This window comes from Fuscovulum blasticum DSM 2131 (genome assembly GCF_003034965.1).
In the GTDB taxonomy this organism is placed as follows: domain Bacteria; phylum Pseudomonadota; class Alphaproteobacteria; order Rhodobacterales; family Rhodobacteraceae; genus Pseudogemmobacter; species Pseudogemmobacter blasticus.
Genome location: NZ_PZKE01000018.1, coordinates 1 through 44,487, shown reverse-complemented (window position 1 = coordinate 44,487; position 44,487 = coordinate 1). Strand labels below are relative to the sequence as shown.

40 protein-coding genes and 1 pseudogene are annotated in these 44,487 nt (G+C 66.4%); 16 read left to right on the top strand and 25 right to left on the bottom strand.

Annotated features, from left to right (window positions below; genetic code table 11):
• The coding region (locus C5F44_RS15185) for an EamA family transporter (RefSeq protein WP_146161963.1) at positions 1-247 on the top strand (247 nt) is incomplete at its 5' end.
• Here the strand turns inward: C5F44_RS15185 and C5F44_RS15180 are convergent.
• Positions 244-1,218: a DUF808 domain-containing protein gene (locus tag C5F44_RS15180; protein ID WP_107674391.1), complete on the bottom strand. Its 975-nt coding sequence runs from the start codon at positions 1,216-1,218 to the stop codon at positions 244-246. The genes C5F44_RS15185 and C5F44_RS15180 overlap by 4 nt on opposite strands.
• A 163-nt stretch (positions 1,219-1,381) precedes the next feature.
• Here C5F44_RS15180 and C5F44_RS15175 point away from each other — a divergent pair, with 163 nt between their 5' ends.
• The 3 genes from C5F44_RS15175 to C5F44_RS18035 all read left to right on the top strand — a co-directional run bounded on the left by C5F44_RS15175 (position 1,382) and on the right by C5F44_RS18035 (position 2,953).
• Positions 1,382-1,525: a glyceraldehyde-3-phosphate dehydrogenase gene (locus C5F44_RS15175; RefSeq protein WP_107674390.1), complete on the top strand. Its 144-nt coding sequence runs from the start codon at positions 1,382-1,384 to the stop codon at positions 1,523-1,525.
• 87 nt (positions 1,526-1,612) lie between these two features.
• Positions 1,613-2,614 (top strand): type I glyceraldehyde-3-phosphate dehydrogenase, encoded by a 1,002-nt coding sequence (gene gap / locus C5F44_RS15170; protein ID WP_107674399.1) that lies wholly within the window; start codon positions 1,613-1,615, stop codon positions 2,612-2,614.
• 171 nt (positions 2,615-2,785) lie between these two features.
• Positions 2,786-2,953: a hypothetical protein gene (locus C5F44_RS18035; RefSeq protein WP_181318292.1), complete on the top strand. Its 168-nt coding sequence runs from the start codon at positions 2,786-2,788 to the stop codon at positions 2,951-2,953.
• Between the two features lie 76 nt (positions 2,954-3,029).
• On the opposite strand, the gene coaD is transcribed toward C5F44_RS18035, so the two are convergent.
• The 3 genes from coaD to C5F44_RS15150 all read right to left on the bottom strand — a co-directional run bounded on the left by coaD (position 3,030) and on the right by C5F44_RS15150 (position 4,999).
• On the bottom strand, positions 3,030-3,521 hold the full coding sequence (gene coaD, locus C5F44_RS15160; protein WP_107674388.1) for a pantetheine-phosphate adenylyltransferase: 492 nt from the start codon (positions 3,519-3,521) through the stop codon (positions 3,030-3,032).
• 99 nt (positions 3,522-3,620) lie between these two features.
• Positions 3,621-4,055, bottom strand: coding sequence for a CBS domain-containing protein (locus C5F44_RS15155; protein WP_107674387.1), 435 nt, complete (start codon positions 4,053-4,055; stop codon positions 3,621-3,623).
• A 59-nt stretch (positions 4,056-4,114) separates the two neighbouring features.
• A complete protein-coding gene (locus C5F44_RS15150) occupies positions 4,115-4,999 on the bottom strand; it encodes a LysR family transcriptional regulator (RefSeq protein WP_107674398.1) in 885 nt (294 codons plus the stop codon).
• Between the two features lie 103 nt (positions 5,000-5,102).
• On the opposite strand from C5F44_RS15150, the gene C5F44_RS15145 reads away from it, so the two are divergent.
• The 3 genes from C5F44_RS15145 (at position 5,103) to C5F44_RS15135 (ending at position 7,652) form a co-directional block, all read left to right on the top strand.
• The gene (locus C5F44_RS15145) at positions 5,103-6,602 is read left to right on the top strand and encodes a CoA-acylating methylmalonate-semialdehyde dehydrogenase (RefSeq protein ID WP_107674386.1); all 1,500 of its coding nucleotides are present in this window, start codon (positions 5,103-5,105) and stop codon (positions 6,600-6,602) included.
• A 114-nt stretch (positions 6,603-6,716) separates the two neighbouring features.
• Positions 6,717-7,358, top strand: a complete 642-nt coding sequence (locus C5F44_RS15140) for a Crp/Fnr family transcriptional regulator (RefSeq protein ID WP_107674385.1) — start codon at positions 6,717-6,719, stop codon at positions 7,356-7,358.
• A gap of 84 nt (positions 7,359-7,442) precedes the next feature.
• Positions 7,443-7,652 carry a YgaP family membrane protein gene (locus C5F44_RS15135; protein ID WP_107674384.1) on the top strand — a complete coding sequence of 70 codons (210 nt, stop codon included), beginning with the start codon at positions 7,443-7,445 and terminating at the stop codon, positions 7,650-7,652.
• 2 nt (positions 7,653-7,654) lie between these two features.
• On the opposite strand, the gene C5F44_RS15130 is transcribed toward C5F44_RS15135, so the two are convergent.
• From C5F44_RS15130 to recA, 4 genes are all read right to left on the bottom strand, one after another.
• On the bottom strand, positions 7,655-8,449 hold the full coding sequence (locus C5F44_RS15130) for a class II glutamine amidotransferase (RefSeq protein WP_107674383.1): 795 nt from the start codon (positions 8,447-8,449) through the stop codon (positions 7,655-7,657).
• Positions 8,450-8,636: 187 nt separating this feature from the next.
• Positions 8,637-8,927 (bottom strand): DUF1330 domain-containing protein, encoded by a 291-nt coding sequence (locus tag C5F44_RS15125; RefSeq protein ID WP_107674382.1) that lies wholly within the window; start codon positions 8,925-8,927, stop codon positions 8,637-8,639.
• Positions 8,928-8,931: 4 nt separating this feature from the next.
• Positions 8,932-11,586 carry an alanine--tRNA ligase gene (gene alaS, locus C5F44_RS15120; protein ID WP_107674381.1) on the bottom strand — a complete coding sequence of 885 codons (2,655 nt, stop codon included), beginning with the start codon at positions 11,584-11,586 and terminating at the stop codon, positions 8,932-8,934.
• A gap of 159 nt (positions 11,587-11,745) precedes the next feature.
• Positions 11,746-12,819, bottom strand: coding sequence for a recombinase RecA (gene recA / locus C5F44_RS15115; protein ID WP_107674380.1), 1,074 nt, complete (start codon positions 12,817-12,819; stop codon positions 11,746-11,748).
• A 206-nt stretch (positions 12,820-13,025) separates the two neighbouring features.
• On the opposite strand from recA, the gene C5F44_RS15110 reads away from it, so the two are divergent.
• On the top strand, positions 13,026-13,619 hold the full coding sequence (locus C5F44_RS15110) for a hypothetical protein (protein ID WP_107674379.1): 594 nt from the start codon (positions 13,026-13,028) through the stop codon (positions 13,617-13,619).
• A 28-nt stretch (positions 13,620-13,647) separates the two neighbouring features.
• On the opposite strand, the gene C5F44_RS15105 is transcribed toward C5F44_RS15110, so the two are convergent.
• From C5F44_RS15105 to guaB, 3 genes are all read right to left on the bottom strand, one after another.
• Positions 13,648-15,894 (bottom strand): hybrid sensor histidine kinase/response regulator, encoded by a 2,247-nt coding sequence (locus C5F44_RS15105; protein WP_235822646.1) that lies wholly within the window; start codon positions 15,892-15,894, stop codon positions 13,648-13,650.
• Positions 15,895-16,065: 171 nt separating this feature from the next.
• Positions 16,066-17,217 (bottom strand): RsmB/NOP family class I SAM-dependent RNA methyltransferase, encoded by a 1,152-nt coding sequence (locus C5F44_RS15100; RefSeq protein ID WP_107674378.1) that lies wholly within the window; start codon positions 17,215-17,217, stop codon positions 16,066-16,068.
• Between the two features lie 120 nt (positions 17,218-17,337).
• Positions 17,338-18,786 (bottom strand): IMP dehydrogenase, encoded by a 1,449-nt coding sequence (gene guaB / locus C5F44_RS15095; protein ID WP_107674377.1) that lies wholly within the window; start codon positions 18,784-18,786, stop codon positions 17,338-17,340.
• Positions 18,787-18,925: 139 nt separating this feature from the next.
• On the opposite strand from guaB, the gene C5F44_RS15090 reads away from it, so the two are divergent.
• The gene (locus C5F44_RS15090) at positions 18,926-19,627 is read left to right on the top strand and encodes a type 1 glutamine amidotransferase (protein ID WP_107674396.1); all 702 of its coding nucleotides are present in this window, start codon (positions 18,926-18,928) and stop codon (positions 19,625-19,627) included.
• Positions 19,628-19,634: 7 nt separating this feature from the next.
• On the opposite strand, the gene C5F44_RS15085 is transcribed toward C5F44_RS15090, so the two are convergent.
• The 6 genes from C5F44_RS15085 to C5F44_RS15060 form a co-directional block, all read right to left on the bottom strand.
• Positions 19,635-20,636, bottom strand: coding sequence for a TDT family transporter (locus tag C5F44_RS15085; RefSeq protein ID WP_107674376.1), 1,002 nt, complete (start codon positions 20,634-20,636; stop codon positions 19,635-19,637).
• 293 nt (positions 20,637-20,929) lie between these two features.
• Entirely contained in the window at positions 20,930-22,015 is a 1,086-nt protein-coding gene (locus tag C5F44_RS15080; RefSeq protein ID WP_107674375.1) for an ABC transporter ATP-binding protein, read from the bottom strand.
• 15 nt (positions 22,016-22,030) lie between these two features.
• Positions 22,031-23,650: an alpha-amylase family glycosyl hydrolase gene (locus tag C5F44_RS15075; protein WP_107674374.1), complete on the bottom strand. Its 1,620-nt coding sequence runs from the start codon at positions 23,648-23,650 to the stop codon at positions 22,031-22,033.
• A 9-nt stretch (positions 23,651-23,659) separates the two neighbouring features.
• Positions 23,660-24,799, bottom strand: coding sequence for a carbohydrate ABC transporter permease (locus C5F44_RS15070; RefSeq protein ID WP_107674373.1), 1,140 nt, complete (start codon positions 24,797-24,799; stop codon positions 23,660-23,662).
• Positions 24,800-24,812: 13 nt separating this feature from the next.
• Positions 24,813-26,039 carry a carbohydrate ABC transporter permease gene (locus tag C5F44_RS15065; RefSeq protein ID WP_107674372.1) on the bottom strand — a complete coding sequence of 409 codons (1,227 nt, stop codon included), beginning with the start codon at positions 26,037-26,039 and terminating at the stop codon, positions 24,813-24,815.
• A gap of 114 nt (positions 26,040-26,153) precedes the next feature.
• Positions 26,154-27,500: an ABC transporter substrate-binding protein gene (locus C5F44_RS15060; RefSeq protein ID WP_107674371.1), complete on the bottom strand. Its 1,347-nt coding sequence runs from the start codon at positions 27,498-27,500 to the stop codon at positions 26,154-26,156.
• Positions 27,501-27,743: 243 nt separating this feature from the next.
• Here C5F44_RS15060 and C5F44_RS15055 point away from each other — a divergent pair, with 243 nt between their 5' ends.
• Genes C5F44_RS15055 through C5F44_RS15045 form a run of 3 tightly spaced genes read left to right on the top strand, consistent with a single transcriptional unit; the run spans position 27,744 to position 31,125 of the window.
• On the top strand, positions 27,744-28,775 hold the full coding sequence (locus C5F44_RS15055; protein ID WP_107674370.1) for a LacI family DNA-binding transcriptional regulator: 1,032 nt from the start codon (positions 27,744-27,746) through the stop codon (positions 28,773-28,775).
• A gap of 28 nt (positions 28,776-28,803) precedes the next feature.
• Positions 28,804-30,135, top strand: a complete 1,332-nt coding sequence (locus C5F44_RS15050) for a GH1 family beta-glucosidase (protein ID WP_107674369.1) — start codon at positions 28,804-28,806, stop codon at positions 30,133-30,135.
• 9 nt (positions 30,136-30,144) lie between these two features.
• Positions 30,145-31,125 carry a glucokinase gene (locus C5F44_RS15045; protein WP_412917555.1) on the top strand — a complete coding sequence of 327 codons (981 nt, stop codon included), beginning with the start codon at positions 30,145-30,147 and terminating at the stop codon, positions 31,123-31,125.
• Between the two features lie 90 nt (positions 31,126-31,215).
• Here the strand turns inward: C5F44_RS15045 and C5F44_RS15040 are convergent, their stop codons facing one another.
• Together C5F44_RS15040 and C5F44_RS15035 are read right to left on the bottom strand one after the other, a co-directional pair.
• A complete protein-coding gene (locus C5F44_RS15040; protein ID WP_107674368.1) occupies positions 31,216-31,875 on the bottom strand; it encodes an alpha/beta hydrolase in 660 nt (219 codons plus the stop codon).
• Positions 31,872-32,504, bottom strand: a complete 633-nt coding sequence (locus C5F44_RS15035; protein ID WP_107674367.1) for a DNA-3-methyladenine glycosylase family protein — start codon at positions 32,502-32,504, stop codon at positions 31,872-31,874. Before C5F44_RS15035 ends, C5F44_RS15040 begins: the two co-directional genes overlap by 4 nt.
• Before the next feature lie 40 nt (positions 32,505-32,544).
• Here C5F44_RS15035 and C5F44_RS15030 point away from each other — a divergent pair, with 40 nt between their 5' ends.
• The gene (locus C5F44_RS15030; protein ID WP_181318291.1) at positions 32,545-33,756 is read left to right on the top strand and encodes an MFS transporter; all 1,212 of its coding nucleotides are present in this window, start codon (positions 32,545-32,547) and stop codon (positions 33,754-33,756) included.
• 9 nt (positions 33,757-33,765) lie between these two features.
• Here C5F44_RS15030 and C5F44_RS15025 read toward each other — a convergent pair whose 3' ends face one another.
• From C5F44_RS15025 to C5F44_RS15010, 4 genes are all read right to left on the bottom strand, one after another.
• A complete protein-coding gene (locus C5F44_RS15025) occupies positions 33,766-34,524 on the bottom strand; it encodes a phytoene/squalene synthase family protein (protein WP_107674366.1) in 759 nt (252 codons plus the stop codon).
• The gene (gene cimA / locus C5F44_RS15020; protein ID WP_107674365.1) at positions 34,521-36,158 is read right to left on the bottom strand and encodes a citramalate synthase; all 1,638 of its coding nucleotides are present in this window, start codon (positions 36,156-36,158) and stop codon (positions 34,521-34,523) included. Before cimA ends, C5F44_RS15025 begins: the two co-directional genes overlap by 4 nt.
• A complete protein-coding gene (cysS, locus tag C5F44_RS15015) occupies positions 36,155-37,756 on the bottom strand; it encodes a cysteine--tRNA ligase (protein ID WP_107674364.1) in 1,602 nt (533 codons plus the stop codon). The genes cimA and cysS overlap by 4 nt, the downstream gene beginning before the upstream one ends.
• 246 nt (positions 37,757-38,002) lie before the next feature.
• Positions 38,003-38,626, bottom strand: a complete 624-nt coding sequence (locus C5F44_RS15010) for a DUF6778 family protein (protein ID WP_107674363.1) — start codon at positions 38,624-38,626, stop codon at positions 38,003-38,005.
• Positions 38,627-38,809: 183 nt separating this feature from the next.
• Between C5F44_RS15010 and C5F44_RS15005 the strand changes: the two genes are divergently transcribed.
• Positions 38,810-40,198: a pyridoxal phosphate-dependent decarboxylase family protein gene (locus C5F44_RS15005; protein WP_107674362.1), complete on the top strand. Its 1,389-nt coding sequence runs from the start codon at positions 38,810-38,812 to the stop codon at positions 40,196-40,198.
• A 60-nt stretch (positions 40,199-40,258) separates the two neighbouring features.
• On the top strand, positions 40,259-40,735 hold the full coding sequence (locus C5F44_RS15000; RefSeq protein WP_107674361.1) for a hypothetical protein: 477 nt from the start codon (positions 40,259-40,261) through the stop codon (positions 40,733-40,735).
• A gap of 25 nt (positions 40,736-40,760) precedes the next feature.
• On the opposite strand, the gene C5F44_RS14995 is transcribed toward C5F44_RS15000, so the two are convergent.
• Both C5F44_RS14995 and C5F44_RS14990 read right to left on the bottom strand, forming a co-directional pair.
• On the bottom strand, positions 40,761-41,357 hold the full coding sequence (locus C5F44_RS14995; RefSeq protein WP_107674393.1) for an outer membrane protein: 597 nt from the start codon (positions 41,355-41,357) through the stop codon (positions 40,761-40,763).
• A gap of 220 nt (positions 41,358-41,577) precedes the next feature.
• Positions 41,578-43,386, bottom strand: coding sequence for an ABC-F family ATP-binding cassette domain-containing protein (locus tag C5F44_RS14990; protein ID WP_107674392.1), 1,809 nt, complete (start codon positions 43,384-43,386; stop codon positions 41,578-41,580).
• Between the two features lie 168 nt (positions 43,387-43,554).
• On the opposite strand from C5F44_RS14990, the pseudogene C5F44_RS14985 reads away from it, so the two are divergent.
• A pseudogene (locus C5F44_RS14985) lies at positions 43,555-44,487 on the top strand (DUF4445 domain-containing protein); the annotation flags it as partial.

Here is a 44,487-nt window from a genome sequence, read left to right as displayed (position 1 = left end):
GCGCGATACCTGGCTCTTGCTGGGCTGCGGCATCATCACGGCGGCGCCGCTGATGCTTTATGCCAACGGCGCCAAGCGGTTGCGGCTCTCGACCATCGCCATCATGCAATATGTCTCGCCGACGATGATCTTCCTGACGGCTGTCTTCGTGTTCGGCGAGCCCTTCAGCCAGACCAAGATGGTGGCCTTCGGCTTCATCTGGGCGGCGCTGGCGATCTATTCCGCAACGGTGCTGCGGCGCGGCTAATGGGCCGCGCCCTGTGATCCGGTCAGCTTCGCCCAAAGCGGGCCGATGACCCGGGTCACCGGCGGAATCAGCGCCAGCCCCAGGATCAGCCCGCAGACACCATCCAGCGCCGCGGTCACCACCCAGGCCACCAGCCCCGGCGCCGCCGGCACCGCATGGGCGGCGGTTTCGGCGATATGGTGGATCGCCTCATAGGGCGCGGGCCACAGATGCGTGACCTCAAGCCCGTGGATCACGATATTGCCGCCCACCCACAGCATCGCCGCCGTGCCCACGGTGGACAGGAAGGCCATGACCTTCGGCATCGCCAGCACCAGCCCCCGGCCAAAGGCCCGTGCGGCGCGGGTGCGGCGGTTGGCGGCCATATGCAGGCCGATGTCATCCATCTTCACGATCAGCGCCACCGCGCCATAGACCGCAACGGTAATCAGCGTGCCCACAATCGCCAGCGTGATGGCGCGCATCGCAAAGGACGGGCTTTCGATGGTGGCCAGCGCGATGGTCATGATCTCGGCCGACAGGATGAAATCGGTCTTGATCGCCCCGGCCACCTTGGCCTCTTCCAGATGCGCCGGATCGCGGGTGTCGAAATCTTCGGCCACCTCGGCATCGGCATGGGGCGCAAAGGCGTGAACCAGCTTTTCCGCGCCTTCAAAGCACAGATAGGCCCCGCCCAGCATCAGAAGCGGCGTGATGGCCTGCGGCAGGAAGTAATCCAGCGCCAGCAGGCCCGGCAGCAGGAAGATCAGCTTGTTCTTCAGCGATCCGGTGGCGATGCGGCGGATGATCGGCAGTTCCCGGTCGGCCGAAAAGCCGTGCACATATTTCGGCGTCACCGCGGCATCGTCGATCACCACACCCGCGGCCTTGGCCCCGGCCTTGGCCGCCGCCGCCGCCACATCGTCCACCGAGGCCGCCGCCACCTTGGCGATGGCCGCCACATCGTCCAACAGCGCCAGAAGTCCGCTCATCACCCGCTCCGTCCAAGGTAGGGTCGAGATAGCGCAGACGCGGCCCCTTGGCAAAGGCGGCGTCGGCCTGGTCCCCGCGCGCACCCTGCCCCGCCCTTCACCCCCCTGCCGGCATCGACTATGGTTGCCCCGTCAACGCGGATCACGGCCGCAGGGGTGTTTTGTGACGGAAAGACTGGCGCTGTATCTTGTGATCCTTCTTGTCGCCTTCGGGCTGGCCGATCTGGCGCTGACCGGCGGCGCCACCCTGCTGTTTCTGGCGCGCAAGTTCCTTGTCCTGCTGGATCATGTGGTGTTCTGGCGCTAACGGCGCGAGAGACGGTTGCAATCCGGCCGGAAGTGCGGTTCTGAGCAGTGGCAGGGCAAATGCCCGCTGGTTTCAGGAGGAATGGACATGGCTGTGAAGGTCGCCATCAACGGTTTCGGCCGCATCGGGCGCAATGTGCTGCGCGCAATCATCGAATCGGGCCGCACCGACATCGAGGTGGTCGCGATCAACGATCTGGGCCCGGTCGAGACCAACGCGCACCTTCTGCGCTTTGATTCGGTCCATGGCCGGTTTCCCGCCACGGTGACCACCGGCGATGACTGGATTGATGTCGGTCGTGGTCGGATGCGGGTGACCGCGCTGCGCAACCCGGCCGAGCTGCCCTGGGGCGACGTGGACATCGTGATGGAATGCACCGGCATCTTCACCTCGAAAGAGAAGTGCCTGCCGCATCTTGAAAACGGCTCGAAGCGGGTGCTGATCTCGGCCCCCGGCGATGGCGCGGACAAGACCATCGTCTACGGCGTGAACCACGACACGCTGACCAAGGACGATCTGGTCGTGTCGAACGCAAGCTGCACCACCAACTGCCTGTCGCCCTTTGCCAAGGTCCTGAATGAGGTCATCGGCATCGAAAAGGGCATGATGACCACGATCCACAGCTACACCGGCGACCAGCCCACGCTGGACACCATGCACAAGGATCTGTATCGCGCCCGCGCCGCGGCGCTGAACATGATCCCCACCTCGACCGGCGCCGCCAAGGCCGTGGGTCTGGTCCTGCCCGACCTGAAGGGCAAGCTGGACGGTTTCGCGATCCGCGTGCCCACCCCGAACGTGTCAGTGGTGGACCTGAAGTTCATCGCCAAGCGTGCCACCACCGTGGAAGAGATCAACGCCGCCATCAAGGCCGCCGCCGACGGCCCGCTGAAGGGCATCCTGGGTTATACCACCGCCAAGAACGTCAGCATGGACTTCAACCACGACCCCCACTCGTCGGTCTTCCACATGGACCAGACCAAGGTGATGGACGGAACGCTCTGCTCGGTCCTGTCGTGGTATGACAACGAATGGGGCTTCTCGAACCGCATGTCCGATACCGCCGTGGCCATGGGCAAGCTGATCTGAACGGCCGTCACAGGCTGACAACGAAGGGCGCCCCCGGGCGCCCTTTTTCATTCCGCGGCTATGCGCCAGACGCAATGCTGCGCTGCAGCAAGACCCCTTGTTAGCGCTATCCGATTGCCCCATTTAGGGACCATGCGGAAGAAAAAGCAGACGCCGCAGAAAGGAATGACCATGTTGACGATGATTGAAAACCTGAAGGACGCCGCGCGCAAGCGGGCGCTCTACCGCCAGACCCGCGATGAAATCGCCCGGATGCCGCTGGATGTGGCGCTGGATCTGGACATCTACCCCGGCGACGCCGACCGCATCGCCTGGACCGCTGTTTACGGCCGCGGCTGACCGCGAAGATCAAGGCGGAGGCCGCGAACTTCGTCGCGGCGCGATGATCGGGGGCCAGGTGCCCCCTTTTTCGTTTTCAGGCGAACTTGCGCTTCAGCGCCGAATGGACCGCCGGCGGAACGAAGCGCGAGACATCGCCGCCCAGCCGGGCGATTTCCTTCACCAGCTTGGACGCAATGGCCTGCCGCCGGGCATCGGCCATCAGGAACACGGTCTCGACCGTGCTGTCCAGCGCCCGGTTCATGCCGACCATCTGGAATTCATATTCGAAATCCGCCACCGCCCGCAGGCCGCGAATGATGATCCCGGCCCCCACATCGCGGGCGCAGTCGATCAGCAGGTTCTCGAACGGATGCACGACAATCTCGCCGCCGGTGCGCGCCACGATCTCGGCACATTCGGCCTGAACCATGGCAACCCGTTCATCCAGATTGAACAGCGGGCCCTTGTCGCGGTTGATCGCCACCCCGATCACCAGCCGGTCCACCAGCGCCATCGCGCGCTGGATGATATCGACATGTCCAAGAGTGACCGGATCGAAGGTGCCCGGGTAAAGGCCGATGCGCATGGAAGGCTCTCCGTCTGGTCCCTGCTTCCGCCGGTCACGAGAATATGATTGCGGCGGCTTTCGCAAGGCCAAAACCGCCGCACTGCAGCAGGGCGCGTGTCAGAACCCCTTGATCATGCCCTCCAGCGCATCCTTCTGCGCGTGCAGCTCTTCCAGCCGCGCCTTCACAACATCCCCGATCGAGATCATCCCGACCATCACGCCGCCCTCGACCACGGGCATATGGCGGAAGCGGCCATCGGTCATCTTCTGCAACACGTCGCGCGCCCGGTCCGTGCTTTCGCAAGAGATCAGCCGCGAGGTCATCACCGCATCCACCTTGTCGCTCAGGCAGGCCGCGCCGCGCCTGCCCAGTTCGCGCACGATGTCGCGCTCCGACAGGATGCCAACGGCGTGGCGGCCGTCTTCCGACACGATGACCGCCCCGATCTTGCGCTCGGACAAGACCTGCGCCGCTTCGGCCAGGCTACTGCCGGGCGCGACGGTGATCACCCCGCCCTGCGTCTTGGATCTGAGTATCTGGCTGACAAGCATGGGTGGCCCCCCTTCCCCGTGGTCTTCGGGTCAAGGGTCAGGGCAGCGGGGCCGGCCTGTCAAGCGATGGATTCAAGATACACCATTTCCGCCCGCGCCTCGCGCAACAGCAGGTCGGCAAACCGGCCAAGGCGCGCGACGCGGGTGTCGTCGGCATGGCGGATCAGCCAGAAGCTGCGGGTCAGGCGGATATGGTCGGGCAGCACGCGCACCAGTTCCGGCGCGGCGGACAGGGCAAAGTCATGCACCACGCCGATTCCCGCCCCCCGCCGCAGGAAGTTCAGTTGCACCGACACCGAATTCGACGCCAGCCGCGCCGGCGGGGCGCCGATCTCGGCCAGATAGTCCAGTTCCTTGTCGAAGATCATGTCGGGGATATAACCGACAAAGGGATGCGCCCGCAGGTCTTGCGGGCCGCTGATCGGATGCGCGGCCAGCCAGTCGCGGCTGCTGGCCAGCGACAGGTGGTAATCGGTCAGCTTCTGCACCGTCAGCCGCCCCGCCTCGGGGCGCGACACGGCGATGGCCATGTCGGCCTCGCGCTTCGACAGGTTGAAGACGCGCGGCAGCGCGACAAGCTGGATTTCAAGCCCGGGGTTGGCGTCGCAGATGCGGGCCAGCACGCCCGGCAGCAGATAGTTCGCGCAGCCGTCCGGCGCGCCAAGCCGGATCAGCCCGGTCAGCCCTTCCGGGCCGGACAGGGATTCGCGCGCCGCCAGCGCCGCCCCTTCCGCACGTTCGGCATGGGGAATCAGCCGCGCCCCCGCCTCGGTCAGCGCATAGCCCTGCGGTGACTTCGCAAACAGCGCCGCGCCCACGGCATCTTCCAGCCGTGAAATCCGCCGCCCCACCGTCGCCGGGTCGATCTTCAGCCCCCGCCCGGCACCCGACAGGCTTTCGCTGCGCGCCACCGCAAGGAACACCCGCAGATCATCCCAGTCCATCCCGGCCACCATTGCGAAATTGCAAAACCTGTTTGGAATATTGCCGCTTTGTCTGGCGTTTCCGCAAGAGTAGAACAGGGCAGACACATATGGGAGGCTTCCGATGCAGGAAATCGGTCACTGGATCAACGGCAAGCTGGTAAAGGGCACCTCGGGCCGCTTTGCCGAAGTGTTCAACCCCGCCACCGGCGAGGTGCAGGCGAAGGTGGCCCTCGCCTCGGATGCCGAGCTGAACCACGCCATTGCCGAGGCCGCCAAGGCCCAGGTGGCCTGGGCCGCCACCAACCCGCAGCGCCGCGCCCGGGTGATGATGGCCTTCGGCGCGCTGATCAACGCCAACATGGACAAGCTGGCCGAACTGGTCAGCCGCGAACATGGCAAGACCCTGCCCGACGCCCGTGGCGACGTGCAGCGCGGGCTTGAGGTGGTCGAGGTCTGCATGGGCGCGCCCGCCATGCTCAAGGGCGAATACATGGACAGCGCCGGCCCCGGTATCGACCTCTACGCCATGCGCCAGCCGCTGGGCGTGGTCGCGGGCATCACCCCCTTCAACTTCCCGGCAATGATCCCGCTGTGGAAAATGGCCCCGGCCCTGTCGGCCGGCAATGCCATGATCCTGAAACCGTCGGAACGGGTGCCCTCCACCTCGCTTCTGCTGGCGCAACTGCTGCAAGAGGCCGGCCTTCCCGATGGCGTCCTGCAGGTCGTCAACGGTGACAAGGCGGTGGTCGATGGCCTGCTGGACCATCCGGTCATCCAGGGCATCGGCTTCGTCGGCTCGACCCCGATCGCGCAATACATCTATGGCCGCGCCGCAACCAACGGCAAACGGGCGCAATGCTTCGGCGGTGCCAAGAACCACATGATCATCATGCCCGACGCCGATCTGGACAAGGCGGCGGATGCGCTGGTGGGCGCGGGCTTCGGCGCGGCGGGCGAACGCTGCATGGCGATCTCGGTCGCGGTGCCGGTGGGCGAAAAGACCGCCGATGCGCTGATCGAACGGCTGGTGCCGCGGATCGAGAAGCTGAAGGTCGGCCCCTATACCGCGGGCGAGGATGTCGATTTCGGCCCGGTCATCACCAAGGCGTCGCAAGACCGCATCCTTGGCCTGATCAACAGCGGCGTGGACCAGGGCGCGAAACTGGTGGTCGATGGCCGCGGCTTCAAGCTGCAAGGCTATGAAAACGGCTTCTTCGTCGGCCCGTCGCTGTTCGACAACGTCACGGCTGACATGGAGATCTACAAGCAGGAAATCTTTGGCCCGGTGCTGACCCAGGTCCGCGCCAAGACCTATGACGACGCGCTGAAGCTGGTGATGGACAACGAATACGGCAACGGCACCGCGATCTTCACCGCCGATGGCGACACGGCGCGCGATTTCGCCTCGCGCGTCAACGTGGGCATGGTCGGGATCAACTTCCCCATCCCGGTGCCGCTGTCCTATTTCAGCTTCGGCGGCTGGAAACGGTCGGCCTTCGGCGACCTGAACCAGTATGGCCCCGATGCCTTCCGGTTCTACACCAAGACCAAGACCGTCACCGCGCGCTGGTTCAGCGGCATCAAGGAAGGCGCCAGCCTGAACTTCAAGGCGCTGGACTGATCCTGTCCCGACCGCGTTTTTCAAGGGGGCGGCCCGGCGGGCCGCCCCCTGTCATTTCCGCGCAGGCCGGCGCTTTGCGGTTGCCATCGCGGCCCGTCTGCCCACACTGGGCGCATGAGCTGGGTTTCGGACATCGGGGCGCTGTCGGCGTCGGCACAGCGCGAGCTGGCACATCTGCATGAAATGCCGCTGCCGAAAGGCGCGGTGCTGTTCCGCCCTGGCGACCGGCCGCAGGGCTTTCTGATCGTGCTGTCCGGCCGGGTCGAGGTGTTCCTGACCGGCGCCAGCGGGCGCGAGATCCTGCTTTACGCCGTCGGCCCCGGCCAAAGCTGCGTGCAAACCACGCTGGGCCTGACCGGCGGCGAGAATTACAGCGGCGAGGCGCTGGTGGCCGAGGACAGCCGCGCGGTGATGATCCCGGCGGCGCTCTTCGAACGGCTGATGGATCAGGAACCCGGCTTCCGCCGCTTTGTGCTGCGCGCCTTCGGCCGCCGCATGGCCGATGTGACGCATCTGCTGGAACGGGTGGCCTTCGGCCGGATCGAGGCGCGGCTGGCGGCAGCACTTCTGGAACTGGCGCAGGGCAATGTGGTGGCGGCCACGCAGGCGGAACTGGCCGCCCGCATCGGATCGGCGCGCGAGGTGGTCTCGCGGCGGCTTGAGGCATTCCAGCGTCAGGGCTGGGTGGAAACCGACCGCGGGCAGGTCCGGCTGACCGATGCCCTGGCCCTGCGCGGCGTTGCGGCGACTGTGTGACCTGATCACAGACCCGGCCTGCGCCGCCTGTTACCCTTGTGGCAGGCCGGGGTTTTGCCCGGCACCCGGACAAGGACACGCAACATGCTGAAAAACAACGTCGGCGGCATCGACAAGATTCTGCGCATCGCAGTGGGCGCCGCCCTGCTGCTCTGGTTCTTCGTCGATAACGGAAGTGGCGTCTGGCACTATGCCAAACTCATCGGCATCGTGCCGCTGCTGACCGGCCTTCTGGGCACCTGCCCGCTTTACAGCATCGTCGGGATTTCGACCTGCCCGATGAACCGCTCCTGATCTCAGGCGGCGACGGCCAGCCGGCAGGGGCGGAACTCCTCGACCTGCACGCTGGCCCCGTCGAAGGTGCAGAACGAGGCGGCGGGCACCTCTGTCCAGCCGCCTTCGCCGCTTTCCAGCGGTTCCGAAACCACGGCCATGCCGCCCCGGCTGTCTGACCAGCGGTAATACAGCGACGGCGCCAGATCGTCGGTCGCATAGCGCACGGCATAAAGCTGCTGGCCATCCGACAGCGCGGCGGTCATGCGCAGATGCGGCGCGGCGCCCTTGGCGCGGGCCAGCGTGATCAGCCGCGCGGCGGCCCGTTCCAGCGCCCCGCGCGGATCATCGTCCAGCCCTTCGGCCACCGCGATCAGGAACAGCGCCTCGCTGTCGGTGGCGCCCTTGCGGTGGCGATACAGATCCTCGGGGATCAGCATGTCGGAATCGCGGCGGATGGCGTCATAACCGCCCACCTGCCCGTTGTGCATGAACGACCAGCGGCCATGCACGAAGGGATGACAGTTGTTGCGGCTGGTGGCAGATCCGGTCGAGGCGCGGACATGCGCCAGAAACAGCCCCGATTTCACCTGCGCGGTCAGGCTGCGCAGGTTCGGGTCGCTCCAGGCCGGCATCACGTCACGGTAAAGGCCGGGCTCGGGCCGTTCGCCATACCAGGCCACCCCGAACCCGTCGGCGTTGATCGCCGTGTGGCATTGCGTGGCGCAATGCGACTGGTGGATCAGGCTGTGCCCCGGCCGGGACACGATATCTTCCAGAAAGATCGGCTTGCCCGAATAGGCCGCCCAACGACACATGTTCAACACCCTTCCGCCCGGACCCGACGGCGCGGCCCTTTGGCGGGCCTTGTCGCGTGCCGGGGTCTTACCTCATGACGGAACAGTAACAGAGTCCGCGCCGTCCGTTAAGCAACGGAATTCCGGGCTTGCACACAAATTGCCGCGATTTCCCGCCGAACGGCGAAACTTTCGGCAATAATTCGTGTCAATCGGCGGCTTCCACCACCACCAGATCGCGGACCGCCGCCCCTTTGGCATGTTCCAGCGCGGCCTGATAGGCGGGCGAGTTGTAGCACTCCACCGCCGCCTCAAGGCTGGGAAACCGCGCCACCACATTGCGGCTGCGGTCGTTCCCTTCAAGCTGCACATAGCGCCCGCCCCGGGCCAGGAACACGCCGCCATGCGCGGCAATCGCCTCGGTCGCGCCCTTGGCATAGCGGCCATAGGCTTCGGCGTCGGTCACATGGACATGGGCGATCCAGAATGCGGTCGGCATCGGCTTACCCTCCGATCACGGCTTCGGCGGCAGCAATGGCGGCATCGGCCAGGGCAATGTCAGCCCCGCCCGCCTGCGCCATGTCAGGGCGGCCCCCGCCACCCTTGCCCCCCATCGCCTCGGCCGCAGCCTTGACCAGCGTCACGGCGGACAGCCGGCCAGTCAGATCGGCGGTGACACCCGCCGCAACCGCCGGTTTCGCGCCGGTATCGGCGATCAGAAGCACCGCACCGCTGCCGATGCGCGCCTTCATCTCATCCACCAGCGCGGGCAGATCCTTGCCCGACACCCCTTGAAGAACCTGCGCGATCAGCTTGATTCCGTTCACTTCCTTGGCCTCCGGCCCGCCAGAGCTGCCGCCCATCGCCAGATCGCGGCGCAGTTGCGCCACTTCGTTCTGCAGGGCGCGGCGTTCGTCGAACAGCGCCTTGACGCGATCGACCACTTCGGTCGCCGGCGCCTTCAGCACGGCGGCAATCTCGGCCAGCCGGGCATCCTGCGCGCGCAGATGCGCCAGCGCGGCCTCACCCGTCAGCGCCTCGACCCGGCGCACCCCGGCAGACGACGCGCTGTCGCCCAGCAGAACGAAGGCGCCAATGTCGCCGGTGCGCGCCACATGCGTGCCGCCGCACAGTTCCAGGCTGTAGGTGCGGCCCTCAGCCCCCTTGCCCGACCCGTCCAGCAGGCCCATCGACACGACGCGCACCTCGTCGCCGTATTTTTCGCCGAACAGCGCCTGTGCCCCGATGGCGCGGGCATCGTCGGGCGTCATGATGCGGGTCTCGACCGGGGCGTTCTGCCGGACAAAGGCGTTCACCTCGGCCTCGACCTGCGCCTGTTCCGCCGCCGTCAGCGCATGGCTGTGCGAGAAGTCGAAGCGCAGACGGTCCGGCGCGTTCAGACTGCCCTTCTGCGCCACATGGTCACCAAGCGCGCGACGCAGCGCCTCGTGCAGCAGGTGGGTGGCCGAATGGTTGGCCCGAATGGCGCTGCGGCGGCCATGGCCCACCTCCAGCTTGGCGGGCTGGCCCTTGGCAACGCTGCCTTCGGTCACGCGGCCGATGTGGATGAACACCCCAGCCGCCTTCTTCGTGTCGGTCACCTCGATCATGCCGGTGTCGGTGCGGATCAGGCCGGTGTCGCCCACCTGCCCGCCGGATTCGGCATAGAACGGCGTCTGGTTGACCACGACCTGCACCGCCTCGCCCGTGGCGGCGCTGCCGATTTCGGCCCCGTCGCGCACCAGCGCCAGCACCACGCCTTCGGCGGTTTCGGTCTCATAGCCCAGGAATTCGGTCGTGCCGCGGTCCTCGGCCAGTTCGAACCAGATCTTGGCATCCTTGGCCTCGCCCGAACCGGACCAGGCGGCGCGCGCCTTGGCCTTCTGTTCGGCCATGGCGGCATCGAAGCCCGCCACATCCACCGCCCGGCCCTGTTCGCGCAGCGCATCCTGCGTCAGGTCCAGCGGGAAACCGTAAGTATCATACAGCTTGAACGCCGCGCCCCCCGGCAGATCGGCGCCCTCAGGCAGCCGCGACAGTTCATCGTCCAACAGCCGCAGCCCGCGGTCCAGCGTCTGCTTGAACTTGGTCTCTTCCAGCTTCAGCGTTTCCTCGATCAGCGCCTGCGCCCGGCTCAACTCCGGGTAGGCCGCGCCCATCTGGCGCACCAGCGCCGGCACCAGCTTGAACATCACCGGGTCTTGCGCGCCCAGCATATGCGCATGGCGCATCGCGCGGCGCATGATGCGGCGCAGCACATAGCCGCGCCCTTCGTTCGACGGCATCACGCCATCGGCAATCAGGAAGCTGGTTGACCGCAGGTGGTCGGCAATCACCCTGTGGCTGGTCTTGCCGGGGCCGTCCGGGTCGCTGCTGGTGGCATTGGCGCTGGCCTCGATCAGGCTGCGCATCAGGTCGGTGTCGTAATTGTCGTGCTTGCCCTGCAACAGCGCGCCGATCCGCTCCAGCCCCATGCCGGTGTCGATCGACTTGGCGTCCAGTTCGCGGCGGCTGCCGTCCTCGAACTGTTCGTATTGCATGAAGACGTTGTTCCAGATCTCGATGAAACGGTCGCCGTCCTCTTCCGCGCTGCCGGGCGGGCCGCCCCAGATATGGGGGCCGTGGTCGTAAAAGATTTCCGTGCAGGGGCCGCAGGGGCCGGTCGGGCCCATCATCCAGAAATTGTCGCTGGTGGCGATGCGGATGATCTTGTCATCCGACAGGCCGGCCACCTTTTTCCACAGGTTCGCCGCCTCGTCATCGGTGTGATAGACCGTGACCAGCAGGCGCTTGGGGTCCAGGCCAAAACCCTTGGTCAGCAGCTCCCAGGCCAGCGGGATGGCGGTTTCCTTGAAATAGTCGCCAAAGGAAAAGTTCCCCAGCATTTCAAAGAACGTATGGTGCCGCGCCGTATAGCCGACATTGTCCAGGTCATTGTGCTTGCCGCCGGCCCGCACGCATTTCTGCGCGGTGGTGGCGCGCTTGTAATCGCGGTGCTCGGTCCCGGTGAACAGGTTCTTGAACTGCACCATGCCGCTGTTGGTGAACATCAGCGTCGGGTCGTTCCGCGGCACCAGCGGAGAGCTGTCCACGACCCGGTGGCCGTTCTTTTCGAAAAAGTCGAGATAGGTGGAACGGATGTCGTTCAGCGACGCCATGGGCCGGGCCTTTCAGGGTGTTTCCTGCATTGGCCCCCATGTAGCGGCGGCAGGCTTCCCTGTCCACGGGGGATGCGCCGGGCCACGACCGGCCGCACCATGAAAAAGGGCCGGAAGGTTGCCCCTCCGGCCCCTGACCTCTGGTCGCCCTGCGGCCGGTCACGCCTCGACGGCATCCCCGTCCTCGGGGCCGTCGACAAGGGTGAAATCCAGCCCGTTCGCGGCGCGGATCTTGTCCTCGATCTCGGCCGCCATGGCGGGGTTGGCCCGCAGGAAGGTCTTGGCATTCTCGCGGCCCTGACCGATGCGCTCATCCTTGAAGGAATACCAGGCGCCCGACTTTTCCACGACCCCGGCCTTGACGCCGATGTCGACCAGCTCGCCCATCTTCGAGATGCCTTCGCCATACATGATGTCGAATTCCACCTGCTTGAAGGGCGGCGCCACCTTGTTCTTCACCACCTTGACGCGGGTGGTGTTGCCGACCACCTCTTCACGGTCCTTGATGGCGCCGATGCGGCGGATATCCAGCCGCACGCTGGCGTAGAACTTCAGCGCATTGCCGCCGGTGGTGGTTTCGGGGCTGCCGAACATCACGCCAATCTTCATGCGGATCTGGTTGATGAAGATCACCATGCAGTTGGTGCGGCCGATGCTGGCGGTCAGCTTGCGCATCGCCTGGCTCATCAGCCGGGCCTGGGCGCCCACCGTGGCGTCACCCATGTCGCCTTCCAGTTCCGCCTTGGGCGTCAGCGCGGCGACCGAGTCGACCACGATCAGGCTGACCGCGCCGCTGCGCACCAGCGTATCCACGATCTCCAGCGCCTGTTCGCCGGTGTCGGGCTGGCTGATCAGCAACTCATCCAGATTGACGCCCAGCTTCTTGGCATATTGCGGGTCCAGCGCGTGTTCGGCATCGACAAAGGCGCAGACGCCGCCCTTCTTCTGTTCCTCGGCCACCACATGCAGGGTCAGCGTGGTCTTGCCGCTGCTTTCCGGGCCGTAGATTTCCACGATCCGGCCTTTCGGCAGGCCGCCGATCCCCAGGGCGATGTCCAGGCCCAGGCTGCCGGTCGAGGTGGCTTCGATGTCCATCGCCGGGCTGTTGGTGCCAAGGCGCATGATCGAGCCCTTGCCGAACTGCCGTTCGATCTGTTGCAGCGCGCTTTCCAGCGCCTTCTGCTTGTCCATGTCCCGTTTGCTCCCAAGGTCGAATAGATTGGCCGCCGACATTCTTGTCTCCCTTATTCCATAGCCACCCCGGGGCGGCAATCCCGACACATGTTCCCAAAGTGTTCCCGTTCTTATGGGATCAAAACAGGAACATTTCAACCAAATTCTCGCGAATCCAGCTTTTGCCCGTTTTCGTTAAAGGATAGTTTACGCCGCGCACGCAAACCGGGGTCCGGGGCGCCCATGGGAAGAAAAAAGGGGTTGGAATGCTGGTATTCTGGGAACAGCGGCTGGTCTTTCTGGCCACGCCGAAAACCGGGTCCACGGCCATTGCCTCCGCGCTCGAATCGCTGGCCTCGGTGTCGATCCAGCGGCCGCCCGTGCTGAAACACACCACCGTGCACCGCTTCCGCCGGTTCTTCGGCCCCTATCTGGAAGCCGCCTCCAAGGCCGACTGGACCGTCGTCGCCATGATGCGCGAACCGCGGGACTGGCTGTCGTCCTGGTATCGCTTCCGCAGCCGGCCCGACCAGACCGATCCGGCGAAAAGCACCGCCGGGATGAGTTTCGATGACTTCGTGCGCGGCTGGTGCAGCACCCCGCGCCCCGCCTTTGCCGATGTCGGCTCGCAGGCGCGGTTCCTGAAACCGCGTCAGGGCGAAGGGGTCAGCCGACTGTTCCGCTATGAAGACATCGACAGTTTCGTGCATTTTCTTGAAGACCGGCTGGGATGCGAAATCATCCTGCCGCGGCTGAACGTCTCGCCCTCCCGCGCGACAGAGCTTTCGCCCGAGACCGAGGCCCTGCTGCATGAGGTGGCGGCCGATGACTTCGCGCTTTACGCCAGCCTGACGCCCTGACTTCCGTTTCCACCGGGCCGCCGCCCGGTCAGGCGATCTGGTTCTGCACCGTGGTGGTCAGGTCGGTCAGGGAAAACGGCTTTGGCAGGAAGACCGAATTCGGGATGCGGGCCTGATCTTCACTCAGGCAATCCTCGGCATAGCCTGACACGAAGACCACCTTCACCCCCGGCCGGTCCTCCAGCGCGCGCTTCACCCAGGTCGGCCCGTCCAGCCCCGGCATCACCACATCGGTGACGAAGACATCCACCTCGACCGCGGGGTCTTCCAGCGTTTTCAGCGCATCCTCGGCGTTTTCCGCCTCCAGCACGGTATAGCCGCGCAGCCGCAGGGCCCGGCTGGCGAAGGCGCGCACCGGCGCCTCATCCTCAACCAGCAGAACCACCCCGGCATCCTTGCGCAGCGTCAGGCGCGGGGCGGTTTCGGCGGGGGGCGCGGGCACGGCGCCATGATCGCCCTCGGCCAGATCATGCACCGGGAACAGCAGATCAAACCGCGTGCCCTGTCCGGGTTCGGACTGCACGAAGACATAGCCGCCCGATTGCTTGACGATGCCATAGACGGTGGACAGGCCAAGCCCCGTCCCCTCGCCCACCCGCTTGGTGGTGAAGAAGGGTTCAAAGATCTTGTCGATCTTGTCGGGCGCGATGCCGCAGCCAGTATCGCTGACCCGGATCACCGAATACTCGCCCGCCGGCACCGTGGCCTTGTCGCGCAGCAAGGGTTCGGTCAGCGCCAGCGCCTCGGTTTCGATGCGGATCGTGCCGCCATCGGGCATGGCATCGCGGGCGTTGACCACCAGGTTCATCAGCACCTGTTCCAGCCGTCGCCGGTCGGCGCGGATCGGCCCCAGCAGCGGATCATGCGAAAACCGCAGCAGGATCTTTTCGCCCAGCAACCGCTTCAGCAGATGGGTCAGGTCGGCCAGCAGATCCTGCAGGTCCAGCCGTTCGGGTTTCAGCGTCTGCTTGCGGGAAAAGGCCAGCAACTGGCTGACCAGCGCCGCGGCGCGGTTGGCGTTCTGCCGAATCTGTTCAAGGTCGGCGAAATCGCCGTCCTCGCGGTCATGCCGCAACAGCAACAGGTCGCAATGGCCCGAAATCGCCGTCAGCAGATTGTTGAAATCATGCGCGATCCCGCCCGCAAGCTGGCCAACCGCCTGCATCTTCTGGCTTTGATTGAACTGCGCCTCCAGCTTCTTCAGCGCGGTGGCATCCGACAGGATCGCCAGCGCCCCGCTGCGGCCCTGTTCAACGATGCGGCGCAACTGCACCTGGGCAAAGGCCTCGTCCCCGGCGCGGCGCAGGCGCAGCACCTCGGCCCCCGCGGGCAGGCGTTCCGCGATCACGTCCAGCAACCAGTCGTTCACCGGGCGGCCCAGGTCTTCGAACAGGTCGTGGAAGGACAGGCCGGTCAGCGGGCCGCCGCCCAGCAGATCGCGCGCGGCGCGGTTGGCGGTGCGCAACGCCCCGTCCGGGCCAAAGGTCATCAGCGCCACCGGCACCGACTCGAAATCGGCGCTGACGGTTTCAGCCGTTCGCGCCGGCGCGGGCACCAGAAAGATCTCGCGCCGGTCGCCCACCCCCTCAACCTCGGCCACGATGGCGCGGATCTGGCCGTCGGGGGTGTGAACCGTCACCTCTTCCCCGGTCTGGAACCGGGAGTGCAGGAAGATGCGGTCCAGCCGCTTGGGGCGTTCGCCCAGCAGCCGCCGCATCGCCTCGTTCGAGAACAGCACCACGCCGTTGCGATTGGCCACCACCATCGGCAGGCTCAACCCCTCGGCCCCGCGGCCGGCGGGGGTGCGGTCCTGGAATTCCTCAAGCCGCCAAAGGAAGCGGCCCTCGCCCAGCCTGTGCACCGACAGCCGCAGATGGCCGCGCCGGGTCACCACATCTTCCCGCGCCGCGCCGGTGTTGGCGGCGCGGGTCTGCAGGCGGAACAGCACGGCCGAGGGCGAGGCGAACTGTTCATGCAGCACGCCCACCAGCGTGGGCGCGGTGTTTTCGCCAAAGCGGGCGATGGCGGCCGCATTGCGGAACAGGATCTGGCCCAGATCATCGGTCGAGAAACAGGGCGCGGCATCGCCGCCAACCAGCATCGTCAACTGCCCGGCCAGCCGCCCGGCGGCCCGCCGGCCCCGTCGCATCACCCCGCCAAGGCCCGCCGCAACCAGCAGAACCGCCAGCCCGCCGGTCGTCAGCCCCAGCCGGACCGGCCCGGTCGGGGCCGCAGCCGCCAGCGCCAGGCACAGCGCGGCCAGCGCAACCAGCAAGGGCAAACCCCGCTGCAACCCCTGCGGCGTAACCAAGGCGGCCCTGATGTCGCTGTCCGGCCTGAGCAAGTGGCCCTCCGCTGCGGAAATCCCCACCCCTTCCCTAAGCGCACAACCGTTAACCGCGACTTAACCGCAGCCGAAATGCAACCTCAAGTTGTAATTGGGGGTTCAGGCCCGCGCCAGCAGCGCCAGAAAGAAACCGTCACCGCCCTGCAACGGTGAAAAGCGGTGTTGCCCGGTGCAGGTCCAGCCGGCATTGCGGGCAAGGAAGGCCGTGACCTGATCCTCGTTCTCGTCGCACAGGAAGGAACAGGTCGCATAGGCAAGCGTGCCGGCGGGGGCCACCATCGCGGCGCAGCGGTCCAGAATCTGCCCCTGCAAGGCGACCAGCTCCGCCAGCCGCTCCGGCGTCAGCGCCCATTTCCCCTCGGGGTCGCGGCGCCAGCTTCCGCTGCCGGAACAGGGCGCATCGGCCAGCACCAGATCATAGGGCGCGGTCGCTTCGGGCCGCTCGGTCAGCGTGACAGCAACGCCGGCGCGGGCCGCGCGCGGCGGCAGGTCGGCCATGCGGCGGGGGGTGGCGTCATGCGCCCAAAGCCGCAGCCGCGCCCGCGCCGCCATGGCCAGCGTCTTGCCGCCGCCACCGGCGCAATGGTCCAGCACGCGCATCCCGTCGGCCAGCGGCAGCGCCTCGACCACCGCCTGGGACGAGGCGTCCTGCAATTCGACCACCCCCTCGGCATAGGCCGCCGAGGACTGCACCTTGCGCACGCCTTCCGTCACCTCCAGCGCGAAGGCGGCCAGCGGATGCGGGCGGGTGGCAATGCCTTCGGCCAGCAGACGCGACCGGGCAGCGTCGCGCGTGCTGCGGCCCGCGTTGACCCGCAGCACCACCGGCGCGCGTTGACGCATCGCCTGCATCACCGGGGCATAGTCGTCGCCAAGCGCGCGCCGCAGCGCAGGCGCCAGCCAGTCGGGCACATCCAGCGCCTCATCGCCCTCGGGCACACGGCCCGCCTCATCGGCGGCGGGGGGTGCGGGCGCGTATGCACCTTCGCCATACCATTGCTGCATGTCCTGACCCATGGAACGCATCGCGCCCAGAATCAGGCCGCGCCCGGTCAGACCGCCGCCAAGCGCGGCGAAGGACCGGCGGCAGCGCAGCGCCTCGAACACCAGATCGCGCACCGCGTTGCGGTCTCCCGACCCGGCATAGCGGGCCCCGCGCCCCCAGGCGGTCAGCGCCTTTTCGGCAGGTTCGCCGGCCAGTACGCGGTCAAGCACCGCCATGGCCGCAGCCGCGCGGGCCGCCGGCTGCATCAGCGCCGCCCGGCCCGGCCAGTGCCGGTTGCAAGGGTCATTCCGCCCATCCTCATTGCCCTTCTGACACCCGCATCCGCCTGATTTCTCAGGCGAACCGGCCCTTGGTGCAGGCTCAGGTCAGCCGACGCGGTAGTTCGGGCTTTCGCGGGTGATCTGCACGTCATGGACATGGCTTTCCTTCAGCCCGGCCCCGGTGATCCGCACGAACTGGCAGTTCGTCCGCATCTCGGCAATGTCGCGGCAGCCGGTATAGCCCATGGCGGCGCGCAGGCCGCCGACCATCTGGTGCAGCACCGCCGTCACGCTGCCCTTGTAGGGCACCTGCCCCTCGATCCCTTCGGGCACCAGCTTGTCGCTGCTGGCTTCCTTCTGGAAGTAACGGTCCGCGCTGCCCCGCGCCATAGCCCCGATCGACCCCATGCCGCGATAGGCCTTGAAGCTGCGGCCCTGCCACAGGATCACCTCGCCGGGCGATTCATCGGTGCCGGCAATCGCGCTGCCGACCATGGCACAAGAGGCCCCGGCGGCAATGGCCTTGGCGAAATCGCCGGAATACTTGATGCCGCCATCCGCGATGACCGGAATATCCCCCGCAGCCCGCGAAGCATCCATGATCGCGGTAAGTTGCGGCACGCCCACGCCCGCCACGATCCGGGTGGTGCAGATCGACCCCGGCCCGATGCCGACCTTGACCGCATCCGCCCCGGCGCCGATCAGCGCACGGGTCGCCTCGCCGGTGGCGACGTTGCCGGCCACCACCTGCACGGTGTTCGACAGTTTCTTGATGCGCTCCACCGCCCGCGCCACGCCTTCCGAATGGCCATGCGCGGTGTCGATCACCACCATGTCCACCCCGGCCTCGATCAGCGCCTGGCTGCGCTCATAGCCCGCATCGCCCACGGTCGAGGCGGCGGCGACGCGCAGGCGGCCCATCTCGTCCTTGCAGGCATGGGGGTTGAGAACGGATTTCTCGGTGTCCTTCAGCGTCAGCAGGCCGGTCAGCTTGCCCGCGCCATCTGTCACCAGCAGCTTCTCGATCCGCCGCGCCTTCATCAGGCTGATCGCCTGCGTCCGGTCCACGGGTTCGCGCAGCAGGGCAAGGTTTTCGCTGGTCATCATCACGCTGACCGGCGTCCTGTCATCGCTGGCAAAGCGCATGTCGCGGTTGGTGACGATGCCCAGAACGCGGCCCTCGGCATCCACCACCGGGAAGCCGGTGATGTTGTAGCGCTCCATCAGTTCCTTCGCGTCGGCCAGCGTCTGGTCGGGGCGCAGCGTGATCGGCGCATAGACCACGCCGGATTCGAACCGCTTGACCCGCCGCACCTCGCGCGCCTGCGTTTCGGTGTCCAGATTGCGGTGGATCACCCCGATACCGCCGGCCTGGGCCATGGCAATCGCCATGCGCCCCTCGGTCACGGTGTCCATCGCGCTGGACAGCAGCGGGATGTTCATTCGGATGGATCTGGTGACAAAGGTCGACGTATCGGCATCCGCCGGCAGCACGGAAGAGGCGGCCGGAACCAGCAGAACATCATCGAAAGTGAGGGCCTCTCGAATCTCCATCGGGGTCTCCTTGGGGATATTCGTTTGGCGGTTCCCTGTTTCACGGGCTTGACGCGGGCGCAAGCGAAAACCCGCATCTTGCGCTTGAAAGCCGGGCCGCCCCATGCAGATTGTGCCGGGCTGCCAAAGGAAAAGCCGGATGCGCGTTGCCATTGTCGAAAATACCAGGATCACCCATCACGGTCAGGTCGGGGTGGCGCTGCATGAACAGGCGGCGAAGATCGACCTTTACAAACCGTGGTCGGGCCAGCCCCTGCCCGAAGCCCCCGATGCCGATGCGCTGGTGGTATTCGGCGGCGAACAATCCGCGCTGGATGACCACACCCACCCCTATCTGCCCGCATTGGCGCGACTGATGGCGGCCTTTACGGCGGCGGATCGCCCGGTGCTGGGCATCTGCCTTGGCAGTCAGGTTCTGGCCCGGGCCATGGGCGCGCAGAACATTCTGGGCGCCGCCCCCGAATTCGGCTGGTGCGACGTGGCCCTGACCGACACCGGCCGGTCAGACCCGGTGCTGGGCACCCTGCCCCGCAGCTTTCCGATCTTCCAGTGGCATTCCGACACGTTCAGCCTGCCGGCGGGCGCGGTGCATCTGGCAGGCTCTGCCGCCGCGCCGAACCAGTGCTTCCGCATCGGCCGCGCCACCTATGGGATGCAGTTCCATTTCGAAGCCAGCCGCGCCGTGGTGGCCGACTGGACCCGCGAATTTCCCGATCTGGTCGAAGGCCAGCACCCGGGCTGGCACGCCGCACACCCTGTGCTGGCCAAAACCCGTGGCCGGGCGGCGGACGATCACGGTCTGGCCATCGCGCGCGCCTGGGTCGGGCTGATCGGCGGCTGACGCCGGCTCAGGCCTCGGCCGCGTTGGTCCTGGCCGCCAGCCGGCCGCCGGGCCACAGTTTCAGCACATTCCAGGTGATCAGCGGAATCGCCACCAGTGCCAGCCCCAGCAGGGCCAGCCCGGCCCAGGCCCAGACGCCGCCCAGCCGGATCAGCGCCGTGGCAAAGGCCGCCAGCGGAAAGGTCATCGCCCCCCAGAGCGGCGAGAACCCGGTTTCCGTGATCCAGCGGAACGACGCAGCCAGCACAAGGAAGATGCCGATGGCGATGACGGCGAAGATCACCGCCAGCGTCATGTGGCCCGTCAGCAGGGCAACCGAGGTGAACAGGCTGGCCGGCGCAAGGTGAATGACCAGCAAGGGACGCAGCGCGGCGGGCGGCACCCGCTTCAGCGCCTGCACCCCGCTCAGCCCCCAGATCACCGCCGCCACAAACACTGTCCCCCACAGCAGCCCGCGCGCCATGCCCGGCTGATCCAGCAAGGCCGCCGCCACGCCACCGACGATGAAACCGACAAAAGTCAGATGCCAGGTCGGGTTGACCTCACGCCCCTCGGGCGGCAACCCCGACAGAACGCGCGCGACCAGCAGCGCCAGAACCGCGTGCAGCGCCAGCGCCACGACCAGCAGCGCCAGCGCAAGGCGCGGGGCATAGGGCGCGATCAGCGCCGCCGCCGCCATGCCGCCCATGGTCGCCGCCGACAGGCCTGCCCGTGACGGCATCACCTTGAGATCCTCGAAGATGACGCCCGGCCGCCGGGCCAGCTTGGCGCCATAGGCCACCACGCCCACGGCCCAAAGCGGCACCACCAGACCGGCCGCCAGGTCCCCGATCCCCGGCGGCAGCCCCAGATGCGCCAGCCCGACCCGCAGCGCCAGCACCAGCCCCAGCAACCCCAGCAGAGCCGGAAAGATCGCGGGCGGCGTATTGGCAAAGGCCGGCACCTTGCGCGGCGGAAACTCGGGCGGCGGATACATCCTTGGCTTGAAACCTGCGGGATCGCGGACCATTCAAGAACACTCCTTCGGCGGCATGGCCCGAGGTTTCGCAGGAATTCGCGGGATTATCCAGCACTGGCATCCGTCTGCGGCGGGCCACCGCGCAAACCTGTCGGGCAGGCCACAGCGTTGCAATGTTAGCGCCGCGGAAACCTGTCCATGCTTTCATGCGGCATGGCCAGACCCCGCCCCCTTTCCCAACCCGGCCCTTGCTGACCCTTTGGGTCGGCCTGGTGTCGGGCGCGGTGCTGTGCGGGCTGTGGTTCGGCCTGGTCAGCCTTGTGGGATGGCCCGGATAACTCGTCTCAGCGGTACAGCAGCGACTTGCCGCCCGCGAAGAGATGCACCTTCTTCGGATCGGCGGTCAGCCGCACCTGCGTGCGCCGCAGTTCCGACCGGATGCCCGGCAGCTTGGCCACGACCTGCGGCTGGTCGCCCGTGCGCTTCAGATGCAGCAGCGTCACCTCGCCCAGGGCTTCGGTGAACTCGACCTCGGCCTCGAACAGGCGGTCGCCCTTGGTTTCGACCAGATCCTCGGGCCGCACGCCCACGTTCACCGCCATGCCCTTGTCGGCGGCCTGGGTCGGCACGGCCGAAACGGCAATGCCGCCATTGGCCAGCCGGACCGTGGTCTGCGCCCCGGTATCGACCACCTCTCCCGGGGTCAGGTTCATGGCCGGGCTGCCGATGAACTGCGCGACAAACTCGTTCTGCGGCCGTTCATACAGCTCCAGCGGCGTGCCGACCTGCGCGATGCCGCCCCCCGCCAGCACCACGATGCGGCTGGCCAGTGTCATCGCCTCAACCTGGTCATGCGTCACATAGACCATGGTGGAATTCGGCATCGCCTCTTTCAACTGGGCGATTTCAAGCCGGGTCGCCACCCGCAGGGCGGCGTCCAGGTTCGAAAGCGGCTCGTCGAAGAGATAGACCTTGGGGTCGCGCACGATGCTGCGGCCGATGGCGACCCGCTGGCGCTGCCCGCCCGACAGGGCCTTGGGCAGACGGTCCAGATAGGGCGTCAGTTGCAGGACGCGCGCGGCCTTGTCGACCGCCTGGTCGATTTCGGCCTGCGATTTCTTGGCGATGCGCAGGGCAAAGCTCATGTTCTCGCGCACCGTCATGTGGGGGTAAAGGGCATAGCTCTGGAACACCATGGCGATGCCGCGCTGTGCCGGGGGCACATCGTTCATCCGCACGCCGTCGATGCTGAAATCGCCGCCGGTGATCCGCTCCAGCCCGGCAATCATCCGCAGCAGGGTGGATTTCCCGCAGCCCGAAGGGCCGACGAAAACGATCAGCTCGCCTGTCTTGATGTCAAGGTTGATGTCTTTCAACACCTTGACCTCGCCATAGGCTTTCTCGACGTCCTTCAGAACCAGATCGGCCATTCGTACCCCTCCCTTTCACACTTGCCGCGCCAGGACGAAGCCCCAGCCCGGAAGGTGGATTTCCCCCGTCTCCACCGGCACCGCCCCAAGTTCGGCCCCCACCGTCTGCCATGTTCCTTCGGGCAAGCGGACGCTTGCGGCGCCTTCCCCCAGATTGAAGGCACAGAACAGCGTCTCGTGGCCCCGGCGCAGGAACTGCGCCACGTCGCCCTTGGTGGTGATCGGCCCCATGTCGCCGTCGCGCAGCACCGGATGCGCCCGGCGGAAGGCCAGCACGCTGCGGTAATAGGCCAGCATCGACTGCGCGTCGCCCTCTTGCACGGCAACCGCGCGCGCCAGATGCCGGGGATCGACCGGCAGCCAGCCCTTCTCGGCGGTCGAAAAGCCGCCGTTGCCATTGTCCGACACCCAGACCATCGGCGTGCGGCAGCCGTCGCGGCCCTTGAATTCAGGCCAGAATTCGATGCCGTAAGGGTCTTGCAGATCGTCGAACCCCACCTCGGCCTCGGGCAGACCCAGTTCCTCGCCCTGATACAGGCAGATCGAGCCGCGCAGGCTGGCCAGCAGCACGATATAGCTGCGCGCGGCGGTGTCGGGCAGGCCCCAGCGGGTGATGTGGCGCACCACGTCATGGTTGGAATAGCTCCAGCAGGGCCAGGCATCGGGCGCCTCGGCAGCCAACTGGTCGAAGGTCGATTTCAGATCGTCCGCCGTGACCCGTGCCGGCTGAAGCAGCTCGAACGGATAGCACATCTGCACCTTGTCACCGCCCGAGGTGTATTGGGCCATGATCTGCAGCCCGCGTTCGGAATCCCCGACCTCCCCCACGGCCGCAGCGCCGTAGGGCGCCAGCGTGGCGCGGAATTTCCGCAGGAATTCAAGGTTTTCCGGCCGACTTTTGTCAAACAGGTGCATCTGGTGATTGTAGGGGTTCACCTTGGGCGCCGTTCGGTCGTTGCGTTCCTGCGGCGGAAGCGGAGGATTGTCGCGCAAGTTCTTGTCGTGGAAGTAGAAATTGATCGTATCCAGCCGGAAGCCGTCCACGCCCCGCTCCAGCCAGAACCGGGTGGCGTCCAGCAAGGCCTGCTGAACCTTGGGGGTGTGGAAGTTCAGGTCGGGCTGGCTGGTCAGGAAGTTGTGCAGATAATACTGCTCGCGCCGGGCATCCCATTGCCAGGCGCTGCCGCCGAAGATGGACAGCCAGTTGGTCGGCGGCGTTCCGTCCGGCTTCGGCTCGGCCCAGACATACCAGTCAGCCTTGGCGTTGTCGCGCGACTGGCGGCTTTCCCTGAACCACGGGTGCTGGTCACTGGTATGCGACAGCACCAGGTCGATCATCACCCGGATGTTCAGCTCATGCGCGCGGGCGACCAGCGCGTCGAAATCGGCCAGCGTGCCGAACATCGGGTCAACGTCGCAATAATCGCTGACATCATAGCCGAAGTCCTTCATCGGGCTGGTGAAGAACGGGCTGATCCAGATCGCATCGGCGCCAAGCCGGGCGATATGGTCCAGCCGGGGGATGATCCCCTTCAGGTCACCGATCCCGTCACCGTTCGAATCCTGATAGCTGCGCGGATAGATCTGGTAGATCACCGCGCCGCGCCACCAGTCAGGGTCTTTCTTCAACGTCATTTCTCTCTCTTACTTGACAGAACCGGCCAGAAGCCCGCGCACCAGGAACCGCTGCATGGAGAAGAACACCACAAGCGGCACCGCGATGGACACGAAGGCCGAGGCCGACAGAATTTCCCAGTCTCCCCCGCGCGACCCCATCAGGTTCACCAGGTTGCCGGTCAGCACCTGCTGGTCATTGCCGGTGCCCAGGAAGACAAGCGCGACCAGAAGGTCGTTCCAGGTCCAGAGGAACTGGAAGATGGCAAAGCTGGCCAGCGCCGGAAAGGACAGCGGCAGGATGATCTTGACGAAGATCTGGAAATCCGTGGCGCCATCGACCTTCGCATTCTCGATGATGTCGCGCGGCAGGCCGACCATGTAGTTGCGCAAGAGATAGATCGCCAGCGGCAGGCCAAAGCCGGTATGGGCCATCCAGATGCCAAGGTATCCCTTGCCGATGCCAATCCAATTGTGGAACTGCAACAGCGGGATCAGCGCCAGTTGCAGCGGCACCACCAGCAGCCCCACCACGAAGGCCACCAGCAGCGCCCGGCCCGGAAACTCCATCCAGGCCAGCGCATAGGCGGCGAAGGCGGCCACCAGAATGGGAATGATCGTGGCCGGGATCGAGACCGTCAGCGTATTGATGAAAGCCTGCCCGATGGACTGCCCCGCCAGCGGCGACGAGATCACGTTGGTATAGTTCCGGGTGGTGAATTCCGGCGGGCTTGAGGCGGTGGAAAACACCCGCGGCAACCGCATGTCCTTGGTGGTGACGGGCGAGGTCAGCACGAAGGCCCCGTCCGCCTGCACGGTCAGCGTCATGCCATCGTTCAGCGGCGCGGTTTCGCCCGGGGCAAAGGCCTCGGGCTCACGCGAGGAGGTGCCCCAGTGGCTGATCTCCACGCCCTTGGCCGGGAACAGGTTGCCCTCGATCACGAAGGCCCCGTCCTTTTCGGCCTCGGTCCCCGCGATGCGGACGGCGGCCTGCTGGGTTTCCTGCGTGGTCAGCGCCTGCCACCAGCCCGAGCTGACGATCTGGTCGCCGGTGCGGAACGAAGACACCAGAAGCCCGAAGGTGGGCACCACCCAAAGCAGCACCAGCGCCACGACCGAGATGTGGACGGCCCAGAGAAGGGCGGGTTTCTTGCCGGCAATATTGTCCATCAGACCCGCCCCCTTACCGCATTTCCTTGCGCGCGTTCCACACGTTCCAGATCAGGATCGGCGTCACCAGCGCCATGATCACCATGGCCGCCGCCGAGCCCATGCCCCAGTCCAGCGAACGGAACAGCTTGTCATACATGTAATTGGCCAGAACCTGCGTCTCCCACTGGCCGTTGGTCATGGCCAGCACGATGTCGAAGACCTTGAGAACGGTGATGGTGATGGTGGTCCAGACCACGACGATGGTGCCCATGATCTGCGGCACCTTGACCTTGAAGAAGATCTGGAACGGGTTGGCCCCGTCCAGAATGGCGGCCTCGATCGTGTCTTCCGGCACGCCACGCAGCGCGGCCGACAGGATCACCATGGCAAAGCCGGTCTGGATCCAGATCAGCACCGCCATCAGGAAGAAGCTGTTCCAGAACGGAATCTGCAGCCAGGCCTGCGGACGGCCATAGGGCAGCACATTGGTAAAGACGCCCAGCAGCCAGACGCCCAGTTCAAAGGCGATCACAAGCGCGACAAGCCCGCCCAGAACGCGCGCGGCCTTGATCAGGGGCTTCTCCTGCCGCCGCGCGTCCAGCACGGGGCGCAGCAGCAGCCAGCCGCCCCACAGCACCGCCAGCAGCAGACCGCCCACCAGCACCGCCGGCAGAACGCGCAGGAACAGCACCGACCAGATCCCGCCCTCGAACTTCAGCCACAGCGCGTTCAGAAGGCCGATCTGCGCCACCGCCGCATCGCGGCTGTCATAGACCAGCTTGAAGATCACGGAAGCGCCGACGAAGGAAATCGCCATCGGCATGAAGATCAGCGACTTGGCGATATTGCCCCATTTGATGCGGTCGGTCAGTTGCGCCGCCAGAAGGCCGAAGCCCGTTGCCGCCGCAGGCACCACCACCAGCCACAGCATGTTGTTGCGCAGCGATTCCCCGAACTTCGGCTCCTGGAACATCGCGGTGTAATTGCCGGTCCCGACAAAGCTGCCGTCCTTGCCATGCAGCGACAGCCAGAAGGTCGCGAAGACCGGATAGGCCAGATAAAGGCACAGCAGCGCGAGTGCGGGAAACAGGAACAGCCAGGGCCGCACGGCATTGGCGCGGTTGATGTTGCGGCCTGCCTGCGGCCCGCGGGCCGGGAACAGCACCTTGTCCAGAAACAGGTTCGAAAGATAGAAGTAGCCCACACAGCCGCCGACACCGACAGCGATGACAAGTAGGGCCTGAAAGGCCGGGTTCATCTGGCGTCCCCTCCACACTGGCAAACAGTTCGACGGCGTCCGGGCCGCGTGCCGGTTGTCCCGGTCTTGCAAGGGAACGGGCCGCGACGGCCCGCCCCGGTGTCTGGCGCCCGCTTACTTGGGCCAGCTTGCCTGGATCGCGTCGGCCACCTCTTGCGCCGACTTGCCGCCGACGAAATCGACCATGCCGGTCCAGAAGCTGCCTGCCCCCACGGAGCCCGGCATCAGGTCAGACCCGTCAAACCGGAAGGTGGTCGCGTTCAGCAGGATGTCGCCCATCTTCTTCATGGTAGGGTCGCCGTAGAGATCGGCATTGACGGTCTTCAGCGGCGTCAGGAAACTTTTCTGCGCCATCCAGACCTCATGCGCGATCGGGGTCTTCAGCCATTCGATGAAAGCCCGGCTCGCCGGCGTGTCCTTGGTGATGAAGGCCAGCGTGCCCGCGCCCAGCACCGGCTTGCCCAGATCCTTGCCGGCATAGGCCGGGAAGTAGAAGAAATCGGCATCCTGCCCCACGACCGTGCCTTCCGGGAAGAACGACGGAATGAAGCTGGCCTGATGGTGCAGATAGCACTGCGGCGGTGAGGTAAACAGGCCCTTGGGGCTGTCACGGAAGTCGGTCGAGGCCACCGCTGCGGCGCCCCCGGCGACAAAGGCATCGTTCTTGGCGAACCAGCCAAAGTCTTCGATGGCCCCCACCACTTCGGGGCTGTTGAAGGCCAGTTCATTGGTGGTCCAGCGGTCATAGACATCGGCCGGCTGGGTACGAAGCATCAGGTCTTCCACCCAGTCGGTCGCCGGCCAGCCGGTCGCCCCGCCGCTGCCCAGACCAATGCACCAGGGCGTGCCGCCATCGGCCACGATCTGTTCGGTCAGCGCCTTCAACTCTTCCATGGTCTGCGGCACTTCATAGCCCGCATCCTCGAAATTCTCGGGGCTGTACCAGACCAGCGATTTCACGTCGATCTTGTAGGGGAAGGCATAAAGCGCCTTGGTTCCGTCCGGCCCGGCATAGCTGCCCAGGCCGACCCAGCTATCCCCGGCGGCATAGTTCTCGGCCAGCCATTTCTGCGTGTCCTCGCCCAGCGGGGTGACGAAGCCGCGCTTGACCAGATCGGCGATCAGGCCGGGCTGCGGCAGGATCGCGATGTCGGGCGGGCTGCCGGCCTGGGCGTCGATGACGATCTGCTGCTCGTAATTCTCGGACGACGAATAGTTGACCTTCACCCCCGAGGCGGCGGTGAAATAGGCCAGCATGACTTCGACAAGAACCTGATCTTCCCCGCGCCAGGGACCGAAGATCGTCAGCGTCTGGCCTTCCAGATTGGTTGCCTCGTCAAAGGCCTTGTAGCTGTCCCAGTTGAAGGCCCCTTCGCCGATGGGGAATTTCAGATCCTGGGCCAGCGCACCCTGCGCCCCCAGAGCCAGCACCGCGGCGCTGACATAAAGCCTCGTCATCATTCGCAACCCTCCCGGTTTCCCCGCGCAGCGGCGGGGCGATCACCCGAAGCGGCAGAATCGACGCCAAACCGCTTTGGGTGGGAAACCCTTGCCGATCCGCCCTTCTGAGTCAAATTCAAAGCGCTTTTGCACCCGCAGCAATGACCTGCATCAACTGGATTGTCTGCAAGCGAATGGCTTTGACTCCTGCCACCGGGGCGATAATGTTCATCCGATTGAAACCGTTTTGGGCGCACATCAGCCATGAACCTGAAGGAACTCGCCACCAAGCTGGGCCTGTCGCCCACCACGGTGTCGCGTGCGCTCAACGATTATCCCGAAGTGAACGAGGTCACCCGCCAGCGGGTCAAGGCGGCCGCCAAGCGGCACAACTATCACCCCAATGCCCGCGCCATCCGGCTGGCCACGGGCCGCGCCATGGCCATCGGCCACGTCATTCCGCTGGCCACCCGGCATGAGATCGTGAACCCCGTCTTCGCCGATTTCATCGCCGGCGCGGGAGAGGTCTATTCCCGCAACGACCATGACATGGTTCTGTCCGTGGTGCCCGATGACGAAGAAGACGCGGCCTATCGCGCGCTGCGCTCCAAGGGCAATGTCGATGGCGTCATCGTGCATGGCCCCCGCATGGAAGACCACCGCATCGCCCTTCTGCATGAGATCGGGCTGCCCTTCGTGGTGCATGGCCGCGCCTCGGGCGTGACACTGCCCTACCCTTGGGTCGATGTGAACAACCGCCGCGCCTTTCACCGCGCGACAGACTTCCTGCTCGATCTTGGCCACCGGCGCATCGCGCTGGTCAACGGGCTGGAGTTCATGGATTTCGCCATGCGCCGCCGCGGCGGCTATGTCGAGGCGCTGACGGCGCGCGGCCTGCCCCCTGATCCGGCGCTGATGGACAGCAACGAGATGACCGAGGTTTCCGGCTACCGCGCCGCGAAACGGATGCTGGCCTCCCCAACACCGCCGACCGCCTTCCTGGCCTCGTCGATGATCTCTGGCATGGGCATCCGCCGCGCGCTTGAGGAACATGGCCTGAAGCTGGGACGTGACATCAGCATCATCATCCATGATGACGATCTGTCCTACATGAAGAACGGCGAGGATGTGCCGATCTTCACCGCCACCCGGTCCTCGGTGCGAGAGGCGGGGCGGATCGCAGCCGACATGCTGCTGGGCCTGATCGCCCACCCGCAAGAGGTGCCTCCGACCCGCCTGCTTGAGGCCGATCTAGTGATCGGCCAGTCCACCGGCCCTGCCCCCCTGGCCGTCTAGGCCCCGCTTTCACTGTAAAGGTCTGACCATGCTGCCTGCCCGTGCCCAGTTCCCAGAAGGCTTTCTTTTCGGCACCGCCACCTCGGCCTATCAGATTGAAGGTCATGCCTTCGGCGGCGCCGGCCGCACCCATTGGGATGATTTCGCCGACACGCCGGGCAATGTGGTCCGGGCCGAAACCGGCGCGCGCGCCTGCGACCATTACCACCGCTGGCCCGAGGATCTGGACCTGATCGCCGGGGCCAATCTGGATGCCTACCGCTTCTCGGCCAGTTGGGCGCGCGTGCTGCCCGAAGGCCGGGGCACCCCCAACCCCGAGGGCCTTGATTTCTATGACCGGCTGGTCGATGGCATGGTCGAACGCGGGTTGAAACCGGCGCTGACGCTGTATCACTGGGAACTGCCCTCGGCGCTGGCCGACCTTGGCGGCTGGCGCAACCGCGACATCGCCGGCTGGTTCGCCGACTATACCGAGGTGCTGATGCGCCGCATCGGGGATCGCGTCTGGTCCGCCGCCCCGATCAACGAACCCTGGTGCGTCGGCTGGCTGTCGCATTTCATGGGCATCCACGCCCCCGGCCTGCGCGACATCCGCGCCACGGCCCGGGCCATGCACCATGTCCTGCTGGCCCATGGCCGCGCGATCGAGGTCATGCGCGGCCTTGGCCACCGCAACCTTGGCGCGGTCTGCAACCTGGAATGGGCCGATCCGGTGGATGACAGCCCCGAAGCCGCCGCCGCCGCCGCCCGGTATGACGCGATCTACAACCGCTGGTTCCTGGGCGCGATCTTCCGCAAGGAATACCCCGCGCTGGCGCTGGAAGGGCTTGAGCCGCACATGCCCCCCGGCTGGCAGGACGACATGGATCTGATCGGCACCCCGGTGGACTGGTGCGGCCTGAACTACTACACCCGCAAGAACCTTGCCCCCGCCCCCGGCCCCTGGCCGCAATATGCCGAGATCGACGGCCCGCTGCCGAAAACCCAGATGGGTTGGGAAATCTACCCCGAGGGGCTTGAGAAATTCCTGCTGCGCACGCAGGCCGAATATTCCCGCGGCCTGCCGATCTACATCACCGAAAACGGCATGGCCTCGGCGGAAGTGCCGGTCGTGGACGGCATGGTCGATGACCCCGAACGCATCGACTACCTGTCGCAGCATCTGGCCGCCGTGCAGCGGGCCATTGCGCAGGGGGCCAATGTGCAGGGCTATTTCTGCTGGTCCATGCTGGACAATTATGAATGGTCGCTCGGCTATGAAAAGCGGTTCGGTCTGGTCCATGTCGATTTCGACAGCTTGAAGCGGACCCCGAAATCCTCGTATCTCGCCCTGGCGCGGGCCCTGGCGCGCAACGGTTAGGATGGTGCGATGATGGACGGACTGGCGCTTCTGGCAGACATCGGCGGCACGAATACCCGCGTGGCACTGGCGCAAGGGACACAGGTGCTGCCCGACACGATCCGCCGCTTCCCGAACGCCGATTACAAGGCGCGCGGTCAGGACATCGCGCAGATCCTGCGCGACTACCTTGACCAGACCGGGGCGCAGGTGGCCGGGCTTTGCGTGGCCGCCGCCGGCCCGGTGCAGGATGGCGTTGCCAGCATGACCAACCTCGACTGGACGATGGATGCGCCCAAGCTGCGCGCGGCCAGCGGCGCGGGCCGGGTGGCGATCCTGAACGATCTTCAGGCGCAAGGACATGCCCTTGGGCATATCGCCGCCGCAAACCTGCGCCCGGTGATCAAGGGGCCGCAGGTCACGGGCGGCTCGATGCTGGTGGTGGGGCTGGGCACCGGGGTCAATGCCGCCCCCGTGCATGGCCACGGCGCGCAGCGGGTGGTTCCGGCCTCGGAATGTGGCCATGTGAACATGCCCGTCCGCAACGATGAGGATTTCCGCCTGATGCGCTTCATCGAGGCGCGGCTGGCCGCCGAAGGCGAGATCGCCCATTGCGGCGTGGAAGAAGTGCTGGCCGGGCGCGGCCTTGGCAATCTTTGCGCCTTTGCCGCGGCCGAGGCCGGCGGGTCAGACAGCCGCAAGTCGGCCGAGGTGCTGGCCGATCTGGCGGCGGGCGAAGCCGTCGCCACCCATGCCGCCCGGCTTTACACCCGCATCCTGGCGCAGACCCTGGCCGATCTGGCGCTGATCCACCTGCCCTATGGCGGCATCTACCTGATCGGCGGCATGGCCCGCGCCATGACCCCGCATTTCGCCCGCTTCGGCCTGACCGAAACCTTCCGCGAACCGCGCCGGGTTGACCTGCTGACGCAGGCCTTCTCGGTCACCGTGGTGGAAGACGACTACGCCGCGCTCACCGGCTGCGCCGCCTGGCTGCAAGCCTCGGCCTGACCCGGCCCGCGACCCCGGCCCGCTTTCATCTGTCCGAATATATCCCGGGGGCGTCCTCGCCCGCCCGGGGCGAGGACGGGGCAGCGCCCCCTAGCCCGGCAGCCGTTCGCGCAGGAACTGCAAGGCCACGCCCAGCCCGTCTGGCGCGATGCCGTGGCCGGTGCCCTTCATGACATGGCCATAGGTCTGGAACCCCGCCGCGACCAGCGCGTCACCCGCCCGGCCCATGTCGGCGAAGGGAACCACCGGATCTTCATCGCCATGCACCAGCAGCACGGGCGGCTTCACCACCGCCTCGGCCGCCAGACGCTCAGGCGCCAGCAGCCGGCCCGAGATCGCCACCACCCCGGCGATGGCCTCGGCCCGCCGCGGCGCCACCTGCAGCGACATCATCGCCCCCTGGCTGAACCCGACCAGCGCCAGCGCGGCAGGGGTCAGCCCCTCCTCGGCCAGACGCGCGTCAAGAAAGCCGTTCAGGTCTTGCGCAGCGCGCAGCAACCCGTCGCGCGCCGCTTCCTCGCTGCTGCCGTCCAGCCACGGGATCGGGAACCACTGCCGGCCGAACGGGTTGCCCGAACAGGGCTCGGGCGCGTCGGGGGCCAGGAAGGCCGTGCCTGGCAGATGCGGCGCCAGCACGTCGGCCAGCCCCAGCAAATCGGCCCCGTCGGCCCCATAGCCATGCAGGAACACCACCAGCGATGTCGCCGTGCCGGGGGCCGCGCCCTTGCGGCCGAACTCAAGCTCTCTCATCCGCCCACTCCTTCGCGGCCCTTTGCCACCCGGTAGTAGGCCCAGAGCACGCGGGCCGCAACCGCCCGCCAGGGCCGCCAGTCCTCGGCCAGCGCCCGCAAGGCCCGTTCGCCCGGCCGTTCGGGCAGGTCGAACAGCAGCCGCGCGCCCTCTTGCAGCGCAAGGTCGCCCGCGGCGAAGACATCGGCGCGGCCAAGGGCGAACTTGGCATAGATCTCCGCCGTCCAGCGCCCGATGCCCGGCACCGCGACCAGCGTCGCGATCACCGTCTCGTCGGGCATCCGCGCCAGCGCGTCATAGTCGATGCCGGCCTGCGCCAGCGCCAGCGCGTAGCGCGCCTTCTGCCGGCTCAAGCCAGCCGCCCGCAGCGCCGTCTCCTCCGTCGCGGCCACCGTGGCCGCATCCAGAAACCCCGCCGCCGCCATCCGCCCCCGGATCGCCGCCGCCGAGGCGACCGAGACCTGCTGCCCGATGATCGCATCCATCAGCGCGGCAAAGCCGCCGGCATGGCGGCGCAGCGGCAGCGGCCCCACCTCGGCCAGCGCGGCGGCAAAGCGCGGCTCGCGCGCCGCCAGCCAGGCCGCGCCTTCGGCCACGTCCTGCGGCCCCTCGATGATCCGTCCGACCATATGCCCCCCTTGCAGGCCCTGCCCGAACCCCCTACGCCTGATGCCCATGTCAGACCGCATTGCCAAACGCAACGTCGCCGTTCTGGTCGCCGCCCAGGCGATTCTGGGCGCGCAACTGCCGATGATCTTCACCGTGGCGGGCCTTGCCGGCCAGTCGCTGGCGCCGAATGCCTGCTGGGCCACGCTGCCGATCTCGATGGCGGTGATCGGCTCCATGCTGACCGCCACGCCGATCTCGGCCTTCATGCAGCGCCATGGCCGCGCGGCCGGCTTCGCGCTTGGCGCGGCGGGCGGCGCCATCGGCGGGGCGCTGGGGGCCTGGGCGCTGTATATCGCCAGCTTCCCGCTGTTTTGCCTTGGCGCTCTTTTCACCGGCATCTACATGAGCGCGCAAGGGTTCTTCCGCTTCGCCGCCGCCGACACCGCCTCGGCCGAGTTCCGACCCAAGGCGATTAGCTGGGTCATGGCGGGCGGCCTTCTGTCGGCGGTCTTCGGCCCCGAACTGGTGAAACTGACCGACGACATGCACGTCGTCTCGTTCCTTTACACCTATGCGCTGGTGGTGGTGCTGAACGTGGTCGGTGTCGGCCTGTTTGCCCTGCTACGCATCCCGCGCCCGCCGGTCCCCGTGCAGGGCGCCCCGCTGGGCCGCAGCCGGGGCGAGCTGATCCGAACCCCCGCCATCGCCGTGGCGATGATCTGCGCCACCGTCTCTTACGCGCTGATGAACCTGGTCATGACCTCGTCCCCGCTGGCGGTGGTTGGCTGCGGCTATCACAACGACGATGCGGCGAATATCGTGCAGGCGCATGTACTGGCGATGTATCTGCCCAGTTTCTTCACCGGCCATCTGATTGCCCGTTTCGGGGTCGAACGGATCATCGCGCTTGGGCTGATGATCCTGGCCGGGTCCGGTGCGGTGGCGATGTCGGGCGTGCAGCTTGAGAATTTCTATGCCGCGCTCATCCTGCTGGGCCTTGGCTGGAACTTCGGCTTCATCGGCGCCACCACGATGCTGGCCGGCGCGCAGCGCCCCGAGGAACGCGGCCGCCTGCAAGGCCTGAACGACCTGATCGTGTTTGGCGGCGTGACGCTGGCCAGCTTCTCGTCCGGCGGGCTGATGAACTGTTCGGGCGGCTCGGTCGAGGCGGGCTGGCAACTGGTCAACATGGCCATGCTGCCCTTCCTGATCGCCGCCGGGGCCGCGCTGATCTGGCTGTGGATGCGGCCGCAGGAATTCCGCAGCCGCTGACCGCGGTCGTTACCAGCGCCCGGTCAGGGCCTGCCATAGCAGCCCGCCGCGGCGGCGGAATTCGGGCAGATGCAACCGCCCCTCGGTCACCGCGGCCGGATCGCGCGCCGCCAGTGCCAGCAGGCCGCCCGCCTGCCACCCCGCCAGCAGCGCCGGGGCCAGACCGCGGGGAACCGTGGCCCGCGCCGCCCGCGCCTGCGCCAGCCGGTCCAGCCCCGCTTGCGCCAGATCGGCCACGGCAACGCCTTCGGGCAGCGGATGCCGCCCCCGCGCCTCCAACTCGGGCACCGCGCGCAGGAAATTCGCCAGACCCGCCGCCCAGCCATAGGCCCGCACGGCGGCCTCGGCCCCGTCCGGCGCCCCCAGCGCGCGCGCGGCCAGCCACATCAGCCCGCCGGCGGTTTCCTGAATATAGCCGTCAAAGGCGGCGCGATCCTCGAACGGCTCGCGCCAGACATCCCAGCGCCGCGCCGCAACCAGCCGGTCCAGCACCGCAACCGGCAGGCCCGCATCGCGGATCAGCGCCTGCAAGGGTCCGGCCACCTCATGCGCGCGGGGGCTGTCCTCGGTCACCACATCACGCCAGAACTGCAGCCGCATCTCGGCGATCAGCGGCTCCTGCGTGACCCAGGGCGCGCGCGCCACCTCCAGATTGAAGGCATAAAGCGGCAAAAGCTGTTCGCGCGCCCAGAGCGGCGCCGCGCGCACGGTCAGAAAGCGGTCTGGATCGCCGCGTTCCACCAGCCGGGCGCAGGCCTCAAGGCTCATGGCGCCACGGCCTCGACCGGCTGGCCGATGTCGCGGATCAGCTTCCACTGGATCGCATCCAGCAGCGCCTCGAAGCTGGCGTCCACGATGTTCGGGCTGACGCCGACCGTGGACCAGCGCCGCCCCTGCCCGTCCTCGCTGTCGATGATGACCCGCGTCACCGCCTCGGTCCCGCCTTGCGTGATGCGCACCTTGAAGTCGACCAGCTTCATGTCGTCGATACAGGCCTGATAGGGCCCCAGATCCTTGGCCAGCGCCTTGGCCAGCGCGTTGACAGGCCCCCGGTCCTGCCCCGTGCCATCCATGCTGTCGCTGACCGACATCGCCTTGCGGCCACCGATCTTGACCACCACCACCGCTTCGGAGAGCGAGATCATCCGGTCATACTTGTTCTTCCGCCGCTCGACCGTGACGCGGTAGCGCTTGACCTCAAAGAACGCCGGGCACAGGCCCAGTTCGCGGCGGGCGACCAGTTCGAAACTGGCCTGCGCCCCGTCATAGGCATAACCCTGATCCTCATGCTCCTTCACCACCTCAAGGATGCGGGCCAGACGCGGATCCTTCGGATCAACCTCGATCCCGGCGCTGGCAAGGCGGGCGCGCAGGTTCGACTGGCCGGCCTGGTTCGACATCGGAATGACGCGGGCATTGCCCACCGTCGCCGGGTCGATGTGTTCATAGGTGGTGGGGTCTTTCAGGATGGCGCTGGCATGGAGCCCGGCCTTGTGGGCAAAGGCGCTGGCGCCGATATAGGGCGCGCTGCGCAGCGGCACCCGGTTCAGGATGTCGTCCAGCATCCGGCTGGTCTTGAGCAGCCCTTTCAGCGCCTCGGGCGTGACGCCGGTCTGAAAGCGGCTGGCATAGGGTTCCTTCAGAAGCAGCGTCGGGATCAGGCTGGTCAGGTTCGCGTTGCCGCAGCGTTCGCCAAGGCCGTTCAGCGTGCCCTGGATCTGGCGGCACCCCGCATTGACGGCGGCCAGAGAATTGGCCACCGCATTGCCGGTATCGTCATGGCAATGGATGCCAAGGCGGTCGCCGGGGATGCCGGCGGCAATCACCTCGGCCACGATGCGGCCCACATCCGCCGGCAGCGTGCCGCCATTGGTATCGCACAACACGACCCAGCGGGCACCCTCGTCCAGCGCGGCGCGCAGGCAGGACAGCGCATAGGCCGGGTCGGCCTTGTAGCCATCGAAGAAATGCTCGGCATCGAACAGCGCCTCGCGGCCCAGGGCGCGCAGATGGCGGAAGGTTTCGGCAATGGCCTCGCGGTTCTCGTCCAGAGTCACGCCAAGAGCGGTGGCGACGTGGAAGGTATGGGTCTTGCCCACCAGACAGACCGTGCCGGTGCCGGCGTTCAGCACGGCGGCCAGCACATCGTCATTGGCGGCAGACCGGCCCACGCGCTTGGTCATGCCGAAGGCGGTCATCCGCGCGCGGGTCTGCGGGGCCGTGGCGAAGAAATCGCTGTCGGTCGGGTTGGCGCCGGGCCAGCCCCCTTCGATGTAATCCACGCCAAGCCGGTCAAGCGCCTGGGCGATCTGGGCCTTCTCTGCGGCCGAGAACTGCACGCCCTGCGTCTGCTGGCCATCGCGCAGGGTGGTGTCGAAAAGGTAAAGGCGTTCGGGGGTCATACATCATACCCCGCGACTCGAACCAATTCGTAAAGCAAGTCGACATCAATGGTCTCAGGCACCTCGTCGACAATCACGACATGGCCATCCGTCAGATTGTTATTGCTATCAATCTCGGAAGAAAGCCAAACGTGACGGGATCGCGCAATTGATGCTAAGCTGTCGAAGTTCACGAACCGCTCGCTTTCGTCCTCACTCAACTCAGCCAATTTTTTCCAGCCGCGCTCCTGCCCAGCAAAGCTTGCAATCCAGGTTGGATTTTTTCCGTCAGCCACAGTAACCCCAGCGACTTCTAGAACCGCACGAAGAAAGTCAGAGGTCACATAGTCCTTCTCCGCCCTAACACGCTGTCGAAGAGCAAAAACACTCTCGACTTTGCCTCTCACGAGATCATCTACTTTAGGACGGAACCACGGGTCTGTGCCGGGCAAGAGAAGGCCAAGCAAGTTTGCAGACGCCCTGAGCTTGGAAAACTCTTTCGCCTTATACAGCTCACGAAGGCGGTTAATCGCGTCCGAAGTATTCAGATCATCTGCCAATGCATCAACAAAGGTATCATCCGCGCCTGCTGCCAGTTTGACTTCCTCCGTCGCAAACCACCAGTTCCGCAACTCCTTTCGCGCTGCAGTCACAGTTCCACGTCGCCAGTCCATCGGCTTGCGGTAATGCGTGCTCAGCAGGACAAACCGGATCACCTCGCCCGGAATCCCCTTGTTCAGCAGATCGCGCACGGTGAAGAAATTGCCCAGCGACTTGGACATCTTCTTGCCCTCGACCTGCAGCATCTCGTTGTGCAGCCAATAGCGGGCGAACTGGCCCTGCGGATGGGCGCAGCAGCTTTGGGCAATCTCGTTCTCGTGGTGGGGGAATTGCAGATCCAGGCCGCCGCCGTGGATGTCGAAACTGTCGCCCAGCAATTCATATGACATGGCCGAGCATTCGATGTGCCAGCCGGGGCGGCCCCGGCCCCAGGGGCTGTCCCATCCCGGCAGGTCGGCATCCGACGGCTTCCACAGCACGAAATCCATCGGGTCTTCCTTGTAGGGCGCGACCTCGACCCGCGCGCCGGCGATCATGTCATCGACGCTGCGCCCCGACAGCGCGCCATAGTCCTTGTAGGACCGCACGCGGAACAGGACATGCCCGTCCACCGCATAGGCGTGCCCCCGCCCGATCAGCCCCTCGATCATGGCAATCATCGCGCCGATGAATTCGGTCGCCCGCGGTTCGTGGCCGGGCCGCAGCGCGCCAAGCGCATCCATGTCGGCATGATACCAGGCGATGGTTTCCTCGGTCCGCTCGCGGATCAGCTCTTCCAGCGTCTCCGGCCGGCCAAGCGCCTTCCTGCGCTGCGCCTCGGCGTTGATCTTGTCATCCACGTCGGTGAAGTTGCGGACATAGGTCACATGATCGGCGCCGTAGACATGGCGGAGCAGCCGGTACAGCGTGTCGAACACCACCACCGGCCGGGCATTGCCCAGATGCGCCCGGTCATAGACGGTGGGGCCGCAGACATACATCCGCACATTGGCCGGATCGAGAGGAACGAACTCCTCCTTCCGGCGGGTCTTGGAATTGGTCAGGCGGATGGTGGTCATGTCAGTCGTCCCAAGGCGCAGGCAGGCTTCACCCTCGCGCGGGGACGGCTTTTCATCCGGGGGAATGACGAAGCGCCCGCGCGACCGAAGTCAGCGGGTAATGCAGCAGATGCGGATGTTGCGCAACGTCGTCATGCGGGGAAGTTAGCGCCCTTTTCCGGCGTCGCCAACAGGAAAAGATCCGCACCGCACATGACAAAGGGCGGCAGATCGCTCTGCCGCCCCTTGCCGCAAAAGAAGGCGCGATCAGTCGCCAGCGCGGCTGAAGCTGTTGCGCGGATCGGCGGCCAGGCTCAGCCAGCCGGCGATGGTGGTCGCCACATGGGCGGTGATCTGCGACCGCTGGGTTTCCCCACGGGCACGGGCCGCCTTCATCTGATCACCCGACAGGGCCGGGAGCGAGGCTTCGATCTCGGTCGGCGCAACCAGAACTTCGCCGGTGCGGGCGTCAACGACGCTGGCGGTGAAGTGGATGTTGTGCACGCCGGCATTCTGGAAGCGCTGTTCGGCTTCAAAGGTCAGGGCGTGGAACCGGCTGACAACGATGTCGAGATAGACGCCACGCTTGCCGCGCAGGCCCGACGCGCCGCGGGTGACCGCGTTCTTCAGCAGGGCCGCGACTTGCGCATGACGGTCGCCCAGCGGATCTTCGCGCCAGACAATGTCGGCAGCCGGAAGATAGGTGTGGGCTTCGCTGACCTTCAGCGATTGGGGAACGTTCACGCGCACACCGGCCAGCTTCCACTGACGGGAAACATCGGCGGGGATCGGCGCGGCATAGGCGGTGTGGAACGTGCCACCAACGCAACCAGCGGTCAGGGCAGCCGCGGCAACACCGGCGACAAGAACAAAACGACGGGAAACAGGCATTCGGTACCTCCTTAGCGAAAAACCGCCAGCACGGGCGGGGTGCGGGCATGACAGCGCCCCGGAAAGGAACTGGCTTTTTCGGGCCGGCCTCCGCACGAAGCGACCTTCCCATACCTCAGCCATCAGCACTTGACGAGAGTTTTTCTCCATCTGATCAGGGTGTCACAGGCAGGAGAGGCCGCCATGGATCATGAAGAGCTGAAGCATTGGTCGAAGCGGGCGGCCGACTGGACAGCCGAATACCACCAAGGGTTGCGCGATCGCCCCGTCAGGGCAAAAGTCGAGCCTGGCGCCATTGCCACGGAATTGCCGCAGTCCCCCCCGGAATACCCCGATTCGCCCGCAACAATCTGGGAGGACTTCTGCCGGATTGTCCCCAAAGGAATAACGCACTGGCAGCACCCCCGGTTCTTTGCCTACTTCCCGGCCAATGCCGCACCCGCCTCGATGCTGGCCGAGCAACTGGCCAATGCGATGTCGGCGCAGGCGATGCTGTGGCAGACCAGTCCGGCCGCGACCGAGATCGAACAGGTCATGATCGGATGGCTGACGCAGGCGCTGGGTCTGCCATCAGAACGTGTAGGCGTGATACATGATTCGGCCACGACAGCCACTCTGTCGGCCGTTCTGACCATGCGCGAACAGGCGCTGGACTGGGCCGGCCTGTCCCGGGGCCTGTCGGGGGCGCCACAACTTCGGATCTATGCCAGCCCCGAAACCCATTCCTCGATCGACAAGGCGGTGCGGCTTGCCGGGATCGGGCAGGACAATCTGGTCAAGGTGCCAACCGACGCAGGCCTGTCGATGAAACCCGGCGCCCTGGCCGGGGCCATCCGGGCCGACCGGGCGGCGGGGATGCTGCCGGCAGGCGTGATCCTCTGCGCCGGATCGACCGGCGTCGGGGCCTTCGACCGCATCGCCGATTGCATCGCCGTGGCCAGGGCCGAAGGGCTGCCCGTGCATGTCGATGCCGCCTGGGCCGGATCGGCGATGATCTGCCCCGAATTCCGCAACCTGTGGGCGGGCATCGAAGAGGCAGATTCCATCGTCTTCAACCCGCACAAATGGCTGGGCGTGCAGTTCGATTGCGCGGTGCAGTTCCTGCGCGATCCGGGGCCGCAGGTGCGGACCCTGGGGCTGCGGCCCAGCTATCTGGAAACCGCCGGACGGGAAGAGATCATCAACTTCAACGAATGGACCGTGCCGCTTGGCCGGCGGTTCCGCGCACTGAAGCTGTGGTTCGTGCTGCGGGCCTATGGTCTGGAAGGGCTGCGGACACGCATCCGCAACCATGTGGACTGGGCGCGCGAGGCCTGCGAGGCGCTGCGGGCCCTGCCGGGGCTGACCATCGTCACCGAACCCTCTCTGTCGTTGTTCAGCTTCCGGCTGGAGACTGAGGAGGCAACGGCGGCGCTGTTGCAGCGGATCAACGACGACGGGCGGATCTATCTGACCCAGACGCGCCACCAGGGGGAATTCGTGATCCGGGTGCAGGTGGGGCAGTTCGACTGCACCCGCGCGGATGTGCAGATGATCCCGGCGGTGGTGGCCGAGCTGATGCGGGAAATCTGACCTGTCCCGCGGTCGGCCCCGGTGGCACAATGGCCCCATCCCCCGCGGACGGAGATCGCGATGCTGATGCGCCCTGCCCTGGCCCTGGCCCTGCTGGCCAGCCCTGCCCTTGCGAAATCGCCCCGGGACATGATGTTCCCGTCGGATGCAAGCTGCTACCTGCGGCAATACACGCCGCTGCATCTGGCCGGCCACCCCGATCAGCGGGTGACGCTTGTCGCGCTGGGGCCGGTCTCGGGGGAATGGGGCGATCCGCGGTATCTGGTGCTGAGAGTGGCGCTGCATGTGCGCGGCACCTCGGAACGCTATCAGGGGGTCGCCTATTGCGAGAACGAGTCGGACCACCTCTATTGCCAGATGGAGGGTGATGCGGGCGGCTTCGTTCTGACACCGGGCCGTGACGGCGCCGTTCGCATGGCGCTGGGGCGCGGCGGCATCGGGTTCGAGGGGGCACAGGATTTCCTGGAACTCTCCGGCACGACGGGCGACGACCGGGTGTTCCTGCTGCCGGCCGTGCCGGCGGACGCCTGCCCCTGAGGGCAGGCGCCGGGCGCTTCGCGGATCAGAAGCGGAACGAGACCTTCGCCGCGACCGTGGTCGCGTCAAGATCGACGCCCGAATTGTCGAAGTTGTCGAACTTGTGGGCCAGCACTTCGCCGCCCAGCGTCCATTTGTCGTTCAGCGCATAGTCAAGACCGGCACCCAGGAAATAGCCGTTGTCCGACAGGCCGGCCCCGCCAACCGTGGCATCGGCCCAGGCAACGCCCGTGGTCGCGTAGACCAGCGTCTTGCCCAGATCAGCACCCGCCATCAGCTTGATGCGGGTCACGTTGTCCAGCGTGCCAAGGTTGCCGCCAAGGTCGGTGTCGTACTTGTCATAGCTGCCTTCGACACCCAGAACGGTCTTGCCCAGATCCCAGCGATAGCCGGCATGGACACCACCGCCCCAGCCATGGCCGTCAAGCCCGGCGCCGTTGGAATCGATGTCGCCATAGCCGACCTGACCACCCGCGTAGAAGCCCGACCAGTCGGTCGAGGGCATGTAGACCGGCGCCGGGGCCGGGGTCACGACAGGTTCAACCACCGGGGTCGACAGGCCACCGGCAAAGGCCGGGGCGGACAGCGCCGAAGCGGCAAGAATGATCGCAAGTTTTTTCATGTTCTGCTCCTTGGGTTCGCCGACACGCCAGACCCAAGGGGGGCCCGGCTGCGGCAACGCCCCTAAGGCTGGGCTCGCGCGGCAGGAGAAGCAATGACACCTCACGACCGCTTGAAGTGTCGTGTGCTGCGGTGGCGGAGGCTGGCCGATCAACGCCACCGAACCGGCCAGAACCAGCCGATCCGCGCCAGATCACGCAATCGGGACCGGCCTCGCCCTGTCAGGCCCGGTCGGCCAGCGCCAGCCATTCCTCTTCGGCGGCCTGCAAGGCAGCCTGCCGTTCGGTCAGCCCGTCGCTGGCCTTGCGGAACTTGACCGGCTCTTTTGTGAAAAGGTCGGGCTGGGCCAGAAACTCGGTCAGCTTGGCGATTTCGGCCTGCAACCGCTCCATCAGCGCGGGCAGATCGTCGAACCGCTTGCGCTCGGTAAAGGTCAGGCCTGACGCCTTTGGCTTGTCTGCCGGTTTCGCATCTTCCTTGCGGGCCGCGGGCCGAAGCGCCGCAGCGGCGGCGTCCACCGTTTCCGGCCGCTGGGCAACATAATCCGACCAGCCGCCGGGATAGACGCTGGCGCGCCCGTTGCCCTCCATCGCCACGGTGGTGGTGGCCACGCGGTCGATGAAATCGCGGTCATGGCTGACCAGCAGCACGGTGCCGTCAAATTCGCCCAGCGTATCTTGCAGCAGGTCCAGCGTTTCCACGTCAAGATCGTTGGTCGGTTCGTCCAGGATCAGCAGGTTCGACGACCGCGCCATGATGCGGGCCAGCAGAAGCCGCGCCTTCTCGCCCCCCGACAGCGATTTGACCGGCGCCCGCGCCTGCGCGTCGGTGAACAGGAAATCCTTGAGATAGCCCACCACATGCCGCGGCACACCGCGCACCATCACCTGATCCGACGCGCCCGAGACCTGCATCAGCGGGTCATTCGTCAGGCTGTCCCAAAGCGTCGCCTCGGGGTCCAGCGCCGAACGGGTCTGGTCGAAAACCGCAATCTCAAGGCTTGTGCCCAAGGATACGCTGCCGGAATCCGGCGGAAGATCGCCCGTCAACATCTTGAGAAGCGTGGTCTTTCCCACGCCGTTCGGCCCCACGAAGGCCACGCGGTCGCCGCGCAGCACGCGCAGGTCGAAATCACGGACGATGGTCTTGTCGCCGAAGGTCTTGGTCAGGCCCTTCGCCTCGATCACCTTCTTGCCCGACACCGGGCCGCTTTCCAGTTCCAGCGCGGCGGTGCCCTGCCGGCGGATCTGCGAGGCGCGTTCCGCCCGCAGCGCCTGCAAGGCGCGGACGCGGCCCTGATTGCGCTTGCGGCGGGCGGAGATGCCTTCGACGGCCCATTTCGCCTCGGCCTTGATCTTGCGGTCCAGCTTGTGGCGAGCCTCGTCTTCCTCGGCCCAGATGGTTTCGCGCCATTCCTCGAACCCGTCGAAGCCGGATTCGCGGCGGCGCACCTCGCCCCGGTCGATCCAGAGCGTGGCCTTGGTCAGCGCGCGCAGGAAGGCGCGGTCGTGGCTGATCAGCACAAAGCCGGCGCGGGTCTGCGCCAGTTCAGCCTCAAGCCATTCGATGGCCTGAATGTCCAGATGGTTGGTCGGCTCGTCCAGCAGCATCAGCTCCGGCGCCTCGGCCAGCAGCTTGGCCAGCGCGGCGCGGCGGCGTTCCCCACCCGAAGCCGTGGCAACCGGGGTTTCAGGGTTGAACTTCAGCCCCTCAGCCACGACGGCCAGGCGATAGGCTTCCCCATCGGGCAGGCCTTGCGCGGCATAGTCGCCCAGCGTGGCAAAGGCCGACAGGTCCGGGTCTTGCTCCATATAGCCGACCGTCACCCCGGCGGGCACGATCCGCTCGCCCCGGTCGGCCTCGACCAGACCGGCCATGACCTTCATCAGAGTGGACTTGCCGCTGCCGTTGCGGCCGACAAGGGCCACCCGGTCGCCCGGCTGGATCACCAGCGACAGGTCGTCAAAAACGGGATCGCCGCCAAAGGTCAGCGAAATGCGGTTCAGTTGCAGAAGGGGTGCGCGCGCCATGGGCCGCAGGTATGCGGGGAACCGGCCGCCGTCAACGGGGGGCATCGGGGTCCGAAACGCCGCCAACCCGGCCCGCCGCCGCAACCGACATCTGATTTGCCGCATTGGAACCTTGCGCCGGGGGCCACCGGGCCTAAGAAGAGGATCGCGCGCGAGCAGGAGACGGACATGGCTGACGATGCACTGGTGATCTTCACCCCCTCGGGCAAACGGGGGCGGTTCGCCCTGGGAACGCCGGTGCTGACGGCCGCGCGCCAGTTGGGGGTGGACCTCGATTCGGTCTGCGGCGGGCGCGGCATCTGTTCCAAATGCCAGATCACCCCGGGCTATGGCGAATTTCCCAAGCACGGGCTGACCGTGGCCGCCGACGCGCTGTCGGACTGGAACCCCGTCGAAGAGCGGTACAAGCGCATTCGCGGGCTGATCGACGGGCGGCGGCTGGGCTGTCAGGCCAAGGTGATGGGCGATGTGGTCATCGACGTGCCGCCGGAAAGCCAGGTGCACAAGCAGGTGATCCGCAAATCGGCCACCGAGCGGCACATCGAGATGGACCCGGCCACGCGGGCGGTCTTCGTCGAGGTGCAGGAACCCGACATGCACGAACCGACCGGCGATTTCGAACGTCTGGTGCAGGCGCTGAAGGACCAGTGGCAGATCGAGGGCGTCGAGGCGGGGCTGGACATCCTGCGCCGGTTGCAGCCCGTGCTGCGCAAGGGCGAATGGAAGGCGACGGTGGTTCTGAACCGCGGCAACCACGACGCGGCGCATCGCGTGCTGGACATCTTCCCCGGCTTCCATGACGGGCCGCTGTACGGGCTGGCGGTGGACCTTGGCTCCACCACCATCGCGGCGCATCTGTGCGACCTGTCGGATGGCAAGGTGCTGGCGTCCAGCGGCCTGATGAACCCGCAGATCCGCTTTGGCGAGGATCTGATGAGCCGGGTTTCCTATGCGATGATGAACCCCGGCGGCGATGTCGAGATGACCCGGGCGGTGCGCGAGGCGCTGGACAGCCTGGCCCGCGCCATCGCGCAGGAAGCCGGCGTCGAGCCGGGCGCGATCTACGAGATGGTGATCGTGTGCAACCCGGTGATGCACCAC

Coding starts and splice junctions, on each gene's coding strand:
- C5F44_RS15180 (WP_107674391.1), bottom strand. CDS start 1,218: ATGAGCGGACTTCTGGCGCTGTTGGACGATGTGGCGGCCATCGCCAAG.
- gap (WP_107674399.1), top strand. CDS start 1,613: ATGGCTGTGAAGGTCGCCATCAACGGTTTCGGCCGCATCGGGCGCAAT.
- C5F44_RS18035 (WP_181318292.1), top strand. CDS start 2,786: ATGTTGACGATGATTGAAAACCTGAAGGACGCCGCGCGCAAGCGGGCG.
- coaD (WP_107674388.1), bottom strand. CDS start 3,521: ATGCGCATCGGCCTTTACCCGGGCACCTTCGATCCGGTCACTCTTGGA.
- C5F44_RS15155 (WP_107674387.1), bottom strand. CDS start 4,055: ATGCTTGTCAGCCAGATACTCAGATCCAAGACGCAGGGCGGGGTGATC.
- C5F44_RS15150 (WP_107674398.1), bottom strand. CDS start 4,999: ATGGACTGGGATGATCTGCGGGTGTTCCTTGCGGTGGCGCGCAGCGAA.
- C5F44_RS15145 (WP_107674386.1), top strand. CDS start 5,103: ATGCAGGAAATCGGTCACTGGATCAACGGCAAGCTGGTAAAGGGCACC.
- C5F44_RS15140 (WP_107674385.1), top strand. CDS start 6,717: ATGAGCTGGGTTTCGGACATCGGGGCGCTGTCGGCGTCGGCACAGCGC.
- C5F44_RS15135 (WP_107674384.1), top strand. CDS start 7,443: ATGCTGAAAAACAACGTCGGCGGCATCGACAAGATTCTGCGCATCGCA.
- C5F44_RS15130 (WP_107674383.1), bottom strand. CDS start 8,449: ATGTGTCGTTGGGCGGCCTATTCGGGCAAGCCGATCTTTCTGGAAGAT.
- C5F44_RS15125 (WP_107674382.1), bottom strand. CDS start 8,927: ATGCCGACCGCATTCTGGATCGCCCATGTCCATGTGACCGACGCCGAA.
- alaS (WP_107674381.1), bottom strand. CDS start 11,586: ATGGCGTCGCTGAACGACATCCGTTCCACCTATCTCGACTTTTTCGAA.
- recA (WP_107674380.1), bottom strand. CDS start 12,819: ATGTCGGCGGCCAATCTATTCGACCTTGGGAGCAAACGGGACATGGAC.
- C5F44_RS15110 (WP_107674379.1), top strand. CDS start 13,026: ATGCTGGTATTCTGGGAACAGCGGCTGGTCTTTCTGGCCACGCCGAAA.
- C5F44_RS15100 (WP_107674378.1), bottom strand. CDS start 17,217: ATGCAGCCGGCGGCCCGCGCGGCTGCGGCCATGGCGGTGCTTGACCGC.
- guaB (WP_107674377.1), bottom strand. CDS start 18,786: ATGGAGATTCGAGAGGCCCTCACTTTCGATGATGTTCTGCTGGTTCCG.
- C5F44_RS15090 (WP_107674396.1), top strand. CDS start 18,926: ATGCGCGTTGCCATTGTCGAAAATACCAGGATCACCCATCACGGTCAG.
- C5F44_RS15085 (WP_107674376.1), bottom strand. CDS start 20,636: ATGGTCCGCGATCCCGCAGGTTTCAAGCCAAGGATGTATCCGCCGCCC.
- C5F44_RS15080 (WP_107674375.1), bottom strand. CDS start 22,015: ATGGCCGATCTGGTTCTGAAGGACGTCGAGAAAGCCTATGGCGAGGTC.
- C5F44_RS15075 (WP_107674374.1), bottom strand. CDS start 23,650: ATGACGTTGAAGAAAGACCCTGACTGGTGGCGCGGCGCGGTGATCTAC.
- C5F44_RS15070 (WP_107674373.1), bottom strand. CDS start 24,799: ATGGACAATATTGCCGGCAAGAAACCCGCCCTTCTCTGGGCCGTCCAC.
- C5F44_RS15065 (WP_107674372.1), bottom strand. CDS start 26,039: ATGAACCCGGCCTTTCAGGCCCTACTTGTCATCGCTGTCGGTGTCGGC.
- C5F44_RS15060 (WP_107674371.1), bottom strand. CDS start 27,500: ATGATGACGAGGCTTTATGTCAGCGCCGCGGTGCTGGCTCTGGGGGCG.
- C5F44_RS15055 (WP_107674370.1), top strand. CDS start 27,744: ATGAACCTGAAGGAACTCGCCACCAAGCTGGGCCTGTCGCCCACCACG.
- C5F44_RS15050 (WP_107674369.1), top strand. CDS start 28,804: ATGCTGCCTGCCCGTGCCCAGTTCCCAGAAGGCTTTCTTTTCGGCACC.
- C5F44_RS15045 (WP_412917555.1), top strand. CDS start 30,145: ATGATGGACGGACTGGCGCTTCTGGCAGACATCGGCGGCACGAATACC.
- C5F44_RS15040 (WP_107674368.1), bottom strand. CDS start 31,875: ATGAGAGAGCTTGAGTTCGGCCGCAAGGGCGCGGCCCCCGGCACGGCG.
- C5F44_RS15035 (WP_107674367.1), bottom strand. CDS start 32,504: ATGGTCGGACGGATCATCGAGGGGCCGCAGGACGTGGCCGAAGGCGCG.
- C5F44_RS15030 (WP_181318291.1), top strand. CDS start 32,545: ATGCCCATGTCAGACCGCATTGCCAAACGCAACGTCGCCGTTCTGGTC.
- C5F44_RS15025 (WP_107674366.1), bottom strand. CDS start 34,524: ATGAGCCTTGAGGCCTGCGCCCGGCTGGTGGAACGCGGCGATCCAGAC.
- cimA (WP_107674365.1), bottom strand. CDS start 36,158: ATGACCCCCGAACGCCTTTACCTTTTCGACACCACCCTGCGCGATGGC.
- cysS (WP_107674364.1), bottom strand. CDS start 37,756: ATGACCACCATCCGCCTGACCAATTCCAAGACCCGCCGGAAGGAGGAG.
- C5F44_RS15010 (WP_107674363.1), bottom strand. CDS start 38,626: ATGCCTGTTTCCCGTCGTTTTGTTCTTGTCGCCGGTGTTGCCGCGGCT.
- C5F44_RS15005 (WP_107674362.1), top strand. CDS start 38,810: ATGGATCATGAAGAGCTGAAGCATTGGTCGAAGCGGGCGGCCGACTGG.
- C5F44_RS15000 (WP_107674361.1), top strand. CDS start 40,259: ATGCTGATGCGCCCTGCCCTGGCCCTGGCCCTGCTGGCCAGCCCTGCC.
- C5F44_RS14995 (WP_107674393.1), bottom strand. CDS start 41,357: ATGAAAAAACTTGCGATCATTCTTGCCGCTTCGGCGCTGTCCGCCCCG.
- C5F44_RS14990 (WP_107674392.1), bottom strand. CDS start 43,386: ATGGCGCGCGCACCCCTTCTGCAACTGAACCGCATTTCGCTGACCTTT.